Annotated in this window: 54 protein-coding genes, 1 rRNA gene, 2 pseudogenes and 1 riboswitch (1 of these 58 only partly in view); of the genes and pseudogenes, 36 read left to right on the forward strand and 21 right to left on the reverse strand. The window is 71.0% G+C overall.

Annotated elements, in window-relative coordinates:
• Positions 1-56 precede the first annotated feature (56 nt).
• From rrf to ACZ56U_RS26310, 11 genes and pseudogenes are all read left to right on the forward strand, one after another.
• Positions 57-173 (forward strand): 5S ribosomal RNA (gene rrf, locus ACZ56U_RS26260).
• A 109-nt stretch (positions 174-282) separates the two neighbouring features.
• The gene (locus tag ACZ56U_RS26265; protein WP_469086434.1) at positions 283-891 is read left to right on the forward strand and encodes a CDP-alcohol phosphatidyltransferase family protein; all 609 of its coding nucleotides are present in this window, start codon (positions 283-285) and stop codon (positions 889-891) included.
• Positions 892-1,003: 112 nt separating this feature from the next.
• Positions 1,004-3,499 (forward strand): sugar phosphate nucleotidyltransferase, encoded by a 2,496-nt coding sequence (locus ACZ56U_RS26270; RefSeq protein WP_469086435.1) that lies wholly within the window; start codon positions 1,004-1,006, stop codon positions 3,497-3,499.
• Positions 3,500-3,597: 98 nt separating this feature from the next.
• A complete protein-coding gene (locus tag ACZ56U_RS26275) occupies positions 3,598-4,503 on the forward strand; it encodes a DUF881 domain-containing protein (RefSeq protein ID WP_469086436.1) in 906 nt (301 codons plus the stop codon).
• Positions 4,500-4,832, forward strand: a complete 333-nt coding sequence (locus ACZ56U_RS26280; protein WP_003988855.1) for a small basic family protein — start codon at positions 4,500-4,502, stop codon at positions 4,830-4,832. Before ACZ56U_RS26275 ends, ACZ56U_RS26280 begins: the two co-directional genes overlap by 4 nt.
• A 5-nt stretch (positions 4,833-4,837) precedes the next feature.
• Positions 4,838-5,692, forward strand: a complete 855-nt coding sequence (locus ACZ56U_RS26285) for a DUF881 domain-containing protein (RefSeq protein ID WP_469086437.1) — start codon at positions 4,838-4,840, stop codon at positions 5,690-5,692.
• Between the two features lie 61 nt (positions 5,693-5,753).
• Positions 5,754-6,647, forward strand: a complete 894-nt coding sequence (locus ACZ56U_RS26290; RefSeq protein WP_391237168.1) for an FHA domain-containing protein — start codon at positions 5,754-5,756, stop codon at positions 6,645-6,647.
• Positions 6,648-6,692: 45 nt separating this feature from the next.
• Complete coding sequence (gene ftsR / locus ACZ56U_RS26295) at positions 6,693-7,430, forward strand: transcriptional regulator FtsR (RefSeq protein WP_469086438.1); 738 nt, start codon at positions 6,693-6,695, stop codon at positions 7,428-7,430.
• Positions 7,431-7,507: 77 nt separating this feature from the next.
• A complete protein-coding gene (locus tag ACZ56U_RS26300) occupies positions 7,508-7,981 on the forward strand; it encodes a bifunctional nuclease family protein (protein ID WP_004002801.1) in 474 nt (157 codons plus the stop codon).
• A gap of 256 nt (positions 7,982-8,237) precedes the next feature.
• Complete coding sequence (locus ACZ56U_RS26305) at positions 8,238-8,885, forward strand: MerR family transcriptional regulator (RefSeq protein ID WP_391237161.1); 648 nt, start codon at positions 8,238-8,240, stop codon at positions 8,883-8,885.
• Between the two features lie 57 nt (positions 8,886-8,942).
• A pseudogene (locus tag ACZ56U_RS26310) lies at positions 8,943-10,431 on the forward strand (DNA polymerase IV).
• Here the strand turns inward: ACZ56U_RS26310 and ACZ56U_RS26315 are convergent.
• Entirely contained in the window at positions 10,347-10,724 is a 378-nt protein-coding gene (locus ACZ56U_RS26315; RefSeq protein WP_469086439.1) for a PRC-barrel domain-containing protein, read from the reverse strand. The pseudogene ACZ56U_RS26310 and the gene ACZ56U_RS26315 sit on opposite strands and share 85 nt — an antisense overlap.
• A 129-nt stretch (positions 10,725-10,853) precedes the next feature.
• Positions 10,854-10,950: riboswitch (glycine riboswitch) on the forward strand.
• A 173-nt stretch (positions 10,951-11,123) separates the two neighbouring features.
• Between ACZ56U_RS26315 and gcvP the strand changes: the two genes are divergently transcribed.
• Entirely contained in the window at positions 11,124-14,009 is a 2,886-nt protein-coding gene (gene gcvP / locus ACZ56U_RS26320) for an aminomethyl-transferring glycine dehydrogenase (protein WP_469086440.1), read from the forward strand.
• Positions 14,010-14,068: 59 nt separating this feature from the next.
• Here the strand turns inward: gcvP and ACZ56U_RS26325 are convergent, their stop codons facing one another.
• Complete coding sequence (locus ACZ56U_RS26325) at positions 14,069-14,464, reverse strand: TOBE domain-containing protein (RefSeq protein ID WP_469086441.1); 396 nt, start codon at positions 14,462-14,464, stop codon at positions 14,069-14,071.
• A gap of 86 nt (positions 14,465-14,550) precedes the next feature.
• Positions 14,551-16,617: an APC family permease gene (locus tag ACZ56U_RS26330; RefSeq protein WP_469086442.1), complete on the reverse strand. Its 2,067-nt coding sequence runs from the start codon at positions 16,615-16,617 to the stop codon at positions 14,551-14,553.
• 731 nt (positions 16,618-17,348) lie between these two features.
• Here ACZ56U_RS26330 and ACZ56U_RS26335 point away from each other — a divergent pair.
• The 4 genes from ACZ56U_RS26335 to ACZ56U_RS26350 are packed head-to-tail and all read left to right on the forward strand — an operon-like array spanning position 17,349 to position 21,608.
• Positions 17,349-18,644, forward strand: coding sequence for an extracellular solute-binding protein (locus tag ACZ56U_RS26335; RefSeq protein WP_469086443.1), 1,296 nt, complete (start codon positions 17,349-17,351; stop codon positions 18,642-18,644).
• Between the two features lie 6 nt (positions 18,645-18,650).
• Positions 18,651-19,649 (forward strand): carbohydrate ABC transporter permease, encoded by a 999-nt coding sequence (locus ACZ56U_RS26340; RefSeq protein WP_469086444.1) that lies wholly within the window; start codon positions 18,651-18,653, stop codon positions 19,647-19,649.
• Positions 19,650-19,708: 59 nt separating this feature from the next.
• Positions 19,709-20,473 (forward strand): carbohydrate ABC transporter permease, encoded by a 765-nt coding sequence (locus tag ACZ56U_RS26345; RefSeq protein WP_469086736.1) that lies wholly within the window; start codon positions 19,709-19,711, stop codon positions 20,471-20,473.
• A gap of 49 nt (positions 20,474-20,522) precedes the next feature.
• Positions 20,523-21,608, forward strand: a complete 1,086-nt coding sequence (locus tag ACZ56U_RS26350; RefSeq protein ID WP_469086445.1) for an endo-1,4-beta-xylanase — start codon at positions 20,523-20,525, stop codon at positions 21,606-21,608.
• 99 nt (positions 21,609-21,707) lie between these two features.
• On the opposite strand, the gene ACZ56U_RS26355 is transcribed toward ACZ56U_RS26350, so the two are convergent.
• The 3 genes from ACZ56U_RS26355 to ACZ56U_RS26365 all read right to left on the reverse strand — a co-directional run bounded on the left by ACZ56U_RS26355 (position 21,708) and on the right by ACZ56U_RS26365 (position 24,126).
• Positions 21,708-22,754 (reverse strand): LacI family DNA-binding transcriptional regulator, encoded by a 1,047-nt coding sequence (locus ACZ56U_RS26355; protein ID WP_469086446.1) that lies wholly within the window; start codon positions 22,752-22,754, stop codon positions 21,708-21,710.
• A gap of 277 nt (positions 22,755-23,031) precedes the next feature.
• Positions 23,032-23,238, reverse strand: a complete 207-nt coding sequence (locus ACZ56U_RS26360) for a DUF5999 family protein (protein WP_469086447.1) — start codon at positions 23,236-23,238, stop codon at positions 23,032-23,034.
• Between the two features lie 303 nt (positions 23,239-23,541).
• On the reverse strand, positions 23,542-24,126 hold the full coding sequence (locus ACZ56U_RS26365) for a hypothetical protein (RefSeq protein WP_469086448.1): 585 nt from the start codon (positions 24,124-24,126) through the stop codon (positions 23,542-23,544).
• A gap of 556 nt (positions 24,127-24,682) precedes the next feature.
• Here ACZ56U_RS26365 and ACZ56U_RS26370 point away from each other — a divergent pair.
• Positions 24,683-26,200: a glutamate-cysteine ligase family protein gene (locus ACZ56U_RS26370; RefSeq protein ID WP_469086449.1), complete on the forward strand. Its 1,518-nt coding sequence runs from the start codon at positions 24,683-24,685 to the stop codon at positions 26,198-26,200.
• A 31-nt stretch (positions 26,201-26,231) separates the two neighbouring features.
• Here the strand turns inward: ACZ56U_RS26370 and ACZ56U_RS26375 are convergent, their stop codons facing one another.
• Entirely contained in the window at positions 26,232-28,004 is a 1,773-nt protein-coding gene (locus ACZ56U_RS26375; RefSeq protein ID WP_469086450.1) for a substrate-binding and VWA domain-containing protein, read from the reverse strand.
• Between the two features lie 186 nt (positions 28,005-28,190).
• Between ACZ56U_RS26375 and ACZ56U_RS26380 the strand changes: the two genes are divergently transcribed.
• Positions 28,191-28,991, forward strand: coding sequence for a CPBP family intramembrane glutamic endopeptidase (locus ACZ56U_RS26380; protein ID WP_469086451.1), 801 nt, complete (start codon positions 28,191-28,193; stop codon positions 28,989-28,991).
• 19 nt (positions 28,992-29,010) lie between these two features.
• On the opposite strand, the gene ACZ56U_RS26385 is transcribed toward ACZ56U_RS26380, so the two are convergent.
• Entirely contained in the window at positions 29,011-29,820 is an 810-nt protein-coding gene (locus ACZ56U_RS26385; RefSeq protein ID WP_469086452.1) for a PhzF family phenazine biosynthesis protein, read from the reverse strand.
• 171 nt (positions 29,821-29,991) lie between these two features.
• On the opposite strand from ACZ56U_RS26385, the pseudogene ACZ56U_RS26390 reads away from it, so the two are divergent.
• Together ACZ56U_RS26390 and ACZ56U_RS26395 are read left to right on the forward strand one after the other, a co-directional pair.
• Positions 29,992-30,129 (forward strand): annotated as a pseudogene (locus tag ACZ56U_RS26390) (thiamine pyrophosphate-dependent enzyme); the annotation flags it as partial.
• An 84-nt stretch (positions 30,130-30,213) separates the two neighbouring features.
• Entirely contained in the window at positions 30,214-30,834 is a 621-nt protein-coding gene (locus ACZ56U_RS26395) for a PadR family transcriptional regulator (RefSeq protein ID WP_469086737.1), read from the forward strand.
• Between the two features lie 110 nt (positions 30,835-30,944).
• Here the strand turns inward: ACZ56U_RS26395 and ACZ56U_RS26400 are convergent, their stop codons facing one another.
• Both ACZ56U_RS26400 and ACZ56U_RS26405 read right to left on the reverse strand, forming a co-directional pair.
• On the reverse strand, positions 30,945-31,373 hold the full coding sequence (locus tag ACZ56U_RS26400; RefSeq protein WP_469086453.1) for a type II toxin-antitoxin system Rv0910 family toxin: 429 nt from the start codon (positions 31,371-31,373) through the stop codon (positions 30,945-30,947).
• Positions 31,374-31,489: 116 nt separating this feature from the next.
• Positions 31,490-31,678, reverse strand: a complete 189-nt coding sequence (locus ACZ56U_RS26405) for a hypothetical protein (protein ID WP_469086454.1) — start codon at positions 31,676-31,678, stop codon at positions 31,490-31,492.
• 196 nt (positions 31,679-31,874) lie between these two features.
• On the opposite strand from ACZ56U_RS26405, the gene ACZ56U_RS26410 reads away from it, so the two are divergent.
• From ACZ56U_RS26410 to ACZ56U_RS26420, 3 genes are all read left to right on the forward strand, one after another.
• Positions 31,875-32,405, forward strand: coding sequence for a hypothetical protein (locus ACZ56U_RS26410; RefSeq protein ID WP_469086455.1), 531 nt, complete (start codon positions 31,875-31,877; stop codon positions 32,403-32,405).
• Between the two features lie 84 nt (positions 32,406-32,489).
• Complete coding sequence (locus tag ACZ56U_RS26415) at positions 32,490-33,488, forward strand: EamA family transporter (RefSeq protein ID WP_469086456.1); 999 nt, start codon at positions 32,490-32,492, stop codon at positions 33,486-33,488.
• Between the two features lie 170 nt (positions 33,489-33,658).
• Positions 33,659-34,594 carry a DMT family transporter gene (locus ACZ56U_RS26420; RefSeq protein WP_469086457.1) on the forward strand — a complete coding sequence of 312 codons (936 nt, stop codon included), beginning with the start codon at positions 33,659-33,661 and terminating at the stop codon, positions 34,592-34,594.
• A 204-nt stretch (positions 34,595-34,798) separates the two neighbouring features.
• Here the strand turns inward: ACZ56U_RS26420 and ACZ56U_RS26425 are convergent, their stop codons facing one another.
• Positions 34,799-35,431, reverse strand: a complete 633-nt coding sequence (locus ACZ56U_RS26425; protein ID WP_469086458.1) for an FMN-binding negative transcriptional regulator — start codon at positions 35,429-35,431, stop codon at positions 34,799-34,801.
• Positions 35,431-36,126: a pyridoxamine 5'-phosphate oxidase family protein gene (locus ACZ56U_RS26430; RefSeq protein ID WP_469086459.1), complete on the reverse strand. Its 696-nt coding sequence runs from the start codon at positions 36,124-36,126 to the stop codon at positions 35,431-35,433. The genes ACZ56U_RS26425 and ACZ56U_RS26430 overlap by 1 nt, the downstream gene beginning before the upstream one ends.
• A 92-nt stretch (positions 36,127-36,218) precedes the next feature.
• On the opposite strand from ACZ56U_RS26430, the gene ACZ56U_RS26435 reads away from it, so the two are divergent.
• Positions 36,219-37,550, forward strand: coding sequence for an aminotransferase class I/II-fold pyridoxal phosphate-dependent enzyme (locus ACZ56U_RS26435; protein WP_469086460.1), 1,332 nt, complete (start codon positions 36,219-36,221; stop codon positions 37,548-37,550).
• Between the two features lie 10 nt (positions 37,551-37,560).
• On the opposite strand, the gene ACZ56U_RS26440 is transcribed toward ACZ56U_RS26435, so the two are convergent.
• Complete coding sequence (locus tag ACZ56U_RS26440; RefSeq protein WP_469086461.1) at positions 37,561-38,670, reverse strand: DMT family transporter; 1,110 nt, start codon at positions 38,668-38,670, stop codon at positions 37,561-37,563.
• A 121-nt stretch (positions 38,671-38,791) separates the two neighbouring features.
• Between ACZ56U_RS26440 and ACZ56U_RS26445 the strand changes: the two genes are divergently transcribed.
• A complete protein-coding gene (locus ACZ56U_RS26445; RefSeq protein ID WP_469086462.1) occupies positions 38,792-39,694 on the forward strand; it encodes a LysR family transcriptional regulator in 903 nt (300 codons plus the stop codon).
• A gap of 210 nt (positions 39,695-39,904) precedes the next feature.
• On the opposite strand, the gene ACZ56U_RS26450 is transcribed toward ACZ56U_RS26445, so the two are convergent.
• The gene (locus tag ACZ56U_RS26450) at positions 39,905-40,375 is read right to left on the reverse strand and encodes a pyridoxamine 5'-phosphate oxidase family protein (protein ID WP_469086463.1); all 471 of its coding nucleotides are present in this window, start codon (positions 40,373-40,375) and stop codon (positions 39,905-39,907) included.
• Positions 40,376-40,515: 140 nt separating this feature from the next.
• Between ACZ56U_RS26450 and ACZ56U_RS26455 the strand changes: the two genes are divergently transcribed.
• Positions 40,516-41,181, forward strand: coding sequence for a cysteine hydrolase family protein (locus ACZ56U_RS26455; protein WP_469086738.1), 666 nt, complete (start codon positions 40,516-40,518; stop codon positions 41,179-41,181).
• Here the strand turns inward: ACZ56U_RS26455 and ACZ56U_RS26460 are convergent.
• Positions 41,168-41,587 carry a Rieske (2Fe-2S) protein gene (locus ACZ56U_RS26460; RefSeq protein ID WP_469086464.1) on the reverse strand — a complete coding sequence of 140 codons (420 nt, stop codon included), beginning with the start codon at positions 41,585-41,587 and terminating at the stop codon, positions 41,168-41,170. The two genes, ACZ56U_RS26455 and ACZ56U_RS26460, sit on opposite strands and share 14 nt — an antisense overlap.
• Before the next feature lie 93 nt (positions 41,588-41,680).
• On the opposite strand from ACZ56U_RS26460, the gene ACZ56U_RS26465 reads away from it, so the two are divergent.
• The 7 genes from ACZ56U_RS26465 (at position 41,681) to ACZ56U_RS26495 (ending at position 47,756) form a co-directional block, all read left to right on the forward strand.
• Positions 41,681-42,436, forward strand: coding sequence for a HipA family kinase (locus tag ACZ56U_RS26465; protein WP_469086465.1), 756 nt, complete (start codon positions 41,681-41,683; stop codon positions 42,434-42,436).
• On the forward strand, positions 42,433-42,882 hold the full coding sequence (locus tag ACZ56U_RS26470) for a DUF3037 domain-containing protein (protein ID WP_469086466.1): 450 nt from the start codon (positions 42,433-42,435) through the stop codon (positions 42,880-42,882). The genes ACZ56U_RS26465 and ACZ56U_RS26470 overlap by 4 nt, the downstream gene beginning before the upstream one ends.
• A gap of 128 nt (positions 42,883-43,010) precedes the next feature.
• Positions 43,011-43,772 (forward strand): 3-oxoacyl-ACP reductase FabG, encoded by a 762-nt coding sequence (gene fabG / locus ACZ56U_RS26475; RefSeq protein WP_469086467.1) that lies wholly within the window; start codon positions 43,011-43,013, stop codon positions 43,770-43,772.
• Between the two features lie 11 nt (positions 43,773-43,783).
• A complete protein-coding gene (locus tag ACZ56U_RS26480; RefSeq protein ID WP_391237062.1) occupies positions 43,784-44,545 on the forward strand; it encodes an SDR family oxidoreductase in 762 nt (253 codons plus the stop codon).
• A gap of 223 nt (positions 44,546-44,768) precedes the next feature.
• Positions 44,769-46,319 (forward strand): ABC transporter substrate-binding protein, encoded by a 1,551-nt coding sequence (locus ACZ56U_RS26485; protein ID WP_469086468.1) that lies wholly within the window; start codon positions 44,769-44,771, stop codon positions 46,317-46,319.
• Between the two features lie 120 nt (positions 46,320-46,439).
• Positions 46,440-47,123 (forward strand): uracil-DNA glycosylase, encoded by a 684-nt coding sequence (ung, locus tag ACZ56U_RS26490; RefSeq protein ID WP_469086469.1) that lies wholly within the window; start codon positions 46,440-46,442, stop codon positions 47,121-47,123.
• A gap of 111 nt (positions 47,124-47,234) precedes the next feature.
• Positions 47,235-47,756, forward strand: coding sequence for a hypothetical protein (locus ACZ56U_RS26495; protein WP_469086470.1), 522 nt, complete (start codon positions 47,235-47,237; stop codon positions 47,754-47,756).
• 50 nt (positions 47,757-47,806) lie between these two features.
• Here the strand turns inward: ACZ56U_RS26495 and ACZ56U_RS26500 are convergent, their stop codons facing one another.
• The 3 genes from ACZ56U_RS26500 to ACZ56U_RS26510 form a co-directional block, all read right to left on the reverse strand.
• Positions 47,807-48,259, reverse strand: coding sequence for a hypothetical protein (locus ACZ56U_RS26500; RefSeq protein ID WP_469086471.1), 453 nt, complete (start codon positions 48,257-48,259; stop codon positions 47,807-47,809).
• 151 nt (positions 48,260-48,410) lie between these two features.
• On the reverse strand, positions 48,411-48,923 hold the full coding sequence (locus ACZ56U_RS26505) for a DinB family protein (RefSeq protein ID WP_469086472.1): 513 nt from the start codon (positions 48,921-48,923) through the stop codon (positions 48,411-48,413).
• Positions 48,924-48,966: 43 nt separating this feature from the next.
• On the reverse strand, positions 48,967-49,566 hold the full coding sequence (locus ACZ56U_RS26510; RefSeq protein ID WP_469086473.1) for a TetR/AcrR family transcriptional regulator: 600 nt from the start codon (positions 49,564-49,566) through the stop codon (positions 48,967-48,969).
• A 96-nt stretch (positions 49,567-49,662) separates the two neighbouring features.
• On the opposite strand from ACZ56U_RS26510, the gene ACZ56U_RS26515 reads away from it, so the two are divergent.
• Both ACZ56U_RS26515 and ACZ56U_RS26520 read left to right on the forward strand, forming a co-directional pair.
• On the forward strand, positions 49,663-50,844 hold the full coding sequence (locus tag ACZ56U_RS26515) for an FAD-dependent monooxygenase (protein ID WP_469086474.1): 1,182 nt from the start codon (positions 49,663-49,665) through the stop codon (positions 50,842-50,844).
• Positions 50,845-50,852: 8 nt separating this feature from the next.
• Positions 50,853-51,758, forward strand: coding sequence for a Gfo/Idh/MocA family protein (locus ACZ56U_RS26520; protein WP_469086475.1), 906 nt, complete (start codon positions 50,853-50,855; stop codon positions 51,756-51,758).
• On the opposite strand, the gene lnt is transcribed toward ACZ56U_RS26520, so the two are convergent.
• The 3 genes from lnt to ACZ56U_RS26535 all read right to left on the reverse strand — a co-directional run bounded on the left by lnt (position 51,682) and on the right by ACZ56U_RS26535 (position 54,608).
• A complete protein-coding gene (lnt, locus tag ACZ56U_RS26525) occupies positions 51,682-53,247 on the reverse strand; it encodes an apolipoprotein N-acyltransferase (RefSeq protein WP_469086476.1) in 1,566 nt (521 codons plus the stop codon). The genes ACZ56U_RS26520 and lnt overlap by 77 nt on opposite strands.
• Before the next feature lie 80 nt (positions 53,248-53,327).
• Complete coding sequence (locus tag ACZ56U_RS26530; RefSeq protein WP_469086477.1) at positions 53,328-53,801, reverse strand: nuclear transport factor 2 family protein; 474 nt, start codon at positions 53,799-53,801, stop codon at positions 53,328-53,330.
• 237 nt (positions 53,802-54,038) lie between these two features.
• A complete protein-coding gene (locus ACZ56U_RS26535; RefSeq protein WP_469086478.1) occupies positions 54,039-54,608 on the reverse strand; it encodes a chloramphenicol phosphotransferase CPT family protein in 570 nt (189 codons plus the stop codon).
• A 43-nt stretch (positions 54,609-54,651) separates the two neighbouring features.
• On the opposite strand from ACZ56U_RS26535, the gene ACZ56U_RS26540 reads away from it, so the two are divergent.
• Positions 54,652-55,065, forward strand: the 5' portion of a protein-coding gene (locus ACZ56U_RS26540; protein ID WP_469086479.1) for a hypothetical protein. It continues 255 nt past the right edge of the window; only the first 414 of its 669 coding nucleotides appear in the window; it begins with the start codon at positions 54,652-54,654; the stop codon falls past the right edge of the window.

Here is a 55,065-nt window from a genome sequence, read left to right on the forward strand (position 1 = left end):
AACGGCCCCATGCCCATGGTCACGGGTGTGGTGCGGCTGAAACAGTTTCATAGTGTTTCGGTGGTCATAGCGTGAGGGAAACGCCCGGTTACATTCCGAACCCGGAAGCTAAGCCTCACAGCGCCGATGGTACTGCAGGGGGGACCCTGTGGGAGAGTAGGACACCGCCGAACTCCTTTTATAGCTCTGGCTCTTGGGCACATGCCCAGGAGCCAGAGCTTTTTTGCGTTGAGGTAGGGTCAGGGGGCATCGTAGGCACGTTTTCCCTCAGGAGGCCCTCGGGTGGAGGTCCAGGAGACTCGCGTCCAGACGGATCGAGTCCTCACCATCCCCAACATCCTCAGCATGGCGCGACTCGTCGGGGTGCCCGTCTTCCTGTGGTTGATCCTCTGGCCTGAGTTCGGAGGCCCCAAGAGTGACGGCTGGGCGCTCCTGGTGCTGGCTTTCAGCGGGATCAGTGACTACCTGGACGGCAAGCTCGCGAGGCGCTGGAACCAGATCAGCAGCCTCGGCCGGCTTCTGGATCCCGCCGCTGACCGGCTCTACATTCTCTCGACTCTCGTAGGCCTCACCTGGCGCGAGATTCTGCCGATCTGGTTGACGGCTGCACTTCTGGCCCGTGAGCTGGTTCTGCTGGTGATGGTGGGCATCCTCAGGCGTCACGGCTATCCTCCGCCGCAGGTGAACTTCCTGGGCAAGGCCGCCACGTTCAACTTGATGTACGCCTTCCCCTTGCTCCTGCTCAGTGACGGAAGTGGCTGGCTTCAGTCACTCGCTGCGATTTTCGGATGGGCGTTCGCCGGGTGGGGTACAACGCTCTATTGGTGGGCAGGAGTCCTCTACGTGGTTCAAGTCCGCCGCCTGGTCCGTGCGGACGCTATGGCCGATTGACCTCGCCGATTAGCGCCCCACAGCGGCTCGATGGCCCGCGGCGAGAGAGTGCGGGACAATAGGCGGGTGAAGTGGGCTGGACCGTCATTTCTTAGAGGAGGACGCTTCCGACATGAAGGCCGTCGTGATGGCCGGAGGTGAAGGCACACGCCTTCGCCCTATGACCTCAAGCATGCCCAAGCCGCTCCTGCCCGTGGCCAACCGCCCGATCATGGAGCACGTTCTGCGGCTGCTCAAAAGGCATGGGCTCAACGAGACCGTTGTCACCGTGCAGTTCCTGGCCTCTCTGGTCAAGAACTACTTCGGTGATGGCGAGGAGCTCGGGATGGAGCTCTCCTATGCCAATGAGGAGAAGCCACTCGGTACCGCCGGAAGCGTCAAGAACGCCGAAGAGGCGTTGAAGGACGATGCTTTCCTCGTCATTTCCGGCGATGCCCTGACCGACTTCGACCTCACCGAGCTGATCAATTTCCACAAGGAGAAGGGCGCGCTGGTCACCGTCTGTCTGACGCGTGTGCCCAACCCGCTGGAATTCGGTATCACCATCGTCGATGAGGAAGGCAAGGTGGAGCGCTTCCTGGAGAAGCCGACCTGGGGCCAGGTCTTCTCCGACACGGTGAACACCGGCATCTATGTGATGGAGCCCGAGGTCTTCGACTATGTCGAGGCCGATGTGCCGGTGGACTGGTCCGGCGATGTCTTCCCGCAGCTGATGAAGGAAGGCAAGCCGATCTATGGCTACATCGCCGAGGGGTACTGGGAGGACGTCGGTACCCACGAGAGCTATGTGAAGGCGCAGGCCGATGTCCTGGAGGGCAAGGTCGACGTCGACATCGACGGGTTCGAGCTGTCGCCGGGAGTATGGGTGGCAGAGGGTGCCGAGGTGCATCCCGACGCCGTTCTGCGCGGCCCGCTCTACATCGGGGACTACGCCAAGGTCGAGGCCGGGGCCGAAATCCGGGAACACACCGTGGTGGGTTCCAACGTGGTCGTCAAGAGCGGGGCGTTTCTGCACAAGGCCGTCGTGCACGACAACGTGTACGTCGGGCAGCAGAGCAATCTGCGCGGCTGTGTGGTCGGCAAGAACACCGATATCATGCGGGCGGCCAGGATCGAGGACGGCGCTGTCATCGGTGACGAGTGCCTGATCGGCGAAGAATCGATCATTCAGGGCAATGTGCGGGTCTACCCGTTCAAGACGATCGAGGCCGGCGCCTTCGTCAATACCTCGGTGATCTGGGAGTCCCGCGGGCAGGCGCATCTCTTCGGGGCGCGCGGTGTCTCGGGCATCCTGAACGTGGAGATCACTCCCGAGCTCGCGGTGCGCCTCGCCGGCGCCTATGCGACGACCCTGAAGAAGGGCTCCACCGTCACCACGGCGCGTGACCACTCCCGTGGTGCGCGTGCGCTGAAGCGGGCGGTCATCTCCGCGCTGCAGGCCAGCGCCATCGACGTACGGGACCTGGAGAACGTACCGCTGCCCGTTGCCCGCCAGCAGACCGCGCGGGGCAGTGCCGGCGGGATCATGATCCGGACCACTCCGGGGGTGCCGGACTCCGTCGACATCATGTTCTTCGACGGGCGGGGTGCGGACCTGTCGCAGGGCAGTCAGCGGAAGCTGGACCGGGTGTTCGCGCGACAGGAGTACCGGCGAGCCTTCCCTGGCGAGATCGGGGATCTGCACTTCCCGGCCAGCGTCTTCGACTCGTACACCGGATCGCTGTTGCGGAACGTCGACACGACGGGGATTGCCGAGTCCGGGCTGAAGGTCGTCGTCGACGCGTCGAACGGCAGTGCCGGACTGGTGTTGCCCAGCCTGCTGGGCAAGCTCGGGGTGGACTCGCTGACCGTCAACCCGGGTCTGGACGAGTCGCGGCCGACGGAGACGGGGGATGTGCGGCGCTCCGGGCTGGTGCGGCTCGGAGAGATCGTGGCGTCGTCGCGAGCCGCGTTCGGTGTGCGCTTCGACCCCGTCGGCGAGCGGCTGTCGCTGGTCGACGAGAAGGGGCGGATCATCGAGGACGACCGGGCGCTGCTCGTCATGCTCGACCTGGTGGCCGCGGAGCGTCGCAGTGGACGTGTGGCGCTGCCGGTGACCACCACGAGGATCGCCGAGCAGGTGGCGGCGTACCACGGGACGCAGGTGGAGTGGACGACCACGTCGCCCGATGACCTGACACGGGTCGGGCGCGATGAGTCGACCATCTTCGGCGGTGATGGCAAGGGCGGCTTCATCGTGCCGGAGTTCAGCAGCGTGTTCGACGGTACGGCGGCGTTCGTGCGCCTCATCGGGCTGGTGGCGCGGACGCAGCTCACGCTCAGCCAGATCGATGCGCGGATTCCGCGGGCGCATGTGCTCAAGCGGGATCTGGCGACTCCCTGGGCGGTCAAGGGCCTTGTCATGCGCCGGGTCGTGGAAGCGGCCGGGGATCGGTTCGTCGACACGACGGACGGTGTGCGGGTCGTGGAGACGGACGGGCGCTGGGTGATGGTGCTGCCCGACCCGGCCGAGGCGGTCACTCATCTCTGGGCGGAAGGTCCGGACGACGCCTCCGCGCAGGCCCTGCTGGACGAGTGGGCGGCGGTCGTGGACAGCGCCGGCCGCTGACGAACGCTGCACGCGTGCGTGCCGGACAGGTGTCCCCAAGGGCGCCTGTCCGGCACGTCGGTGGGGCCATTCGGAGGTAGCGGGCGCGACGTGCGACGATGTGCGGCATGCCGCAGCAGCCCCCCGTTCGGAGCACCCCCACGCGCCCCTCGCGCCCGGACGCGTCCATGTCGCTGCTCACCAACGTCATGGACCACAGCCTCGACGACGGGTACGCGGAAGCGGCCGAGCGGAAGCGGGCCGCGGGTGACGGCGGGCTGCCGAGGACCCTGCGGGCGAAGCTCGGGCTGGCCGCCGGACTGGTGCTCGCCGCCCTGGTCGTGACCGTCGGGGCGGCGCAGGCACGGGTGGCCGCTCCGGTCGTGGCCAAGGAGCGCGAGGAGCTCATCGACCGCATCGACGGGGAGACGGACGCGGCGGACAAGCTCGAGGACAGCGTCGACGCACTGCGTGACGACGTGAGCGCGCGGCAGCGCGAGGCGCTCAGGGACAGCGGTGGCAGCGGCCAGGCGGACCTCGTCGGCGTCCTGTCGGGGGCCACGGCGGTGCACGGTCCCGGCGTCAAGCTGGTCGTGAACGACGCCAAGGCGTCCACCACCGGCGGGGACGGCGACCCGCGCGAGACCTCCGGGTTCTCCGACACCGGGCGGGTGCGGGACCGGGACATGCAGCGCGTGGTCAACGGACTGTGGGAGTCGGGCGCCGAGGCCATCTCGATCAACGGGCAGCGGCTCACGGCCCTGTCGGCGATCAGAGCCGCGGGTGACGCGATACTGGTCGACAACAGGCCGCTGGTGCCGCCGTACACGGTGCTGGCGGTGGGGGACGGGCAACGGTTGAGCACCACGTTCCAGAACAGTGCCGACGGGTTGTATCTGCACGCCCTCCAGGAGAACTACGGCATCCGGACGAGCATCTCCGCGGAGGGTGACCTCCGGCTGCCCGCAGCACCGAGTGTGATCGTTCGTACAGCACAGCCGAGAACTGAGAAGGGCACATCGTGATCGCCGTACTGGGCCTCGTCGTGGGAGTCGTGGCCGGCCTGTTGGTCCGGCCTGAGGTTCCGGCGGTCGTCGAGCCTTACCTGCCGATCGCCGTCGTCGCGGCGCTGGATGCCGTGTTCGGTGGTCTGCGGGCCATGCTCGACGGCATCTTCGACGACAAGGTCTTCGTGGTGTCGTTCCTGTCGAACGTGGTCGTCGCCGCGCTGATCGTGTTCCTGGGCGACAAGTTGGGCGTGGGAGCCCAGCTCTCGACGGGTGTCGTGGTCGTCCTCGGTATCCGTATCTTCTCCAACGCCGCGGCGATCCGCCGGCACGTGTTCCGGGCGTGACACCGATGAGCAACCAGGACGAGACGTCGGAGAACCCGCTGCGCAAGGAACTGCCCGAGGAGGTGCCCCCGACGGCCCCCGAGGCCGCCGAGCCCGCCGAGCCGGCCGCGGTGCGGGAGCCGGAGCGGGAGCCCGGTCTGACCGGCCGCGAACGGCTCGTGCAGGGGCTGTGGCCGCCGCGGGTGACCCGGGCCCAACTCATCGTCGCGGTGCTGCTGTTCGGCCTCGGCTTCGGTCTGGCCGTGCAGGTGGCGTCGAACAGCGACGGCGACAGTGCCCTGCGCGGCGCACGCCAGGAAGATCTTGTTCGCATTCTCGATGAACTGGATGACCGTACTCAGCGTCTTGAGGACGAGAAGGCGGGCCTGGAGAAGCAGCGGGACGAGCTGGAGAACAGTTCGGACCAGGCGGAGGAGGCCCGCAAGCAGACGCTGGAGAAGGAGAGGCAGCTCGGCATCCTGGCGGGCACGGTGGCCGCGCAGGGGCCCGGCATCACGATGACGATCGACGACACGAAGGGGACGGTCGAGGCCGACATGCTGCTCGACGCGATCCAGGAGCTGCGTGCGGCGGGCGCCGAGGCGATCCAGGTGAACGGGGTGCGGGTGGTCGCGAACACCTATCTCACCGACTCGGACAAGAGCGTGAGCGTCGACGGGAACAAGATCAACGCGCCCTATCGTTTCCAGGTCATCGGCAAGCCGCAGGATCTCGAACCGGCGCTCAACATCCCTGGAGGCGTGGTGCAGACTCTTGAGAAGGAGCAGGCCACCGTGACCGTCGAGCGGTCTGCCAAGATCGTCGTGGACGCCTTGCGAGCGGCGAAGCAGCCTGACTACGCTCGGTCGTCCTCCCGGTGAACCGCGGGTGCATGCGGGACGTCCGGCCAGGGCATGAGGTTGCGGGGGGTCGGCGCACCGATTGGGTGGTGCGTGGTGGAAACTGTCAGGTGGATACGGACGTTGTCAGGATGTCCGGGTCGGCCGGTGTATGCAGTCAGGGTTCGTCCTGCCCCACGGGCGGGTCTGTTTCGGTCAAGGGGAATCGCCCGTGAAGTTGTTTGCGAAGTTGTTCGGCAAGAGCGCGCGAGAGGGCAGCGACAACGCCAACGCGACCGCTCGTCATCGCGCACAGCCCGACGCGGAGGGCCAGCGCCCGTTGTTCCGGGACCAGCTGGGTGGCGACGTTCCCGGAGGTCAGGGCGCGCCGTCTGTTGACCCTGCGCAGTCCGGCGGCATAGGTTTCGGGCAACCGTCGACCTCGAGTACGGGTGGAGAGTTTTCCATGTCGGCCCTGGTGTGTACGAGGTGCGGTAACCGCAACGCGGAGAACAGCCGCTTCTGCTCCAACTGCGGCGCTCCGCTGCGGGGCACGGCCGAGCGGCCGTCCGAGACGACCTCCACGATCTCCATCTCCGGTCTCGAGGCCTACGACGCCGAGGCGACCGGCCAGACGCAGATGCCCATGCTCTCCCCGGAGGCGCAGGCGGCCGTCGACGCGCTGCCGCTGGGCTCCGCCCTCCTGGTGGTGCGCCGCGGACCGAACTCGGGCAGCCGGTTCCTGCTGGACGGTGACCTGACCACCGCCGGGCGTCACCCGCAGAGTGACATCTTCCTGGACGACGTGACGGTCTCGCGTCGGCATGTGGAGTTCCGTCGCCAGCCGGACGGTTCGTTCACGGTGAGCGATGTCGGCAGTCTCAACGGCACCTATGTGAACCGTGAGCGCATCGACTCGGTGCCGCTGCACAACGGCGACGAGGTGCAGATCGGCAAGTACCGGCTGGTCTTCTACGCGAGCCAGCGGGGCTACTGACCCGCCCCCGGGCTCCGTCCGGGGGGAGACCCCCAGGGAAGATCCATGCTTCAAACACCGAGCGGCGGTGCCCGGGACGGTGCCGCCGCCACGGACAGTGGGCTGATGAGTATCGGCACGGTGCTGAACGTGCTGCGTGACGAGTTCCCCGAGGTCACCATCTCCAAGATCCGCTTCCTGGAGTCCGAGGGGCTGATCGAGCCGCGTCGAACGCCCTCGGGGTACCGCAAGTTCAGCGCCCAGGACGTCCAGCGCCTCGGTCACGTCCTGAGGATGCAGCGGGACCACTACCTGCCGCTCAAGGTGATCCGAGAGCACCTGGACGCCATGGAGCGCGGTGAGGCCGTAGCGCTGCCCGTCGTGGGGCGGCAGCGGGACGGAGAGACGCCGTCCGAGCCCGCGGAGGCGCCCACCGCGGCACGGATCGGACGGTCCGAGCTGCTCGCCGCGGCCGAGATCGGTGAGCGGGAGCTGGAGGAGTGGGAGTCGTACGGGCTCATCGCCCCGCTGCCGGACGGCGCGTACGACGCGGAGGCGGTCACCGTGGCGGCGCTCGTCGCGGAGCTCGGGCGCTTCGGGATCGAGCCGCGGCATCTGCGCGCGATGAAGGCCGCGGCCGACCGTCAGGCCGGGCTGGTGGACCAGGTGGTGGCCCCGCTGAGGCGGCACCGCAATCCGCAGACCAGGGCACACGCGGAAGCCCGTACGAAGGAACTGGCGGGGCTCACGGTGAGGCTGCACGCGGCCCTGGTGCGGACCGCCCTCGGTGTGCGTCTGCCCTGAGGTCCCCGGATGCCGGATCCGTCACCCGTTTCCTGCCCGACTACCCAAACATCCCGGGCACGGCCTAGGGTTGCTGTGTGAACGAGCTCGATGTCGTAGGTGTCCGGGTCGAAATGCCCTCCAACCAACCGATCGTGCTCCTGCGTGAAGTGGGAGGCGACCGCTACCTCCCCATCTGGATCGGGCCGGGGGAGGCGACGGCGATCGCTTTCGCCCAGCAGGGCATGGCCCCCGCACGACCGCTGACCCACGACCTGTTCAAGGACGTGCTGGAGGCCGTCGGCCAGGAGCTCACCGAAGTGCGCATCACGGACCTGCGTGAGGGCGTCTTCTACGCGGAGCTGGTCTTCGCCAGCGGCGTCGAGGTGAGCGCCCGCCCCTCCGACGCCATAGCGCTGGCGCTGCGCACCGGGACGCCGATCTACGGCAGTGACGGTGTGCTCGACGACGCGGGCATCGCGATCCCGGACGAGCAGGAGGACGAGGTGGAGAAGTTCCGCGAGTTCCTCGACCAGATCTCCCCCGAGGATTTCGGCACGAGCAGCCAGTGAGGCGTCTGCGGCCCCGCGGATCGAGGTCCGTGGGGCCGGTGGTGTCCGGTGACCGGTGAAATGCCGGCATTTGCCACCGGCGCGTGAGAGCGTCCTGCGGCCCGCCTCGAGCGCATTCGGCTAGCCTTTCCCCGCGGCGGGGTGCGGGAAACCACTCCTTGGGTGATTATCACTCGGCGTGCCGAGTGTGGCGATCGTTGACGCACCCCTGGTGACTGCCTACCGTCGAGAAGGCAGGTCAAGGACGGAGGTCGGCGTGAGAAGCAGCGGCGACGGTACGGCTGGGGGAGCTCCGGGGCGCAGTCTCGGAGCCGGCGGTCCGTACCCGCTTCACAGCAGCGCGGCCGACCGTGTTCCGCAGCGACCGGCAGCCGTGCCGACCAGCGGCGGAGGGGCGACGTCCATGGCGTCCGAGGAGATCGGCTACCGCGGGCCGACGGCCTGCGCGGCCGCCGGCATCACCTACCGGCAACTGGACTACTGGGCGCGCACCGGGCTCGTGGAGCCGAGTGTGCGGCCCGCGTACGGCTCGGGGACGCAGCGCCTGTACAGCTTTCGGGACGTCGTCGTCCTGAAGATCGTCAAGCGGTTCCTGGACACCGGGGTGTCCCTGCAGAACATCCGCACCGCCGTGCAGCACCTGCGGGAGCGCGGGTTCCGGGACCTGGAGCGCATGACGCTGATGAGCGACGGCGCCACGGTCTACGAGTGCACCTCACCGGACGAGGTCCACGCGCTGCTCCAGGGCGGCCAGGGGATCTTCGGTATCGCCGTGGGTGTCGTGTGGCGGGACGTGGAGAGCGCGCTGTCGCAGCTGCACGGGGAGCGGATCGACACCGGCGAGACCCTGGTCGGGCCCAACCCGGCGGACGAGCTGGCGCGTCGGCGCAACCGGGCGGTCTGAGGGCCGCTCCGTCCTCGCGACGGGGCATTGTCAGTGGCGTAGGGCAGCATCGGAGATGTGAGAACCGCGCCCACGATCCTGCATCTCGACATGGATGCCTTCTTCGCCTCGGCGGAGCAGGCGTCCAAGCCGAGTCTGCGCGGGAAGGCCGTCGTGGTGGGCGGGCTGGGGCCGCGCGGGGTGGTGGCCACGGCGTCGTACGAGGCGCGGGTGTTCGGTGTGCACTCCGCGATGCCGATGGCGCAGGCGCGGCGGCTCGTGCCGAACGCCGCGTACCTGGTGCCGCGCTTCGAGTTCTACGGGTCGATCAGCGAGCAGGTGATGGGGCTGCTGCGGGAGCTGTCGCCGCTGGTGGAGCCGCTGAGCCTCGACGAGGCGTTCGTGGACCTGGAGGCCGGGGGGACGGCCTGGGACGAGGAGTCGGCGCGGCTGGCCGGGACGAAGCTGCGCGCCGACATACGGGCCGTCACCGGGCTCACGGGGTCGGTCGGGCTCGCCGCCTCCAAGATGCTCGCGAAGATCGCCTCGGAGCAGGGCAAGCCGGACGGGCTGGTGGTCATCGATCCGGGGACCGAGCGGGCCATGCTCGGGCCCATGTCGGTGCGGATCCTGCCGGGGGTGGGGCCGGCCACCGGGGACCATCTGCGGCGGGCCGGGATCCACACGGTCGAGGAGATCGTGGAGGCGGGCGAGGACGAGCTCGTACGGCTGCTCGGGAAGGCCCATGGGCACGGGCTGTACGCGATGGCGATGGCGTACGACGAGCGGCCCGTGGTGGCGGAGCGGGAGACCAAGTCCGTGTCGGTCGAGGACACCTACGACGTGGACATCCATGACCGGCTGCGGGTGGGCCTTGAGGTGCAGCGGCTGGCGGACCGGTGCGTGCGGCGGTTGCGGGGGGCAGGGTTGTCGGGGCGGACAATCGTGCTGAAGGTGCGGCGGTACGACTTCTCCACGTTGACCCGGTCCGAGACGTTGCGGGGGCCCACCGACGACCCTGCTGTGGTGCGGGAGGCCGCGGCCCGGTTGCTGGACTCCGTGGACACGACCGGGGGTGTGCGCTTGCTGGGGGTCGGGGTGAGCGGGCTCGCCGACTACACGCAGGAGGACCTGTTCGCCCAGGCCGCCGGGGAACGGGAGCTCGCGCAGGAGGAGCCGCAGGAGGAAGGCGCCGAAGCGGAGGTGGCGGTGCCGGTCGAGCGGCGGTGGGTCTCGGGACACGACGTGCGGCACGAGGAGTTCGGGCACGGATGGGTGCAGGGCAGTGGGCTGGGGCGGGTGACGGTGCGGTTCGAGACGCCGGACTCTCCGCCCGGGCGGGTGCGGACGTTCTCCGTGGACGACCCCGCGTTGTCCGTGGCCGAGCCGTTGCCGCTGGTGTCCGTCGTGTGCGGTGCGTCGGGCCCTTTGCCGGATGCGAGGCGAGGCGCGTGATGTCGGGCCGTTCCGTCGGCGGAGGTGTCAGGCTTCCGCGTCCTCCGTGCCCGCCAGCTTGCCGAAGTCGTGGTCCGGGAAGGGGGGCGGTGGGGCCACGTCCAGGCCGTAGTGGTGGTAGAGCTGGAGTTCCTGGTCGGGGGAGAGGTGGCGGCCTACACCGAAATCGGGGGCGTCCTTGATCAGGGCTCGTTCGAAGGGGACCCTCAGCGTGCCCTCGACCAACTCGCTGGGCTCCAGGGGGACGAAGGCGTCCCTGCTGAACAGGCCGGTGCGTATGGCCGCCCACTCGGGTTGGCCGGTGGCGTCGTCGAGGTAGATCTCGTCGATCGTGCCGATCTTGGTGCCGTTGCGGTCGAAGGCCTTGCGGCCGATCAGGTTCCGCGGATCGATGTCGGTCTGCACGGGCCCTCCACGTGGTCGCGGCTCGCTTCATCCGTAAGCACTACGAAAGAGCAGTTTGGTGACTGTGGCCACTCGAGGGGATCTCGAGGGAGCCGCGTTGACCTCGCTGCTAGGCTGACAAGCGGCTGCCGACCCTGTGCGGGAGAGTCCTCCGGACACCGTTCGGGGGCGCCGAAGGAGCAAATCCTCCCCGGAATCTCTCAGGCACACGTACCGCACGGACGAGGCCACTCTGGAAAGCAGGGCGGGTGCATGGCTTCCGCTCTCACCGACGGTGAAAGCCGGGAGCCTTCGGGGTCCCGGTGAAGCTCTCAGGTTGAGATGACAGAGGGGGAGGCCGTCCGGGTACCCGCACCGTGGTGCCCGTCGAAGGTCGTGTCAGACCAGGAGGCCTCCGTAATGACCGCCCATCGCACTCCGCTCACCGAACTCGAACAGGGGATCCCGTTCGAGCAGCGCCACATCGGGCCCGACCAGGAGGCGCGGGCCAAGATGCTCGCGCAGGTCGGTTACGGCTCGCTGGACGAGCTCACCGCCGCCGCGGTGCCGGATGTGATCAAGAACGCCGACGCGCTCGACCTGCCGGGCGCGCGTACCGAGGCCGAGGTGCTCGCCGAGCTCCGTTCGCTCGCCGACCGCAACCAGGTGCTCGGTTCCATGATCGGGCTCGGGTACTACGGGACCTTCACGCCGCCCGTGATCCTGCGGAACGTGATGGAGAACCCAGCCTGGTACACGGCCTACACGCCGTACCAGCCCGAGATCTCGCAGGGGCGGCTCGAGGCCCTGCTCAACTTCCAGACCATGGTCGCGGAACTGACCGGACTGCCCACCTCCGGTGCCTCGCTGCTCGACGAGAGCACGGCGGCCGCCGAGGCGATGTCGCTGTCCCGGCGCATGGGCAAGAACAAGAAGGGGCTCTTCCTGGTCGACGCGGACGCCCTTCCGCAGACCATCGCCGTGATCGAGACCCGTGCCGAGCCGACCGGTGTGGAGGTCGTGGTCGCCGACCTCAGCGACGGCATTCCGGCCGAGATCGCCCAGCGTGAGATCAACGGCGTGCTCGTCCAGTACCCCGGCGCATCCGGTGCCGTACGGGACCTGGGGCCCCTGATCGAGCAGGCCCACGAGCTGGGCGCCCTGGTCACCGTCGCCGCGGACCTGCTCGCGCTGACGCTGCTGAAGTCGCCCGGGGAACTCGGCGCCGACATCGCGGTCGGGACCACCCAGCGCTTCGGTGTGCCGATGGGCTTCGGCGGACCGCACGCCGGCTACATGGCGGTGCGCGAGAAGTTCGCGCGCAGCCTGCCCGGACGTCTCGTCGGCGTCTCCGTGGACGCGGACGGGCACAAGGCGTACCGGCTGGCCCTGCAGACCCGTGAGCAGCACATCCGCCGCGAGAAGGCCACCAGCAACATCTGCACCGCGCAGGTGCTGCTCGCCGTCATGGCCGGCATGTACGCCGTCTACCACGGCCCCGACGGTCTGAAGGACATCGCGCGGCGCACCCACCGCTACGCGAACATCCTCGCCGCGGGGCTCGTCGCCGGCGGTGTCGAGGTCGTGCACGGCGCCTACTTCGACACGGTCACCGCGCGGGTGCCGGGCCGGGCCGCCGAGGTCGTCGCCGCGGCGCGCGAGAACGGCGTCAACCTGCACCTCGTGGACGCCGACCGGGTCTCCCTCTCCTGCGACGAGACCACCACGCGCGATCAGCTGAGCGTCGTATGGACGGCGTTCGGGGTCGAGGCCGACATCGAGGCGCTCGACGCCGGTGCCGAGGACACCCTGCCCGAGGCGCTGCTGCGCGGCGACGACTTCCTGACCCACCCGGTCTTCCGTCGGCACCGGTCCGAGACGGCGATGCTGCGGTACCTGCGCAGGCTGGCCGACCGGGACTACGCGCTCGACCGCGGCATGATCCCGCTGGGCTCCTGCACGATGAAGCTCAACGCGACCACCGAGATGGAGCCGGTCACCTGGCCCGAGTTCGGTCAGCTGCACCCCTTCGCGCCCGCCGAGCAGGCGCAGGGCTACCTCACGCTCATCCGGGAGCTGGAGGAACGTCTCGCCGAGGTCACCGGGTACGACAAGGTCAGCCTCCAGCCCAACGCCGGGTCGCAGGGGGAGCTGGCCGGGCTGCTCGCCGTCCGCGGATACCACCGGGCCAACGGGGACGAGCAGCGGACCGTGTGTCTGATCCCGTCCTCCGCGCACGGCACCAACGCCGCGAGCGCGGTCATGGCCGGGATGAAGGTCGTCGTCGTGCGGACCGCCGGGGACGGCGAGATCGACGTCGAGGACCTGCGGGCGAAGATCGAGCAGTACCGCGACGAGCTGTCGGTGCTGATGATCACGTACCCGTCGACGCACGGGGTGTTCGAGGAGCACGTCGCCGACATCTGTGCGCAGGTGCATGAGGCCGGCGGGCAGGTGTACGTCGACGGCGCCAACCTCAACGCGCTGGTGGGGCTCGCCAAGCCGGGTCACTTCGGCGGTGATGTCTCCCACCTGAACCTGCACAAGACCTTCTGCATCCCGCACGGCGGCGGCGGTCCCGGTGTCGGGCCGGTCGGGGTGCGCGCCCACCTGGCGCCGTATCTGCCGAACCACCCGCTCCAGCCCGCCGCCGGGCCGGAGACGGGTGTGGGGCCGATCTCGGCCGCGCCCTGGGGTTCGGCGGGGATCCTGCCGATCTCCTGGAGCTACGTCCGGCTCATGGGCGGTGAGGGTCTCAAGCGCGCCACGCAGGTGGCGGTGCTCAGCGCCAACTACATCGCCAAGCGGCTCGAGCCGCACTACCCGGTGCTCTACACCGGGCCCGGCGGGCTGGTCGCGCACGAGTGCATCATCGATCTGCGACCGCTGACCAAGGCGACCGGGGTCAGCGTCGACGATGTCGCCAAGCGGCTCATCGACTACGGGTTCCACGCGCCGACGATGTCGTTCCCGGTGGCGGGGACGCTGATGATCGAGCCGACCGAGTCCGAGGACCTCATCGAGCTGGATCGATTCTGCGAGGCGATGATCGCCATCCGCGGGGAGATCGAGAAGGTCGGGTCCGGCCACTGGCCCGCCGAGGACAACCCGCTGCGGAACGCGCCGCACACCGCGCGGGCGCTCGGCGGTGAGTGGGAGCACGCGTACACGCGCGAGGAGGCCGTGTTCCCGGCCGGGGTGTCGCCGGCGGACAAGTACTGGCCGCCGGTGCGCCGGATCGACCAGGCCTTCGGTGACAGGAACCTGGTGTGCTCCTGCCCTCCGATGGACGCTTACGACGACTGAGCCGGTAGTCGAGAAGGGCCCCGCTTTTCGGCGGGGCCCTTCTCGCGATCCTCGGTGGGTCAGGTGCGGTCGATATGTACGTTCGTCGACTTCACGCGGGCCGTGGCCTCCATGCCGACCTCCAGGCCGAGTTCCTCGACCGCCTCGCGGGTCAGCAGGGAGACCAGCCGGTGCGGGCCGGCCTGGATCTCGACCTGTGCGGCGACGTCGCCGAGTTTGATCGCGGTGACGATGCCGGGGAAGGCGTTGCGGACCGAGGTGTACGACGGCTCCTCGTCGCCGGTGTCGCCCCGGGCCAGCTCGACCGAGAAGGCGGCCAGGTCCCGGCCGTCGATGAGCCGGCGCCCGCCCTCGTCGCGGTGGGTCGCCACCCGGCCCGCGTCCGCCCAGCGGCGAGCGGTGTCGGGGCTCACGCCGAGGAGCCGGGCCGCCTGGCCGATCGTGTACGACTGCATGTGGATCACGATAGGGCCGGGGGCGGGCAACCGCGGACGGGGGCGGGCGAAGAATCATGTGACGGGACCGCTCGCCCGCTCGGGCGTCAGCCCGTGTGGACCCGGGGGCGGTGGGCCCGGTTCGGTTCCGCCTCGCGCAGGACCTCTCTGGTCACCGGGGCGACCTCGCCCTGGCCGAAGAGGAGGAAGCGGAGGAAGTTGGCGAACGGATTGCCCTCGGTCCACTCGAAGTAGATGTGCGGGGTGCGGCCCGTGGTGTCGCGGACGTGGAGGAGCAGGGCCGCCAGGGCGTTGGGGATGGAGGAGGACTCCAGGGTCAGGACGCGGTAGCGGCCGTGCAGGACGTCGCCCCGGACCGTCAGACCGGACTCGAACTCGGAGGGGTCGAGGACCGTGACCTCGACGAAGACGAAGTCCTCCTGGCCGGGGATGTCGTTGTCCTCCCGGATCTGCTCGATCTTGTCGCGGTACTCGGCCTCGTCGCGCTGGTCGGGCTCGTTGGCGATGAAGCGGATCTTGCGGTGGGCCATATTCCGGACGAAACGTTCCGCCACGGGGTCGAGCGCCACGCTGGTCACGCGGAGCTCGAAGGCGCGGGCCAGTCGGGAGAGCAGTGAGACCAGGATGATGCCGGCGATGAAGCAGGCGCCGATCTTCACACCGTCCGGGCGTTCGATGACGTTGACGACCGTGGTGTAGAGGAAGACCGCCGAGATGACCGCGAAGCCGATGGTCCAGCCGCGCTGGCCGGCCTTGCGGGCGGCGATGGTCACCGCGATCGCGGCGGAGCTGATCAGGACCAGGACGCCGGTGGCGTAGGCGCCGCCCTGGGCGTCGACGTCGGCGTCGAAGATCCAGGTGACCAGGAAGGCGATCAGCGTGAAGACGATGACCATGGGGCGTACGGCTCTGGCCCAGTGCGGTGCCATGCCGTAGCGGGGCAGGTAGCGGGGCATCAGGTTCAGCAGGCCGGCCATCGCGGAGGCGCCCGCGAACCACAGGATGGCGATGGTCGAGACGTCGTAGAGCGTCCCGAAGGCGCCGCCGAGGTACTCGTGCGCGAGGAAGGCCAGCGCGCGGCCGTTGGCCTGGCCGCCCGGCTCGAACTCCGACTCCGGGATGAGCAGGGTGGTGATGAAACTGGTGGCGATCAGGAAGCAGCTCATGATCACGGCGGCGGTGGTGAGCAGCTTCTTCGTGTCACGGATCCGGCCGGCCGGGTTCTGGTCGGTGTCGCCGGGGTCGCCCTTGACGTGGGGCATGACCGCCACGCCGGTCTCGAAGCCGGAGAGGCCGAGCGCGAGCTTGGGGAAGACGATCAGGGCCACGCCGATCATCACGAAGACGTTGCCGTGCTCGTTGGTCAGCGCGGACGACCAGTCGGTGATCACATGGCCCGCGGTGAGGACATGCCACAGACCGACGCTCACCACCACCACGTTCAGGGCGAGGTAGAGGCCCACCAGGACGACGGCGACGCCGATCGCCTCCAGGAAGCCCTTGAGGAACACCGCGCCGAGCAGGGCCACCAGGATCAGGGTGATCAGCATCTGCTGGTCGTGCAGGGCGCTGTTGAGGTGCGGGTTCTCGACCAGGTGGGTGGAGGCGTCCGCGGCCGACAGCGTGATGGTGATGAGGAAGTCGGTGGCGGCGAAACCGAGCAGGGTCAGGACGAAGAGCTTGCCCTTCCAGAAGGTGAGCAGGCGCTCCAGCATCGCGATGGAGCCCTGGCCGTGGGGACTCTCCTCGGCCACCCGGCGGTACACGGGGAGCGCGCCGGCCAGGGTCACGACCACCAGGACGATCGTCGCGATCGGGGAGAGCAGGCCAGCCGCCAGGGCCGCGATGCCGGGCTGGTAGCCGAGGGTGGAGAAGTAGTCGACGCCGGTGAGGCACATGACCCGCCACCAGGGCCGGCCCTGGTGCTCCGGCTCGGACGCGGACGACCGGGCGGGTGCCATGGGTTCCACGGGATCCAGGTGTTCCACGCGTTTCATGGGGCCCATGCGGTCCATGGCTTCTGCGGGTTGGCCGGGTTGGCCGGGTTGGCCGGGTTGGCCGGGTTGGCCGGGCTGGGTGGGGGCCATGTCCGAGAGGCCTTCCAGCATCCAGGTGCGCAGGCGACTCGGTGGCGCGGGTTCGGTGGTGGCCATCGGGGGCTCCTGGTGTGCGGCTCAGCGTGCGGTTGCGGCCGTCACGCGGACGGCCGCATCAGCGTAAGCGGAGAGTGATGCTCGGGCCCTCGGATGTGGGTAGGGAGCGCGTCAAGCTTCCGTTAAGACTCCCTCGGCGTGGCCTGGGGAGCTGAATAGGGGGGATTAACCCCGACTTGGGGCGGATTGTGGGTGCGGGAGAGCGAGTCGGGTGCCATGGGCGGCGAACACCCAGAGTCATGCTCCGTCCCGCCCCCGGACGGTCCCGAGTGGCAATCGTAACGTTCGCCAGATCATCCGAATGTTTCGCCACGGATGGCGCTCGGAGGGAAGGCCGCGCGCAGCGGTGGGCGGCGGTCGCCGTGGTCTGTCGCGGTGGTGCTCGCGGCGGATCGCGGGCCGTGCCGCTTGGCATTTGCCGGGGGCGGTGCGGCGGAGGAGTCATGGCCCTCGCTCGGCGCCCGCTTCGACTCCCGCCCCCGCGGGGCGACTTCGGCACCGCTCGATCCGGCGCCGTGGGGCCGGCGTCGGAGGCCCCCGGTCCGGGTCGATCGGTGCGGAAGGACTCGCGGGCGGGGAAGTCGGGCGCAGATTCACCGCGTACAAGGGGTTGCCACCGTTTGGCAGCTGTCTCTAGGGTGCGGCAACAACGAACCTTTCTGGATCAACTCCGAAACTTTCGGTCCCGTGGGCGGTCACAGACGTGCCGTCCCGTACCCAAGGAGCACACCATGGGCGACCCGGCACTGTCCCGCCGCGGCTTCCTGGCGGCGTCCGCCGCGGCCGGTCTGGGCATGACCGCACTGAGCGGCTGCGGTGACTCGGACGACGGGGGCTCGTCCGACGGGACGACCACCGTCGAATGGTGGAACATCTCCACCACCGAGCCCACGAAGACGGTCTGGGCAGGTCTGGCCAAGAAGTTCGAGGCCCAGAACCCCAAGGTGAAGATAAAGATCGTCCAGTTGGAGAACGACGCCTACAAATCGAAGATGACGGCGCTGATCGCCTCCGGGAAACTCCCCGACATCTTCCACACCTGGGGCGGCGGCGTACTCAAGCAGCAGGTCGAGGCGGGCCTCGTCGAGGACCTCACCGACCGGACCAAGCCGTGGTCGGACGGCCTGCTGCAGGTCGCCAAGGAGCCGTACCTCATCGAGGACCGGGCCTACGCCGTCCCGTTCGACATCGGCATGATCGGCTTCTGGTACAACAAGGCACTCTTCAAGCAGGCCGGCATCAGCGAACCCCCCACCACCTGGGGCGCGTTCATGGATGCCGTGAGCAAGTTGAAGTCGAAGAAGATCACGCCGATCGCCCTCGCGGGCAAGGAGAAGTGGCCCGGCATGTACTACTGGGCCTACCTCGCGATGCGCACCGCCGGTGCCGAGGCCCTCCAGAAGGCCTACGAGGCCCAGGACTTCACCGGCGACGACTTCGTCCAGGCCGGCCAGCACCTCCAGGAACTCGTCGACCTCCAGCCGTTCCAGAAGGGCTTCCTCGGCGCCGCCTACTCCTCGCCGACCGGCCAGGCCGCCGCCGTCGGCAACGGCAAGGCCGCCATGGAACTCATGGGCCAGTGGGCGCCGGTGGTCCAGGCCGACGCGGGCAAGGGCCTCGGCAACGACCTCGGGTTCTTCCCGTTCCCCGCCGTCGAGGGCGGCAAGGGCACCATCACCGAGGTGTTCGGCGGAGGCGGCGGACACGCCCTGCGCAAGGGGGCGCCACAGGCGGCCGTGGACTTCCTGAAGTTCTTCGCCTCCGAGGCCACCGACCTCGAACTCGTCAAGAAGACCGGCGTCCTCCCGGTCGTCCCCAGCGCCGAGAGCGCCATCGCCGACCCCAACATCAAGTCCGTGCAGGCCCAGTTGAAGGGTGCCACCGGTTTCCAGCTCTACCTCGACCAGGCCTACGCGCCCGCCGTCGGCCAGGAGGTCAACGACAGCGTGGCGGCGCTGATCGCCGGGTCCAAGTCGTCCCAGCAGGTCGCCGAGTCGATCACCAAGATCGCGAAGGAAGAGCAGTAACAGCCGATGACCTCCACGTTCCTCCCGGACAAGCGGAGCGGCCCCGACGTCGGCCTCCCGCCCCCGGCCGCCGGTGCGGCCAAGGGGCGGGCCCGGCGACGGGCGCTCCACTGGCTCACCGCCGTCGGCTTCCAGGTGCCCGCCCTGGTGCTGTTCATCGGGCTCGTGCTGCTGCCGATGCTGTTCGCGCTCTACGCCGCGTTCTTCCGCTGGGGCGGCTTCGGCATGCCCTCCGACTACATCGGCACGGAGAACTTCACCCAGCTCCTCGACAACCCGGTCTTCATGGGCGACCTGTGGCGCTGTCTGGTCCTGGTCGTCCTCTCGCTCGCCGTCCAACTGCCGTTCGCGCTCGCCATGGCCGTGCTGCTGAACCAACGGCTGCGCGGGCGGGCGGTCTACCGGATGCTGTTCTTCGCGCCGTACGTGCTGTCCGAGGCCATCACCGGTGTGCTGTTCGGCATGATCTTCGCCCCGGACGACGGACTCGCCGACCACTTCCTCGGCGGCATCGGCCTGGACGGGCTGGGCGGGGAGTGGTTCGCCGACCCCTCCAACGTCATGGCGACCCTGTTCCTGGTCATGACGTGGAAGTACTTCGGCTTCCACATGATGCTCTACCTGGCCGCACTCCAGTCCGTGCCCAGGGAGTTGACCGAGGCGGCGCTGATCGACGGGGCCAACTCCTGGCAGCGGTTCCGCAGTGTCACCCTGCCGCTGCTCGCACCCACCCTGCGCATCAGCGTCTTTTTGTCCGTCATCGGGGCGATCCAGCTCTTCGACCTGGTCTGGGTGACCACCCAGGGCGGCCCCGACCATCACTCCGAGACCATGGCCGTGACCATGTTCCAGTACGGCTTCAAGCGCTACCAGGTCGGTTACGCCAGCGCGATCAGTGTGGTCATGTTCGGTATCTGCCTCGTCTTCGCCCTGGCCTACCAGCGGTTCGTGCTTCGACGGGACCTCGAAGGGGCCACCACGACGATGAGGGGAGGCGGCAAGTGAGCCGCAAGACCACCCGGACGCTGCCGTTCCACGTGATCCTCGTCGCCGTCGGCGCGTTGATGGTCACCCCGCTGCTGTACGCGATCGTCTCCGGCTTCAAGTCCACCGACGAGCTCTCCCGCAACCCCTTCGGGCTGCCCGAGAAGTGGCGGACCGGCAACTACACCGACATCCTCGGGGCGAGCGAGTTCTGGCGGCTGCTCGGCAGCAGCACACTGATCGCGGTGGCGACGACCGTGATCGTGGTCGCGGTCTCGGCGCTCGCCGCGTTCTCCTTCGCCCGGTTCGCCTTCCGGGGGCGCGAGGCACTGTTCACGCTGTTCACGATGGGGCTGATGTTCCCCTTCGCGGTGGCCGCGCTGCCCCTGTTCCTGCTGCTGCGCTCGCTGGGCCTGCTGGACAACCCGCTGGGCGTGATCCTCCCGCAGGCCGCGTTCGGACTGCCGATGACGATCATCATCCTGCGCGCCTTCTTCCGGGAGATCCCCGGGGAACTGGAGGAGGCGGCCACCCTCGACGGGTGCAGCTCGCTGGGGTTCCTGTGGCGGGTGCTGCTGCCGATGGCGCGGCCCGCCCTCGGCACGGTCTCCGTGCTCGCCGTCGTCACCAGCTGGAACAACTTCATGCTGCCGCTGCTGGTGTTCACCGAGAACACCTGGTGGACGCTGCCCATCGGCGTCCAGCAGTTCCAGGGCCAGTACTCCGCGGAGTACGCCCGTGTCTTCGCCTACCTCGTCCTGGCGATGGTCCCCGCCCTCGCCTTCTACTCGGTCGCCGAGCGCCAGCTCGTCGGCGGCCTCACCGCCGGCGCCACGAAGGGCTGACGGCGTCACCCGTACGGCTCGCCCACCCCCGCACGTGAGGAGTCGCACCGTGCGCAAGAACCGTCTCAGACTCGTCGGCGCTCTCGCCGCCTTCCTGGTGGCCGCAGGCGTCGCCACCGGTCCGGGTGCCCAGGCTCATGAAAGCGCCCAGGCCCACGAAAGTGCCGCGGCCCACGGCAAGAAGCCCACCCTCGCCGACCTCGCCCAGCGCCACGGCCGCTACTTCGGCAGCGCCACCGACAACCCCGAACTCGTCGACGAGCCCTACAAGGCCATCCTCGGCAGCGAGTTCGACCAGATCACGCCGGGCAACGGCATGAAGTGGTACGCCACCGAACCCGAGCAGGGCGTCTTCGACTTCTCCCAGGGCGACGAGATCGTGAACCTCGCCCGGGCCAACCACCAGAAGGTGCGCGGCCACACCCTCGTCTGGCACAGCCAACTGCCCGACTGGTTGACGAGCAGGCAGTGGACGGCGCCCGAGCTGCGGGCGGTCCTGAAGAAGCACATCCAGACCGAGGTACGGCACTACCGGGGCAAGGTCTTCGCCTGGGACGTCGTCAACGAGGCCTTCAACGAGGACGGGACATACCGCGAGACGGTCTTCTACAACACCCTCGGCCCCGGCTACATCGCCGACGCCCTGCGCTGGGCGAGGCAGGCCGACCCCAAGGTCAAGCTCTACCTCAACGACTACAACATCGAGGCGGTCGGCCCGAAGAGCGACGCCTACTACACCCTCGCCAAGGAGCTGAAGGCGCAGGGCGTCCCGCTGGACGGCATCGGCCTCCAGGCGCATCTGGCACTGCAGTACGGCTATCCGACCACCCTGGAGGACAACCTCCGCCGCTTCGCCCGGCTCGGGCTCGACACCTCCCTCACCGAGGTCGACATCCGGATGATCCTGCCCGCGACCGAGGAGAAGCTGGCCCAGCAGGCCCAGTGGTACGCCGATCTGACCGACGCCTGCCTCGCGGTGCGCAGGTGCGTCGGCATCACGATCTGGGACTACACCGACAAGTACAGCTGGATACCGGCGTTCTTCGAGGGCCAGGGCGCGGCGCTGCCGTGGGACGAACAACTCCAGCCGAAGCCGGCCTACTTCGCGATCAGGGAGGCACTCAAGAAGAAGTAGCGGCGGTTCGCTGAGGCGCCCGGCGGCTGGGCAAGGAGGGGAGTCCGCCGGGGGACGGCCCGACCCGGCGGTGTGGCCCACCGCCGGGCCGGTGCCGTGTCAGTGCGCGGGGGGCGCGGTGCTCGCCCTGACCACGAGCTCGGTGCCCAGTTCCACCCGGGGCGAGTCAGGCTGTTCGTCGCGGGCCAGCTTCAGCACGGTGCGGACGGCCAGCTTGCCCATGTCGGCGAGGGGCTGGCGGACCGTGGTCAGGGGCGGCGCGGACCAGCGCACTTCCGGGAGGTCGTCGAAACCGACCAGGCTCATGTCCTCCGGCACTCGGAGCCCGCGTTTGCGCAGCGCCTCGATCGCGCCGAGCGCCATCTGGTCGCTGGCAGCGAAGACGGCGGTCGGCGGTTCGGGCAGGTCGAGGAGGGTGTTGCAGCCCTCGAAGCCGGACTCGGGGTGGAAGTCGCCGGGTACGACCAGGCGGTCGTCGACCGTGAGGCCGGCACCCTCCAGGGCCGCGCGGTAGCCGTCGAAGCGGGCCCGGGAGCACAGCAGCCGGGGCGGTCCCGCGATCAGGCCGATCCTGCGGTGGCCCAGCGCCAGCAGGTGCTCGGTGGCCGCCATGCCGCCCGACCAGTTGGCGGCGCCGATGGTGGGGGCGTCCAGCGTGGGGGAGCCCGCCGGGTCGACGACGACCAGGGGGACGCCGAGGATGCGCAACTCGTCGTGCAGCACCGGCTCCAGGACCGACGTGACCAGGATGACGCCGTCCGAGGCGCGGGCCCGGAGGTTGCGCATCCATTCCCGGGCGTCGCCGGAGCGGCCGTGTATCGCCGAGACCACGGTGCCGACGCCGGCCGCGTGTGCCACCTCCTCGACCCCGCGGATGATCTCCACCGCCCAGGGGCTGTCGAGGTCGTTGAAGACGAGGTCGAGCAGGGCGGCCTTGTTGCCGGAGGAGAGCGCCCGCTTGCGGTATCCGTGCCGTCGGAGCAGTTCCTCGACGCGGGCCCGGGTCCTGGGGGAGACGTCGGAGCGGCCGTTGACGACCCGGGAGACGGTCGGTACGGAGACGCCTGCCTGCCGGGCGATCTCGGTGATGGTGACCCGGCCCCCGGCTCCCGCACCCCCCTCGGTGTCGACCTCGTGTGCTGCCAACTCCCCACCTCCGTCGACGGATCGAAACTTCCAGGAGTCTTCCGGAAAACGGGCGCCGATGGGAAGGGCGTACCGGAACGGAGTGGGACGGGTGCGCCCGGACCGACGGGCGGCTCGCACCGGGACCGAGGGGGAGTGCGTGCCCGGTGATGACGGCGTGCCGCACGGTGCGCTACGCGCAGTGATCGTCACCGGACACGTGTCGGGGCCGGTGCGCAGCGTGGCTGCGACCGGCCCCTCGATCGGCCGGGCGGTCGGTCGGCCGTCCGGCGTCGCCTCAGGCGGCGGTCATCACCTGTTCGGTGCCCAGTGGGCGGTGCGGGTCGATGATCTTGCCGTCGGGCAGAAGCTCACCGGTGTCCTCGAAGAGCAGAACGCCGTTGCACAGCAGGCTCCATCCCTGCTCCGGGTGGTGCGCCACGAGTCGGGCGCCCTCCCGGTCGGCGGACTCTGCGGTCGGACACGGTGGCTGGTGCTGGCACATGGGTGGGATCTTTCGCTTTGTCGTGGTTTTCATGGCCGCCCCCGTTGTGATAAGTCGGTCGGAACTAGTGTTGCCCCACGGGCGCCAATCCGCAGGCATTTCGCGGCACCGCTACTCACAGGTTCATGACGCGTCACCCGGCCGGACGGTTCATCCCAACTGTGCTGTCTGTTCGGGTGGTTCGGGATGGCCGGATGGCACTAGTCCGGACGGGGCGCGGGCAGAAAAGAGGCTCGTACGAGCCCTGTCGCGCTCGTACGAGCCTGCTTTTTCGGTCCTGGTGTGCGGTTGGGTCTCCGGAGGTCAGGCGAGCTGCTCCAGCAGGGGGGCCGGGGTCGCGCGATGGGTCAGGACGGGGAGCAGTTCGGCGGCGCGGTGCGGCCGGTGGGCGGCGATGCCGGGTGGTGCGGGCGCGAGGGGGATCAGCAGGTCGGTGGCGGCGGGGTGGCCGGTCGCGGCGTCGGCGGCGCGGTCGCCGTGCAGCCAGAGGGTGAGCATGTAGAGGGCGGGGACCGACAACAGGCGAGGCTGGTAGGGCTGTTGCACGGTCTCGGCCTGGCGCAGGGCGCGCTCGGTCGAGGCGATGTAGGGGCCCTCGAAGAAGTGCGAGAAGGCCCAGCCGTCCGGGGTCAGCCGGGTCTCGGCGGCGGCCACGGCACGGTCCTGGCAGCGGATCAGGAAGCGCCAGCCGGTCAACCGGGTGGCGGAGGCCCCCGCGGCGGTGATGTCGTCCAGGACGTGGACCGGCAGGGGGAGTTCGGGCGTCAGGGGTCCCTGGGCGGTGCGCAGGGAGGGAGTTCGGGCCTCGCGGACGGCGGTGGGCGAACCGAGTGCGGTGAGGACGGAGCGAAGTGCGGGCGCGGGAGCCGGGGGAACATGCAGCGGCATGGTGGGTCGCCTCTCATTCGACAGGCACAGGGGCGCGAGGGCGTGGGCGGACGGCGCTGTCAGCTCGCGGGGTCAGACAGGCGGGGGCCGGGTCCCGGTGCGTGGGGTGTGCGTGAGAGCTGCCGTACGTCACCTCGACGGCAGTTCGAACAGACCGTGGGCGCCAACCTTCTGCCTCGCTCGCGGAGTTTATACGAAACGTGTTCAGACGGTGTTTCGTCTAGACGTATCCGGTGTGAAGGGCAAGGGCCCATTCGGTCGGCGATACGCGGAAATCATCCCGATTCTCGACGACGGCACCCGCGCCGACCTGGCTGAATACCGGGCAAGTGGTCGGCTAATTGTCGTCGGCGTTTTTCACGAGGCGTGTGGGGAACTCGAAACTGCACAGTGCCGCATGCCCGGTGAATGTGCCGCAGGTCACGTGCGACAGCGTAGCGGGCGCCGGGCCGGCACGGGGACGTTATCGATCGTCTCCACGGGGCATCATCCCACGTGACCCGACATCGGCGGCCGGATCCTCGGCCCGCCGCCCAGCCCAGGAAAGGATGCTTCGATGGGGGAGAAGGTCGCGGCAGGCCGGTTCGACCTGTCCGATCGGCAGCTGTACCGCGACAAGCTCCGCACGTGCCTGACGGGACTGGAGCGATTGCTGGCGGAGAAGCGGTTCGATCGCCCGAAGAACCTCATGGGGCTGGAGATCGAACTGAATCTCGCCGGCGCCGACGGCATGCCGAGAATGCTGAATGCGGAGGTCCTGGAAAGGATCGCCAGCCGAGATTTCCAAACAGAACTCGCCATGTTCAACCTGGAAGTCAACATAGCCCCACACGCCTTGGGGGGCCGGGTATTCGACCGGCTCGCCGAGGAAATCCGCACGTCCCTGGCATATGCCCATCGGAAAGCGGGGGAGGTCGACGCCGGAATCGTGATGATCGGCATTCTGCCGACGCTCGACCGGGACGACGTGGTCTCCTCCAACCTCTCCGACGTCGACCGCTACGCGCTGCTCAACGAACAGATCGTCGCGGCCCGGGGTGAGGACTTCGTGCTGGACATCGACGGGGTCGAGCACCTCGTCTGCACCTCGAAGTCCATAGCGCCGGAAGCCGCCTGCACCTCCGTGCAACTGCATCTCCAGGTCACCCCGGGCCGCTTCGCGGACGTGTGGAACGCCGCGCAGGCCGTCACCGCCGCGCAGATCGCCGTAGGGGCCAACTCGCCGTTCCTGTTCGGGCGGGAGCTGTGGAGCGAGTCGCGGCCGCCGCTGTTCACGCAGTCCACCGACACCCGCCCGCCCGAACTCCAGGCGCAGGGCGTCCGGCCGCGGACCTGGTTCGGGGAGCGGTGGATCTCCTCGGCGTACGACCTCTTCGAGGAGAACCTGCGCTACTACCCGGCCCTGCTGCCGATCTGCGACGACGAGGACCCGCTGGAGGTCCTCGACGCGGGCGGGATCCCCCGGCTCGCCGAGATGGTCCTGCACAACGGCACCGTCTACCGCTGGAACCGCCCGGTCTACGACATCGCCGACGGCGTCCCGCACCTGCGCGTGGAGAACCGCGTCCTGCCCGCCGGCCCCACCGTCACCGACGTCATCGCCAACGCGGCCTTCTACTACGGCGTGGTCCGCGCCCTCGCCGAGGAGTCGCGGCCGGTGTGGACCCGGATGCCCTTCGAGGCGGCCGCCGCCAACTTCGACGCGGCGTGCGAGCACGGCATCGAGGCCCGCTTCGACTGGCCGCGGCGCGGGCGGCACGGCGGCATGGCACAGGTCGACGCCGTCACCCTCGTCCGCGACGAGCTGCTGCCGCTCGCCGCGGCCGGCCTGGACGCCTGGGGGGTGGACCCCGCGGACCGCGACTTCTACCTGGGCGTGATCGACGAGCGGTGCCGGCGGCGGGCCAACGGGGCGACCTGGCAGGCGGCGACGTACCACCGGGCGCTGGAGGCGGGCCTCGGCCGGGATGCCGCGCTGGCCGCGACGACCCGGCGCTACGCCGAGCTGATGCACCTCGGAGAGCCGGTGCACACCTGGCCGGTAGGGCTCCCGGAGCCGGCGCCGCTGGGGTGAGCCGTGCGGCGGCGAGGGCGCGACGGCCGGCTCAGCCGAGCCCGCTGCCCTTGGCCCCCGCCGCCACGATCGCCTCCAGGATCACCTTGTGGATCTGCGCCGGATCCGTGACCTCCTGGCCGGTGCCGCCGGTGGCCCGCGCGATCTGCTGGGCCTCCTCGCGGTCGGCGTCGGGGCCGACCGCGATCATGATGAGGGGGACCGGCCGGTCGGGGTCGACGAGCTGCTGGAGTCGGTTGACGAGGACGCCGCGGGAGATGCTGCCGGGGTCCTGGTTGACGCCGTCGGTCAGCACGACCAGGGCGTTGAACTTGCCCTCGGCGTAGGAGGACGTGGCCTCCTTGTAGGCGGCGAGGGTGGTGTCGTACAGGCCGGTCGCGCCGCCCGGCACCGGTGCCAGGTCGCTGAAGGCCGCCGACAGCCGGTCGCGCTGGGTCGCGCCGTCCTTGCTGTCGCCGAGGCGGCCGGTCGGCACGAGGACGCGGTAGTCCCTGTCGCCGTCCAGCTTCGTGGAGAACTGCCACAAACCGATCTCGTCCTCGGGCGTGAAGGTGGCGAGCGCCTGGAGCAGGGAGGCCTTGGTCACGTCCATGCGGGACCGGTCCGTGCCCGGGACCTGTTCGGACATGGAGGACGAGGCGTCCACCACCGTGGTGATCCGTGCGCTCTGCACCGTGATCGTCCAGGTGCCCAGCGCCTCCTGGAGCGCCACCTCCGAGGCGGGCTTGAGGGCGTACTGCCCGTACGGCTGCGGCTTGCTGCCGCCGGCCCGCGTCACCAGTGACCGCGGCACCTCGTCGGCGGAGGTCCGGAAGCCGTACTTCTCCATGAGCCGACGCTGCTCGGGCTTGTGCAGATAGTTCATGAACCGCAGCGCCGCCCGGCTCTCGTCGGTGGTCAGCTCCGTCTGGTCGACCAGCAGATAGGGATAGTCGAGCCGGGGTGAGCCGTCCTTGGGGTAGAAGAGGTCGAGGCCCTCGCCGTCCGTGCCGGAGTTGTACGCGAACGCCGCCTGCTCGCTGAGGATGAGCGCCTGGTTGCGCTTGGGGTCGCCCCGCTCGGTGCCCGAGGAGTCGCGCGGCAGGGTGTCCAGGACCTGGGTGTCGCTGTCGGAGGTGCGCTGGGAGAGGGCCTTCATCATGGCCGCGGCCTGGGTGTCGCCGCCCTTGACCTCGGCGGCGCCGGAACTGAGCTGGGTGAGCGCCAGCAGCCCGGTCGCACTGCGCGCGGGGTCGGCCGCGCCCAGCTTGACGGAGTCGGCCCGCATCGTGGCGCCGACCAGCTCGATCCAGCTGTACGACTTCCGCGGCCAGCCCAGTGACTTCGCGGCCTGCGGGACCATCGCCACCCCGACCGGGCTGGAGGCGAGGCTGCCGGCCGGGGTGACCTCGGTGGCCTTGGTGTCCGCCGCGATCCGCTTGACCCACACCTCGGAGTCCGGCACCCACACCTGGACATCGGTCTCGCGGCCCGCCAGCAGGGTGTCGGTGAGCTTGGCGGAGTCGCGGGCGGTCACCTCGACGTCCACGCACCGGCCGTCCGAGGTGAGGCTGCTGTCTCGGGCCCGCTTCGCCGCGGCGCGCAGGGCGGGGGCCATGTCGGGGGAGGCGGCGAGCCTCAGGTCCACCGCGTCGTCCTGGCAGGAGGAACCGAAGGTGAACAGTCCGCTCTGCACCGCGGCCGCCGTGCCGCCCGCGGCGGCCAGGACGAGCACCGTCACCAGGGCCACCGTACGGCTGCGGGCGCGCGGACGGGGGTCGCTGCCGCCCGCCCCGTACTGATCGGGCAAGCTGTGACGTCCCATGACGGTGGTGCCCCTCCCTGTCGTACCTGCTGCCGGTCACACGGCCGTAGGGCAGGCAAAGGGGAGGTCAGCCCCGTACGGTGTCCGTCCCCCAACGGCCTGTCGCGCACGATCTTCGCAACTTCTTTCGAGACCCTAGCGGGGCGGCGATGGGGATGGGACGGGATTACTGAATTGGAGTCAGGTGTGCAGGGAGAGGCGGGCCTCATGGCCGATTCTTTTCCGGAGAAGGGCCTTTCGCGGCGGATCTTCCGTGCCGAGACCCTGCTCGTTCTGGGGCTTTCGCTCGGTGCGAGCGGAGTGTCCGCCCTGATCAGCTTTGTCGGATCGGTCACCAGACCGGGCGGCCTCAAGGACCAGGCGGCCACCCTCAACGCCTCGGCCGCGCCCGGCCGCCCCTGGCTCGATCTGGCCTGGCAGCTCTTCGGGATCGCCTCGTCCCTCGTGCCCGTGGCCCTCGTCGCGCACTTTCTGCTGCGCGAGGGCGGCAGCCTGCGCACCCTCGGCTTCGACCGCACGCGGCCGTGGCCCGACCTCGGCCGCGGCGCGGCCATCGCCGCGGTGATCGGCAGCACCGGAATCGCCTTCTACCTGGCCGTACGCGGCCTGGGCTTCAATCTCACGGTGGTGCCCGAGGCGCTGCCCGAGGTGTGGTGGAAGTACCCGGTGCTGATCATGTCCGCGATGCAGAACGCGATCCTCGAAGAGGTCATCGTCGTCGGCTATCTGCTGCGCCGACTGGGCCAGCTGGGCTGGACGCCGGCGACCGCGCTGGTGGCCAGTTCCGTACTGCGCGGGTCGTACCACCTCTACCAGGGCATCGGCGGCTTCATCGGCAACATGGTGATGGGCGTGGTGTTCGTCCTCCTCTACCGCCGGTGGGGCCGGGTGGGTCCGCTGGTGGTGGCGCATTCGCTGCTCGACATCGGGGCGTTCGTCGGCTACGCGCTGCTGGCCGGGAAGGTGGGCTGGCTGCCGACGGCGTGAGCGGCCGGCAGCCCGGTGCTCAGACCAGCAGGTCGCCCTCGATCGTGGTGACCGCGCGGCCGGTGAGCAGCGTGCGCTCGCCCACCACCCGGGTGCGGACCCGGCCCGCCCGGGGCGAGGCCTGCAAGCCGGTCAGGTCGGTGCCGCCCAGGCGCTCGGACCAGAACGGCGCCAGCGCGGTGTGGGCGCTGCCGGTGACCGGGTCCTCGTCGATGCCGACGTTCGGGAAGAAGCAGCGCGAGACGAAGTCGTAGCCGAGGCCGGGGTTCTCGGCGCGGGCGGTGGCGATGATGCCGCGCTCCGAGTAGGCGCCCAGGGCCCTGTGGTCCGGGGTCAGGGCGTGCACGGTCTTCTGGTCGGCGAGCTCGACCAGCAGGTCGCCCACGTTCGGGCCGGTGTCGAAGGCGGACAGCGGTGCGGCGCCGAGGGCCGTCCCGACGCCGTCCGGGACCTCGACCGGGGTGAGCGGGGCGGTCGGGAAGTCCAGGGTGATCGAGCCGTCCTCGCCCGGCGTCGCGACCAGGACACCGCTGCGCGTCGCGAACCGCACCGGGCCCTCGTGGGCGCCCGTGGTGTGCAGGACGTGGGCCGTGGCCAGCGTGGCGTGCCCGCACAGCGCGACCTCCGTCCTCGGCGTGAACCAGCGCAGCGCCCAGTCGGCCGCGCCGCCCCCGGGAAGGCGGTGCGCGAAGGCCGTCTCCGCGTGATTGACCTCGAGAGCGATGTTCTGCATCTGGTGGTCGTCCGGGAAGGCGTCCAGGAGCAGCACCCCGGCCGGGTTGCCGGCGAAGGGGCGATCGGTGAAGGCGTCGACGATTCGGATACGCATGACGCCGACGCTAGAGGGCCGGGAAACCGCGGACCAAGGCCAATTCCGGGTCACTGGACCGATTTGGGGACCAGGAGGCCGACGCGAGCGTCGCGGCACCCCGCGAAGCGCGTCCGGACGCGCCCCGGAGACGGTGCGCCCGTCGTCAGCGCGCCCCGCGTCCCGTGTCCTGTGTGTCCCATCGGCGCGGCCCTGGCCCGCCCCGACCGGCTGCCGGTGGCCGCGCTCGGCGACGGTGGCGCGCTGATGGGCGCCGCCGAACTGGAGACCGCGCGCAGGCTCGGGCTGCCGATGGTGGTCGTCGTCCACGACGACGAGGGGGGCTTGTCATGCGAGTGTTCCGATATATCGTTGACGCATCGCGACAGATCAACGATGGATGGAGTGATAGCGATGCGTTCCCATGGATTCGAACGTGGACACGGTGGACCCGGCCCGCGCGGTCGTGGTGGTTTCGACGGACGGCGTGGTGCCTTCGGCCCCTTCGGGCCGGGCGGCGGCCCCGGTGGCTTCGGTGGACCGGGCTTCGGTCCGGGACCCTGGGGGCCCCGAGGGCGCGGTGGACCGAGGGGGAGGGCGCGGCGCGGAGACGTACGCGCGTCGATCCTGGCCCTGCTCAGGGACCGGCCCATGCACGGGTACGAGATGATCCAGGAGATCGCCGAGCGCAGCGGCGGGGCGTGGAAGCCCAGCCCGGGTTCGGTGTACCCCACCCTCCAGCTGCTGGAGGACGAGGGCCTGATCGTCAGTGAGAGCGAGGGCGGCAAGAAGCTGTTCGCGCTCACCGACGCGGGCCGCACCGCGGCCGAGGAAGGCCCCGACGCGCCCTGGGAGGAAGCCTCCCGCGGTGTCGACTTCGAGGCGCTGAACGAGATCCGCCAGGCCGGCTTCGGCCTGATGGAGGCCTTCGGCCAGGTCTGGAAGACCGGCAGCAAGGAGCAGCGCGAGAAGGCCCTCGCCGTCATCACCGACGCCCGTAAGAAGCTGTACCTGATCCTCGCCGACGAGGACTGACGGCCCGTGACCGCCGGCAAGGCGGCCTTGCGGCGACCGTGCGAGGGCGCCCCGTGGAGCGATCCGCGGGGCGCCTTCGTGTACCGGTCGGGCCCTGTTGTGCGGGGCTCTCAGGTCACCAGCCCGGCCAGCTTGCGCAGCGACTCGTTGAGCGCGGCGGTCGCCGAGTCCCTGAGCCGGCCCGCCATCAGCGCCACGGCGGCGCCCACGAACTCGCCGTCGATGCGCACCGTGGTGGCGTCGCCGTCCGGGGTGAGGGTGTAGCGGTTGGCGACAGTCACCGCCATCGGCCCCTTGCCGCGGACGGCCAGCACCCGTGCCGTCTCGAGTTCCTCGATGGTCCACTCGACCTCGGCCGGGAACCCCATGAGCCTCATGTTCTCCTGGAAGGTCCCGCCCACCTCAAGGGCGGAGGGGCCGCCCTGCGGGAAGTCGGTGTGCGTGGCGTTCCACTCCCCGTACGAGGACCAGTCCGTGAGCCGCGCCCACACCTTCTCGGCCGGTGCCTCGATGCGTGCCTCCGCGCTGACTTCGGCCATGCGACCACCCCTTCGACTCGGGCTACGGTGTCGCGGAACGTAGCCGCAGGGCCCGGAACATTCAATGCTGATGAACCGTCAGGAACTGTGGGGGCGGGCGGGGCGGTCGCCGGTGCTCAGCTCACCCGTCGTATCTCCGCCGCGTCGAACAGATCCCAGGCCCGCGGGAGGGCGGACTCGTCGTGGCAGTGCCACGCGTCCCAGAACAGGTCGGCGAGCAGCGCGTCCTCCGGGGCGTACACCCGGTACACGTACTGTCTGCCGTCTATGGCCGGCAGTGCCACCAGCCAACACCTGCTCTCCATGCACGTGTTTGGACGAACGAGGGGGCACGACGGTTGCGCACCGGCGCCGCGCGAGGCGGCGCCCGCCGGTGCGGGGCGCGGCGTGATCTCCTCCTCAGGGAGGAGATTCCGGCTGTCCGGGTCCACTCTCCGTGGGACGCGAACATGGTTCCCGCCGGGGATGACCCGCGCCGCCGCGACTGATGGAGTGGGGAGCGTGCCACCCCACACACCCCGGCAGTCCCTGGACGAGCCGGGCAGCAACCGCTCTGACATCGATGCCAGGCTCGGCGAGAACCTGGCGACGGTGGTCTCCGGAGCGCGTCGGCGAGCGGTCCGGGACGGCGACCGTCAGATCGACACCGCCCACCTCCTGCACTCCCTCCTGGAGCACGACCCCGAGGTGCGCGCCGTCTTCGAGGGCGGTCCGCAGCTCGCCCGGCTGCTCGGCTATCTCGTGCAGCGCAGCATCGGCTACGGGCTGCGCTGGCAGGCCAGCGTCGAGGACTCCGCCGCCGTCCCCGTGGTGACCGGGCCGGACGGCCTCTCGCCGCTGGCCGCGGCCGCCCTGCGGTACGCCGGTGAGCGTGCCGCCCGCCGCGACGGCGACGGCGCCACCGGGACCGACCTGCTGGCGGCCCTGGTCGCCGACCCGCAGTCCCGTGCCGTCGAGGTGCTCGACCGCGCGGGGATCGACGTGGCCGCGGTGTCCGGGGGGAGCGAGGGAGGCGTACTGGAGGCGCGCTGAGCCGCGGGCAGGCCGGCCGGTCCAGCCGCTGAGACAGGTGTCATCGGGGATGACGCTCATGTCATCGCCTGTCATCATGGGCCGGTGCATACGACTGAGAGCAGGGGCGGCCACCACGGCAAGGGCGTCGGGCTCGGGCTCGCGCTCGCGTCCGCGGTCGCCTTCGGAGGATCCGGCGTCGCGGCCAAACCGCTGATCGAGGCGGGGCTCGACCCGCTCCACGTGGTGTGGCTACGGGTGACCGGCGCCGCCCTGGTGATGCTGCCGCTCGCCGTCCGCCACCGCGCCCTGCTGCGCGGTCGTCCCGCGCTGCTCGCCGGGTTCGGGCTGCTCGGCGTGGCCGGTGTCCAGGCGTTCTACTTCGCCTCGATCTCCCGCATACCCGTCGGGGTCGCGCTGCTCGTCGAGTACCTCGCCCCGGCCCTCGTCCTCGGCTGGGTGCGGTTCGTGCAGCGGCGGCCGGTCACGCGGGCCGCCGCGGCCGGTGTGGTCCTCGCGGTCGGCGGCCTCGCCTGCGTCGTCGAGGTCTGGTCGGGGCTGAGCTTCGACGCCGTCGGCCTCCTCCTCGCGCTCGGCGCCGCCTGCTGCCAGGTCGGCTACTTCGTCCTGTCCGACCAGGGCAGCGACTCCGGGGCCGACGCCCCCGCCCCGCTCGGCGTCATCGCGTACGGCCTCCTCGTCGGCGCGGCCGTGCTCACCGTCGTGGCCCGCCCCTGGACGATGGACTGGTCCGTGCTCGGCGGCACCGCCGAGATGAACGGCACCTCGGTCGCCGCCGCCCTGCTGCTGTCCTGGATCGTCCTCGTCGCCACCGTCGTCGCCTATGTGACCGGCGTCGTCTCCGTGCGCCGGCTCTCGCCGCAGGTCGCCGGTGTCGTGGCCTGTCTCGAAGCGGTCATCGCGACCGTCCTGGCCTGGGTGCTGCTCGGCGAGCACCTGTCCGCCCCGCAGATCGTCGGCGGCGCGGTCGTCCTGGCCGGTGCCTTCATCGCGCAGTCCTCGACGCCGGCCAGGGGCACCTCGGAGCCACTGGCGAGCGGCGGCCCGGAAAGGGAGTTGTCCGCCCGGTCGACGGCTGTCTAGGCTGCCGATCATGCACCTGCTCCGCGTCATCGCGCCGCCCGCCGCCTGAGGCGGGCCCTCCGGAACCCACGCCCGGCCGTCGGCCGGGCGTCACGGTGCTGCCCGCAGACGAAGTCCACGGACCCCGCTGAGCCGGGTCCCTCACTTCTGCGTGTCTGCGGAGACGACAAGTGTCGAACGCTGTTTCCGGCCTGCCCATCGGGCGAGGCCTTCTCTGTCTGATCATCGCCGGTGTCGCCTGGGGCACCGCGGGCGCGGTCGCCGCGCTGGCCTACGGCGTCAGCGACCTGGGGCCGGTCGCCCTGTCCTTCTGGCGCTGCGTGTCCGGACTGGTGCTGCTGGCCGCCGTCCGTCTGGTGCGCCCCCGGGCCCGCCCCGCCGTACGCGAGCCGCTCGGCCGCAGGGCGCTGCGGGCCGGAGCGACCGGCCTCGGGCTCGCCGTCTTCCAGACCGGCTACTTCGCTGCCGTGGCGGCCACCGGACTCGCCGTGGCCACGGTCGTCACCCTCGGCGCGGGCCCCGTCCTCGTCGCGCTGGGTGCGCGGCTGACCCTGGGGGAGCGGCTGGGCTCGGCCGGTGCCGTCTCCGTCGGTGGCGCGCTGGCCGGACTCGGGGTGCTGACGCTCGGCGGCACGGGGTCGGCCGTACGGCCGTGGGGTGTGCTGCTCGCCCTGGTGTCGGCGGCCGGGGGTGCCGCGATGACCTTGCTGACCCGCCGCTGGGGTCGTGAGGACGGGGCGGACAGTATCGGCACCTCTGTAGGGGTGTTCGCCGTCACCAGCGCGCTGCTGCTGCCGTTCGCCCTGGCCGAGGGGCTGGTGCCGCACACCCCCGAACCCGGGCTGCTGCTCTGGCTGCTGGCCTACCTCGCGGCGGTGCCCACCGCCCTCGCCTACGCCCTGTTCTTCGCGGGCGCGGCCGCGGTCCGGGCGGCCACCGTGTCCGTGATCATGCTCCTCGAGCCGGTCAGCGCGGCGGGGCTCGCCGTCGTCCTGCTCGGCGAGCACCTCACGGCGCCGACGGTCGTCGGCACCCTGCTGATGCTGGGCTCCGTGACGGGGCTCGCGGTGTCGGAGGCGCGGGGGGCGGGGTGGGGTTCTGGTTGAGGCGAGGGCTTGGGCTCGGGGTGCGGCGGGCTTTGGGTGAGGCGTGGGCTCGGGTCCGCGGGGCTTGAGGGTGACGCGTGGGCTCGGGCGAGGAGGGCTTTCGGGTGACGTGAGGGCCCGAGCCCGGCGGGTCCTCGCGCGGCAGGGCCGCTCAGGGGCGGTGGCGCCGCGGGAGGTGGCCGCGCGACGCCGAGTCGCATTCGTTCAGGCTCGGTGGCGCCGCAGGAGATGGTCGCGCGCCGCCGAGTCGCCCGGCCCGGCCCGCTCCGTCAGTTTCTCCGCGATCCGCTCCCGCACCTCGGCCGTCCGCTTGCCCGCGAACTTGAACTTGGCGCGCACGCCGGTGACGTCGAGCCGCAGCCCGCGCAGCCCCGACAGCATCCGGCCGTAGGGCGCCTCGCCTGCCACGACCTCCGCCGAGCCGCCCTCGGGCTGGAAGTGCCCGACCTGACGGTCGAGCAGCGCGGCCTTCTCCGCCGGGTCGTCCACCACCTGTGCCCGGCACCGGAGTTGGACCGCCGCGTAGAAGCTGGTGGGCACGCCGTGCTCGGGCAGGGTGTCCGGGTCCGCCTGCCACGGACCCGGGACGTACGCGTAGTCGTCGACCACGCTCAGGACGACCTCCGGGTTCGCCACCAGCGCGGTCCACATCGGGTGGGGGCGGGCGAGGTGGGTGAGGACCTCGCCGCGCTCGGCGTCGTGGACGAAGTGCAGCGGCTGGGCGTAAGGCGGCTCGCCGTCCAAGCCGTTGACGACGAGCGTGCCGAAGTCGTGCGTGGCCAGCCACCGTTGCCACTCGGTGTCGTCGAGGGACGCGTCCCAGGGGTGGATCAGCATCACAGGGCCCCGAGATAGTCCGGGAGTTCGGTGTCAGGGGCGAGGAGGGCGTCGGCGACCGGGGGCTCGTAGCCCTTGCGGAGGGGGACCACGCCGGCCCAGTGGGGGAGGTCGAGGTCCTCGGGCTCGTCGTTGACGCCGCCCGTGCGGAGCTTGGCGGAGACCTCGTTCAGGTCGAGCCGGATCACGGCGGTCGCGGCCAGCTCCTTCTTGTTGGCGGGCCGGGAGTCACGCGACCGGCCGGCGACGACGTGGTCGACGAGCGCGTCGAGGGCGAGACGCTTCTCCTCCGGGTCCGTCACGTCGTGCGCGGTGCCGTGCACCACCACCGAGCGGTAGTTGATCGAGTGGTGGAAGGCCGAGCGGGCCAGGATCAGCGCGTCGACATGCGTCACCGTCAGGCACACCGGCAGCCCCGGGTCGGCCTTGCCGGTCATCCGCAGCGGACGCGAGCCGGTCGAGCCGTGCACGTACAGGGTCTCCCCGACCCGGGCGTAGAGCGTGGGCAGCACGACCGGGGCGCCGTCCCGGACGAAGCCGAGGTGGCAGACGTAGGCCTCGTCGAGTATCGCGTGCACGAGCTCCTTGTCGTACGCGGCCCGGTCGGGGGAACGGGTGGGGACGGTGCGGGCGGTCGCCGGGTAGGTCGTCGGCTCGGGCGCCGGCTCGGTTGTCGGCTGCTGGGTCCCCTGCATGGTGTTCTCCTGATGCGGTGGTCGAGTCGATTCGAGTCGAGTCGCGGTGACGGTGGTTGCCGTCTGTATTGCACTAGTGCATAGTTTGCTTTGTGCTAGGAGGATACAAGATCGAAGGGCGGCGCGCAGCAGAGATTGCGGCGAGCGTCGAGCGCGCGGTCGGTGCCGGTGACCTGGAGCCGGGGCAACTACTGCCTCCGATGCGGGAGTTGGCCGTCGAGCTGGGCGTCAATCCCAATACGGTCGCGGCCGCGTACCGAACCCTGCGGGAGCGCGGGGTGATCGAGACCGCGGGGCGCCGCGGCAGCCGGGTGCGGGCCAAGCCGGCCACGACCGGACGCGAGTCCATCCGGGTGGACGTGCCGGCGGGCGTGCGGGACGTGGCGAACGGCAATCCGGACCCGAGGCTGCTGCCGCCCCTGGCGGGGGTCTTCGCGGCGGCCGCCGAGCGCAACGACCGGGAGCCGGTCCTGTACGGGGACGACGCGGTCGAGCCGGAGCTGGCGCGCCTGACGCGGGCCGGGCTGGACGCCGACGGGGTGCCGGACGGGCCCGTGGAGGTCGCGTGCGGCTCGCTCGACGTGATCGAACGCGTCCTCGCGGCCCACCTCAAGCCGGGCGACACCGTCGCTGTGGAGGACCCCGGCTGGGGGAGCCTGCTCGACCTCGTCCCGGCGGTCGGGCTGCGCACGGTGCCTGTCGGGGTCGATGACGAGGGGCCGCTCCCGGACGACGTACGCCGGGTGCTGGCGGCGGGGGCGCGTGCGCTCATCGTCACCGACCGGGCGCAGAACCCGACCGGCGCCGCGGTGAGCGCGGCACGCGCGCGTGCGCTGCGGGCCGTGCTGAAGGGGCACCCGGACGTGCTGCTCATCGAGGACGACCATGGCCACGGCATCGTCGACCTCCCGCTGCACCCCCTGGCCGGCACCACCCGCAACTGGGCCTTCGTCCGCTCAGCGGCCAAGGCCTACGGCCCCGACCTGCGGCTCGCCGTGTTCACCGGGGACGCGGTCACCGTCGACCGGGTGCGCGGGCGGCATCGGCTCGGGCCTGGCTGGGTCAGCCGGATCAGTCAGCGAGCCCTGGCCGCGTTGTGGGCCGACGGCGCGGTCGACCCGAGGGCGGTGGCCGGGGCCTACGGGGCCCGCCGGGACTCGCTGATCGCCGCGCTCGCGGAGCGGGGCATCGCCGCGCACGGCCGCAGTGGCATGAACGTGTGGATCCCGGTACCGGACGAGACCGGTGCCGTGGCCCGGCTGCTGCACGCCGGTTGGGCGGTGGCGCCGGGTGCCCGTTTCCGGATGGGGGCGGCGCCCGGCATCCGGGTCACCGTCTCGACGCTTACGCAGGAGGAGGCGGGGCCGCTGGCGGAGGCGGTCGCCGCGGCGGTGGGGGCGGGGCCGGGGCGGGGGGTTGTCTGAGGCTCCGAGGTCACCGTCCCGCCTGCCGCGCGGCGTCCGGCGCGCACTCCCCCAGAGGGGGCGCCCCCAAGCGGGCGGGGAGGCCGGGGGTCGGCTGAGGTGGGGCCGGGAGGTCGGTGTTCGACTCGGGCCGGGCGGGGTGCTCGCCGTTCGGCCGACGTGGGGCGGAGGGTCGTCGCGTGGCCCGCGTGCCTGTGACCGGGTGTGATCGCGGGCCCCTCGGCCGGGGCTTCGCCTGTGTCAGCGCCGCCCCCGCCAGCACGATCACCGCACCGACCGGAGTCGACCAGGTGAGCGTCTCGCCGAGGAGGGCGACGCCCGCGACCGTCGCGATGACCGGGATGAAGTAGGTGACCAACTGGGCGGTCGTCGGGCCGACTTCGGCGACCAGGCCGTACTGGAGCAGGACCGCGAGGCCGGTGCCCAGGGCGCCCAGGGCCGCGATCGCCAGCAGCGGGGTCGCGGCAAGGTGGGTGGGAATGTCGGTGAACAGCGGGGTGACCAACGCCAGTTGTGCCGTCCCAAGCAGCAACTGCCCACCCGTCAGGGAGAGGTGGGACAGCCCGGACCCGGCAAGCGTGCGGCGGACGTAGATCCAACCGACCGGGTAGCTCAGCGAGGCCAGCAGAGCCAACGCGGTGCCCCGGGCGTCCAGACCGTCGAAGCCCTGCCAGGCGCCGAGGACCGTGAGCACCCCGAGGAAGCCGACGCCGAGACCGGCCACCCTCAGCCGCGTCGGCCGGTCCTCCGACAGCGCGACCAGCGACAGCGCCATGCCCCACAGCGGCGAGGTCGCGTTGCAGATGCCCGCGAGCGTGGACGGGATGGTCAGTTCCGCGTAGGCGAAGAGGGAGAAGGGGAGCGCGTTCAGGAGGAACGCGGCGACCGCCAGGTGCCCCCAGGTGCGTGCCCCGCGCGGCAGCCGCTCCCGTCGGACCGCCATCGCCGACGCGAGGACCGCCGTCCCGAACGCCAGCCGGCCCAGGGCGACCTGGAAGGGTGCGTAGCCCTCGGTGCCCACCTTGATGAGCAGGAAGCTGAAACCCCAGATCAGCGCGAGGGCGGCGAAGCGCAGACGCCAGTCGAGGGCGACGGGTCGGGGCGCTGGGGTGGTGGTCATGCGGTCAACTCCGGCGAGGTCGTGAGATGCCGTCTGGCGACGTCGTGAGGTCCACTCTGGCGGGGGGTGATCTCGTAGCACAAGCGAGATTTTCGATCCGATATCTCGTAGCATCACTTACATGTTGAACCTTGAGCGCCTGCGCACCCTCGACGCCCTCGCCCGGCACGGCTCGGTGAGCGGCGCCGCCGAGGGGCTGCACATCACGACGTCCGCCGTCTCGCAGCAGATGTCCAAGCTGGAGCGTGAGGTCGGCCAGCAGCTCCTCGCCAAGAACGGGCGGGGGGTGCGGCTCACGGACGCCGGCCGGCTGCTCGCCGAGCACGCGGCCCGCATCCTGTCCCAGGTCGCACTCGCCCAGTCCGATCTGGAGGCCCAACGCGGCCAGGTGGTAGGCGAGTTGCGGCTCTCGGCGTTCCCGACCGCCGCGCGCGGACTGTTCCCCGTGGCGCTCGCCGCCCTCAGGTCGGACCACCCCGCGCTGCGGGTCCGCTCGTGCGAGCTGGAACCGGAGCACGCCATCGCGGGCGTGATCCGCGGCGACCTCGACCTCGCGGTGGTGCTCGACTGGTACAACAAGCCGATGCCGCTCCCGGACGGCCTGGTCAAGGCGTCCGTCCTGGACGACCCGGCTGACGTGGCCCTGCCCGCCGGGCACCGGCTCGCCGACCGCGAGGAGGTGGATCTCGCGGAGTTCGCCGAGGACGAGTGGATCACCTGGGGCGAGGGCGAGTTCTGTCACGAGTGGCTGATGTTCACCCTGCGCTCCAAGGGCATCGAGCCCATCGTCGGCCACCGCGCCGCCGAGACCCACACCCAACTAGGGCTCGTCGCCGCCGGGTTGGGTGTCTGTATCGCCCCGCTGCTGGGGCGCCACCCGGTACCCGAAGGGGTCGTGACCGTCCCGCTCAAGCAGCGCGTCCGCCGGCATGTGTACGTGGTCTGGCGCGCGGACGCCGACCGCCGCCCGTCGATCAGGGCAGCGGTCGAGGCGCTGCGGACGGCGGCGAGGACCCTTGGCTGACCTCGCTGCCCGGACCCTCGGCAGGCCTCACCGCCCGGACCTGCGGCGCCTGCGGCTCGGACCTGCGGCTGACCTCACCGCCCGGACCCTCGGCTGACCTCACCGCCCGGACCTGCGGCGCCCGTCGGCGGGACCTGCCAAGCCCGCCGCCCGGACCCGGGGCGCCCCGGCTCCGCCGCGACTCACTGGCACCCGCCCCGACGCAACCCCCTACAGCGCGGCCAGCTTCCGGAAGTCCCACGACACGACCTTCTCCGGCGTCAGCCGCATCCACGCGTGCCGCCCGTCGTGCGGCATCTCGTCGAGCCCGAAGTTCTTGCGTGCGAACAGCGTCTCCGGGACGTCGAGTTCGGCGTAGAGGTCGCCGACCCGCGGCGCCTCGCCCACGAACTCCACGGCCCCGGACAGCTCGACGCCCCGCAGTTCGTCGTACTCCTCGCCGGTGTCGACCACGATCGCGACCCGGGGATCGCGGCGCAGGTCGGTCCAGCGCTTGCTCTTCACCACCGAGTACAGCCACAGCGAGGTGCCGTCCCAGGCGAACCAGAGCGTGCTGACGTGCGGCGCGCCGCCCGCGGACACGGTGGCGACCCGGCAGGTGCGCTGGCTGGTCAGGAACTCGTCCAGCTCGCCCGGCGTCATCATGATCTTCCGGCCCCGGCGCTGCTGAGTGGCGGTCATACGGCCCCCTCTTCCTTCTCCCACGTCGTGCCAGAGGAGAGATCCTCTGACATCACGTCAGAAAAGGATGCGGCGTCTTCCTTCCCCACGCAATGGTGGCTACGCTCGCCCGCCCCACCACCGGCGACCTGGGGGCGACCGTGCCGTCGAACGAACAGCTCCGCGAGCTCCTCGATCCGCGCTCCACCGTGCTCCTGACCGTCGAGTGCCAGCAGGGCGTCGTCGGCACGGACAGCGCGCTGCCCCAACTCGCCGAGGAGGCGCGCCGGTCGGGCGCCCTCGCCCACGTCGCCCGACTCGTGGCAGCCGCTCACGAGAGCGGCGTCCAGGTGATCCACGCGATCGCCGAGCGCCGTCCCGACGGCCGCGGCGCCAACCGCAACGCCCGGCTGTTCCGCGCCGCCGAACGGCTCCCCGTCCAGCAGCTGTCGGGCACCGGCGCGGTCCGGGTCGCGGCGCCCATCGAGGTCCGGGAGGAGGACCTGGTCGTACGGCGACTGCACGGGCTGTCACCGATCCAGGGCACCGACGTCGACCCGCTGCTGCGCAACCTGGGCTGCCGCACGCTCGTCGTCACCGGTGTCTCCGCCAACGTGGCAGTCCCCAACGCCGTGTTCGACGCGGTCAACCGCGGTTACCGCGTCGTGGTGCCCACGGACGCCATCGCGGGGGTGCCCTCCGACTACACCTCCGCGATGATCCGCAACACCCTCGCGCTGGTCGCCACGATGGCGAGCACGGCGGACGTCCTGGACTGTCTCGCCCGGCGACGCGGCCCGGGCGCCCCCGAGTTCACGCCAGCGTGATCGACTCCCCGCTCACGGTGATCTTCTCCTCGGGCAGCGGCTGGGTCGCGGGCCCCTTCTTCACGCTGCCGTCGGTCACCGAGAACTCGCTCTTGTGGCAGGGGCAGGTGATGACCCCGTCGCTGATCCCCGTCACCGCGCACCCCTGGTGGGTGCACTTGGACGAGAAGGCCTTGAACTCGCCCGCGGTGGGCTGGGTGACCACCACGCCCGCGTCCTTGAAGATCTTGCCGCCGCCCTCGGGGATGTCCGAGGTCTTCCCCAGCTCGGTCCCCGAGGAGGCCGAGGAGGACTCGTCGTCCGACCCGCACGCGTTCAGTGAGAGGGCTAGCCCCGCCGCCCCCACCGCCGCCACGACGGTGCGGCGGCTCGGTGTCGAGGTGGGATGAAGCGTCTCGCCGGCCATGGTCACGTCCCCTTCCACGGATGTCTCGTGAACTGCCCAGGGGTACGGACCCGGCGTGCCGGTTGTTCATTCACGCGTCGGTAACCTGGGGCGATGCTCAAGGAAGCCATCGCGACCCGCTACATCACGCCCCTGCGTGAGGGCGGCTCGCTGCCGGGACTCGTCGAGGCCGACGACCTCGGGACGTACGTCATCAAGTTCACCGGCGCCGGTCAGGGCCGCAAGACACTGGTCGCCGAGGTGGTCGTCGGCGAGCTCGCCCGCCGGCTCGGCCTGCGGGTGCCCGGGCTGGTCACGCTCGACCTCGACCCCGTGCTCGGCCTCGGCGAACCCGAGCAGCAGGTGCAGGACCTGCTGCGCGGCAGCGGCGGCACCAACCTCGGCATGGACTTCCTCTCCGGCGCGCTCGGCTTCGACCCCCTCGCCTTCACGGTGAGCGCCGAGGACGCCGGGCGGATCGTCTGGTTCGACGCGCTGGTCAACAACGTCGACCGGTCCTGGCGCAACCCCAACCTGCTGATGTGGCAGGGCGAGTTGTGGCTCATCGACCACGGCGCCACCATGATCTGGCACCACAACTGGCCCGGCGCCGAGGCCTCCGCCGCCCGCCCCTACGACGCCTCGGACCACGCCCTCGCCGGCTTCCGGCCGGATGTCCGGGCGGCCGCCGCGGAGTTGGCCCCCCTCGTCACCGCGGACCTCCTCGCCGAGGTCACCGCCGAGATCCCGGACGTCTGGCTGGCCGACGAACCCGGCTTCGACACCCCGGACGAGCTGCGACACGCCTATGCGCGGCCCCTGCTGGCCCGCGCCACCCTCATCCACGAGCGCATCCAGGGGATCAAGTGAGCGAGCGCCACATCCACATGGCCGGCAGTGTGGTCGAGCGGCACATCATCAAGGGGGGCGAGGGCGGCGGCCGGGACGTCTTCGAGTACGCCCTGCTGCGCCTGGTCCCGCGCATCGAACGCGGCGAGTGCGTCAACGCCGGTGTGCTCGTCTACTGCCGGGCCAAGGCCTACGTCGGCGCCCGCACCCACCTCGACGAGGCCCGGCTGCTGGCGCTGGACCCGACGGCGGACGTGGCCGGGGTGCGGGCCGCACTGAGCGCGGTGGAGCGCGTCTGCGCGGGCGGCGACGCCGCGGGGCAGGCCGGCGCGGACGACGCGGGGCGGCGGTTCCGCTGGCTGGTCGCGCCCCGCTCGACGGTCGTCCAGCCGGGACCCGTGCACACCGGGCTCACCTCCGATCCGGCGGCCGAGACGGAGCGGCTCCTCGACCTCCTGGTCAGGTAATGGATCACACCCCGGCCGCGCGGCGTTGACACCGGGTGCCAGGCCTTCTAGCGTCACGTCTGCCGAAGGTACTAAGCGGTCGCTCACCGATCGGGCCGCACATTCTTCAAGGGCGAGGAGAACGAGCAATGTCCATCACTGAGCAGCGGGTAGCCATCGTCACGGGCGCCGCGCGCGGCATCGGTGCCGCCACCGCCGTACGACTGGCCGCCGAGGGCCGCGCGGTCGCCGTGATCGACCTCGACGAGGCCGCCTGCAAGGACACCGTGGAGAAGATCACCGCGGCCGGCGGCAAGGCGATCGCGGTCGGCGCGGACGTCTCCGACGAGGCCCAGGTCGAGGCGGCCGTCGCTCGTGTCGTCACCGAGCTCGGCGCCCCGACGATCCTCGTCAACAACGCGGGTGTGCTCCGCGACAACCTGCTGTTCAAGATGAGCGTCTCGGACTGGGACACCGTCCTGGGCGTGCACCTGCGCGGCTCCTTCCTGATGACGAAGGCCGTCCAGAAGCACATGGTCGACGCCGGCTTCGGCCGCGTGGTCAACCTGTCCTCCTCCTCGGCGCTCGGCAACCGCGGCCAGGCCAACTACTCCGCCGCCAAGGCCGGCCTCCAGGGCTTCACCAAGACCCTCGCCATCGAGCTCGGCAAGTTCGGCATCACCGCCAACGCCGTCGCTCCCGGCTTCATCGCCACCGACATGACCGCCGCCACCGCCGCCCGCGTCGGCATGGGCTTCGAGGAGTTCAAGGCCGCCGCCGCCACCCAGATCCCCGTGGCCCGCGTCGGCGAGCCCGACGACATCGCCAACGCGATCGCCTTCTTCACGAACGAGGCCGCCGGCTTCGTCTCCGGCCAGGTGCTGTACGTGGCCGGCGGACCGCTCGACTAGGGATCACGGACATGACTGAACTTCCTGAGCTCTCCGGCAAGGTCGCCCTCGTCACGGGCGCCAGCCGCGGCATCGGCTACGGCATCGCCGAGGCACTCGTCGCCCGCGGCGACCGTGTCGTCATCACCGGCCGGGGCGAGGACGCCCTGAAGGAGGCCGTCGAGCAGCTCGGCGCCGACCGTGTCATCGGTGTCCCCGGCAAGGCCCACGACGAGGCCCACCAGGCCGTCGTCGTCGAGCGCGCCATGGAGGCCTTCGGCCGCGTCGACTACCTGGTCAACAACGCCGGTACCAACCCGGTGTTCGGCCCGATCGCCGACCTCGACCTGAACGTCGCCCGCAAGGTGTTCGAGACCAACGTGATCTCGGCGCTCGGCTTCGCCCAGAAGACCTGGCACGCCTGGCAGAAGGACAACGGCGGCGCGATCGTCAACATCGCCTCCGTCGCGGGCGTCGCGCCCTCGCCCTTCATCGCCGCGTACGGCGTCAGCAAGGCCGCCATGATCAACCTGACCGCGCAGCTCGCCCACGAGTTCGCGCCCAAGGTGCGGGTCAACGCGATCGCCCCGGCGGTCGTGAAGACCAAGTTCGCGCAGGCCCTGTACGAGGGCCGGGAGGCCGAGGCCGCCGCGTCCTACCCGCTGGGCCGGCTCGGCGTGCCGTCCGACATCGGCGGCGCCGCCGCGTTCCTCACCTCCGCGCAGTCCGACTGGATCACCGGTCAGACGCTCGTCGTCGACGGCGGCATCTTCCTCAACGCCGGCGTCGGCTGACACCCGCCGCGTGGAAACACGGGCGCCACTGACATCAGTGGCGCCCGTGTCCATGCTCAGAACCCGCACAGGCCGTTGACAACGTCGTCACACGGAGGGGGGCCGGGAACCCGACGGCAGGGCCCGGTTCAGGCCGCGTGAAGCTGCGGTATGGTCTGCCAACCTTTGGTATGGCAGCTCGAGGAGCGTGCGCGTGTTCAACCGGAACAGAGGCCTTCGGCGGATGGCGGCCTTCGCATCCATATCGTCGCTGGTGGCCGGGTGTGGCGTCCTGTCGTCGGACTCGTCGGACGAGGGCGGCCCGATCGTCGTCGGGACGACCAGCGCCCCGAGCACCCTGGACCCCGCCGCGTCCTGGGACAGCTCCTGGGAGCTGTTCCGGAACATCTACCAGACGCTGCTCAGCTACCCCTACGGCGCCACCACGCCCCAGCCGGACGCCGCCGAGAGCTGCGCGTTCACCGACTCGTCGAACACCGCCTACCGCTGCGAACTGCGCAAGGGCCTGAAGTTCTCCGACGGCGACCCGCTCGACGCGCGGGCCGTCAAGTACTCCATCGACCGCATCGGCAAGATCAACGTCAACGGCGGCCCCGCCGGTCTGCTGGGCAGCCTCGACCGGGTCCAGGTGCTGGGCGACCGCGAGATCGTCTTCCACCTCAACAAGCCCGACGCCACCTTCCCGTTCGTGCTCGCCACGCCCGCCATGTCGATCGTCGACCCCGGCGACTACCCGGCCGGATCGCTGCGCAAGGACGACGGTGTCGTCGGCTCCGGTCCGTACACCCTCCGGTCGTACAGCGACTCCCAGGCCGAACTCGTCAAGAACGACACCTACGACGGGTCCGCCGAGCGCAAGAACGACGCGGTGACCATCCGCTACTTCAAGGACTCCGCGCCGATGGTCGAGGGCCTGCGCGACGGCTCGCTCGACGTCGCCTTCCGCGGTCTCGGCGCCGAGGACATCGTCGAGCTGGACCGGCAGCAGTCCGACGACGAGCTCCAGCTCATCGAGGGCTCCGGCACCGAGATCAACTACCTGGTGTTCAACCCGAAGAACACCTGGGCCGGCAACCCCGCGGTCCGCCGGGCCATCGCCCAGGTCGTCGACCGCGGGGCCATCGCGCACAAGGTCTACAAGGACACCGTCGAACCGCTGTACTCGATGGTCCCCAAGGGGCTGACCGGCCACACCACCGGCTTCTTCGACGACTTCGGCAACCCCAGCGCCGTCAAGGCGAAGAAGATCCTCACCGAGGCGGGCATCACCCAGACCGTCCCGCTCACGTTCTGGTACACCACCGACCGCTACGGCTCCGCCACCAAGGCCGAGTTCGAGGAGCTCAAGCGGCAGCTGGAGGGCTCCGGCCTGTTCAGGATCACCCTGAAGAGCCGCCCCTGGAAGACGTACGTGACGGGCTACCAGAACGGCGAGTACCCGGTGTTCGGCCGTGGCTGGTTCCCCGACTTCCCCGACGCCGACAACTTCATCGCCCCGTTCGTCGGCAACCGGAACGCGCTCGGCACGCCCTACCCCGCCACCAAGATCACCGCGGACCTGCTGCCGCGCTCCCGCAGCGAGAGCGACCGCAGCAGCGTCGAGACGGAGTTCGAGGAGGCCCAGCAGATCCTCGTCGACGACGCCCGGCTGCTGCCGCTGTGGCAGGGCCGCCAGTACGTGGCCGCGAGCGACGACATCGCCGGCGGCGAGCGCGCGCTGGACCCGTCGACGATCATGCTGATGGGCGAGCTGTACCGCAAGACCAGCTGGTAGGACGGACTTTCCCGGGTGCGGGGGCCGCTGTCAGTGGTCGCCTGTAGGTTCTGAGGCCTGAAGGTTTCCGAGACCTGACGTGACCGCGCGGCGGTCACCGCACACCGTAAGGAAGTTGACGTGACCGACATCGCCATGCTGCCCGAGTCCTGGCGCGGGGTCCTGGGCGACGAGCTCCAGCAGCCCTATTTCAAGGAGCTGACCGAGTTCGTCGAGGAGGAGCGGGCGAAGGGTCCCGTCTTTCCGCCGCGCGAGGAGGTCTTCGCCGCGCTGGACGCGACGCCGTACGACCGGGTGAAGGTCCTCATCCTCGGCCAGGACCCGTACCACGGCGAGGGCCAGGGCCACGGGCTGTGCTTCTCGGTGCGCCCCGGCGTGAAAACCCCGCCCTCCCTGCGGAACATCTACAAGGAGATGAAGGAGGAGCTGGGCCTGGAGGTGCCCGACAACGGCTATCTGATGCCGTGGGCCCAGCAGGGCGTCCTGCTGCTCAACGCGGTGCTCACCGTCCGGTCCGGCGAGGCGAACTCGCACAAGGGCAAGGGGTGGGAGAAGTTCACCGACGCGGTCATCCGCGCGGTCGCCGACCGGCCCGACCCGGCGGTCTTCGTGCTGTGGGGCAACTACGCGCAGAAGAAGCTCCCCCTGATCGACGAGACGCGGCATGTCGTGGTCAAGGGGGCGCACCCCTCGCCGCTGTCGGCGAAGAAGTTCTTCGGCTCCCGCCCGTTCACGCAGATCAACGAGGCGGTCGCCCGGCAGGGCCACGAGGCCATCGACTGGACGATCCCGAACCTCGGCTGACCACCGCCGGGCCGGTCCCCCTCGGACCGGCCCGGTGCCGCCTGACCGGGATTGTCAGGGGTGGCCGTTAGCGTCGGGTGGTATCGACCGACGAGTGGCCCGGAGGACGCGGTGGCGGAGCGACAGGAGCAGACGGCGCCGGATGCCGTGATGACGCGGATCGGGCAGGTCGTCATGCTGCATCACGCGGGGGACCGCGAGGAGGCCCGGCATCGTTTCCTGGACCTGTGGGCGGAGATCGGCGAGGACGGCGACCCGCTGCACCGCTGCACCCTCGCCCACTACATGGCCGACACCCATGACGACCCCTTTGACGAACTCGCCTGGGACCTCAGGGCGTTGACGGCGGCCGAGGAACTCACGGACGACCGCCTCGCCGAGCACGAGGGAGCGCTCGCGGTGCGCGCGCTGTACCCCTCGCTGCATCTGAACCTGGCCGCCGACTACGTGAAGCTCGGCCGCTCCGACGCCGCCCGCACCCATCTGCGCCGGGCGCGCGGCGCGGCCGAGTCGCTCGGGGAGGACAGCTACGGCGACGGGGTGCGGGCCGCGATCAGCCGACTGGAGCTACGGCTCGGCGAAGGCGGCCCCTCCGACGCCGGAGGGTGGGGGCCACCGCGCCAGCGGCCCTGAGAGGCGGGGTCCGGTGACGGGGGCGCATCAAGGACCGGGTGAAGAGCCCCCTAACGCCCGTACGTCCGCTCGCAGATGACCGCCTCCGGGCTGCCCTTGCGCCACGCCCCGTACTGCTTGCCGAGCTTGCAGACGTCGGGGTTCTTCGGCATCTGCTCGGCCACGTCCGGAAGCTCCACGCGCGGTCGCTCCGGCCGGGGGACCTCCGGGCGCCGGTCCTGGGGGCGGTCCGGCCGGGGGTGCGGCTGGGAGCGGGGCGCCCGCTGCTCCGGCGCGGGCGCCGCGGCGGCGGGGGGCGCCTGCGTCGGTGCGGGCGCGCCGCGTCTCGGCTTCTGGGACGACTCGATGAGTTGCAGGGCCTCCTGGGCCGGTGCCTGCACCACCTGGGGCTCCGCCCGGCCGTCGGCTCGCGGCGCCGACGGCTGGGTCGGCGCCACCGGCTGCCCCGGCGCGACGGAGGGGTGCTGGACCGTCACACAGCCGGAGAGGGCCGAGACAGCCACGGTGACCAGGAGCGTTGCCGTTGTCGTCGTTCGATGCACCCGCGCAACTCTGCTGGGTCGCGCCGGGTTTGGGACAGCGGACAAGCGGAGGTTGCCCCGCACGGGTGATCTCCGGCCCCGTACGGAGGGCGGCCCCGCCGTGAGGCTGACGTCAGTCGCCCTTCGCGCCGTCGAGGCGCTCGCGGATCAGGTCGGCGTGGCCGTTGTGGCGGGCGTACTCCTCGATCATGTGGGTGTAGATCCACCGGAGGTTGAAGCGTTCCCCGGTGCGCCGGTGCTTGCCCGCGGACAGCTCGTCCAGGCCGAAGCGGGCCGCGTTGGCCCGCGCCACGTCGATCTCCGCCTGCCAGGTGGCGTACGCCTCCGCCCAGGTGTCCGCCTCGGTGAGATGGAACTCGCCGTCCGGGTCCTCGTCGCTGTAGTAGATCGGCCCCTGGTCGTCGTCGGCCAGCACCTTGCGGAACCAGCTCCGCTCGCACTCCGCCAGATGCCGTACCAGCCCCATCAGGGACAGCTCGGACGGTTCCACGGCGGCGGTGCGCAGCTGGTCGTCGCTCAGGCCCTCGCACTTCCAGGCCAGGGTCTGCCGGTGGTAGTCCAGCCAACCCTCCAGCATGGTGCGTTCGTCGGCGGTCGCGGGCGGTTCGGTGCGCTGTGTGGTCATGCGCGCATCGTGTCCCGGCCGGCCGGGTGCCCGCCAGGCGTTTTCACGGGCGCAGCATCCCGTCGAGCAGTTCCCGCAGCCCCGCCCGCACCTCATCGAGGCCCGGCACCCGGTTGCCGAACGAGCCGGCGACGCAGGAGAACATCAGCCCGTCCGCCCAGGCCACCAGCGACAGCACATGCCGGTCCGGGGCGGTCGAGCCCATCGTGGTGAGGAGGACCGAGAGCTGGTCGCGGAAGCGGGCGCCCGTCGCGTCGAAGTAGGCCCGCAGCTCGGGGCGGCGGGTGGCCTCCAGGGCCAGTTCGTAGCGGGCGAGGGTGAGGTCGCGGTGGCGGGTCAGGGCACGGTGCGTCGCCAGGGCGAGCGCGTCCGCCATGACGTCCAGGCTGGCCCCCGGGTCGGGCATCTCGTGCAGCCCCAGCACCTTCGCCTCACGGTCCGCGAGCCGGCGCACCGCCAGCTCCAGCAGCGCCTGCCGGGTGCGCGCGAGATTCGAGGTGGACCCCTGCGGCAGCTCCGCCGCCTCGTCGACCGCCCGGTGCGTGAGACCGCGCATCCCGCGCTCGGCGAGCAGGGCGAGGGCGGTGTCGGCGACGAGGTCGGCGCGAGCGGCGGGTGCGGAGGGTGCGGTGCGTGCGGACATGAGCTCAACCTACCCGTCGTACTACAGCTGTAGTACAGTCGAGCCACCCCCGAACTACACCTGTAGTTCGCTGGTTTCCCGACCCGAGGAGCACCCATGGCACAGCCCCCGCGTGTGATCGTCATCGGCGGCGGCATAGGCGGCCTGACCGCGGCCGCCGCCCTGCACCTGAGCGGCCGGCGCGTCACCGTCCTGGAGCGGGCCCGCTCCCTGGAACCGGTCGGCGCCGCCATCTCCCTGTCGCCCAACGCCCTGCGCGCCCTGGACGTCCTCGGCATCGGCGACGAGATCCGCGACCTCGCCGCCTGGTCCGGCGACGGGGGACTGCGCACCCCGCGCGGACGCTGGCTGTCCCGCTCCAGCGCCGCCGCGGCGGCCGAGCGCTTCGGTGGCCCGCTCGTCCTGCTGCACCGCGCCACCCTCATCAACAGCCTCGCCGCCCTCCTCCCGCCGGACACCGTCCGCACAGCCGCCGAGACCACCCTCCTCGACCCCGGCGACACCCACCGCCCGGCCCGTGTGCGCACCCCCGACGGCGAGCTGGAGGCCGACCTGGTCGTGGCCGCCGACGGCATCCGCTCCGCCGTACGACGCGCGCTGTTCCCCGATCACCCCGGCGCGGTCTACTCCGGTTTCACCACCTGGCGGGTGGTGATCCCCGTGCCCGGCACGGAGTTCGCCTCGCACGAGACCTGGGGTCGCGGACGAATCTGGGGCACCCACCCGCTCAAGGACGGCCGGGTCTACGCCTACGCCGCGGCCCTGGCACCCGCGGGGGAGCGGGCCACGGACGAACGGGCCGAACTCGTGCGCCGCTACGGCGACTGGCACGACCCGATCCCCGCCGTGCTCGCCGCCACCCGGCCCGAAGACGTCCTGCGCCACGACGTCCACCACCTCGCCGAGCCCCTGCCCGCCTTCCACCGCGGCCGGGTCGCCCTCGTCGGCGACGCCGCCCACGCCATGCCCCCGACCCTCGGCCAGGGCGGCAACCAGGCGATCGAGGACGCGGTCGTCCTCGCCCACCACCAGGCCGACCTCCCCGCCTACTCGGCGGCCCGCCTGCCCCGTACCAGCGCCATCGCCCGCCAGGCCGTCCGCGTCGCCCGCCTCAACATGACGCCGAACCGCGCCCTCGCCGCCGTACGCGACACCGCGATCGCCGCGCTCTCCCTGGCCGGACCCGCCCTTGTCCTGCGCGGACTCGACGGCATCGCCGACTGGCGGCCTCCGCAGCGGCCGTATGCTTCGGTCCTGTCAGGCGCGGGCGAACGGTAGGGGAAGCAATGAAGGTCGGCTGCATCGGACTCGGGGACATCGCCCAGAAGGCCTATCTCCCGGTGCTCGGCGGGCTGCCCGGAGTCGACCTCCACCTCCAGACCCGTACGCCCGCCACCCTCGCCCGCGTCGCCGACGGTCTGCGCCTGCCCGACGGACAGCGCCACCACGACCTCGACTCGCTCCTCGCGGAGGGGCTCGACGCCGCCTTCGTGCACGCGCCCACCGCCGTGCACCCCGAGATCGTGACGCGGCTCCTCGAGGCGGGCGTACCGACCTACGTCGACAAGCCGCTGGCGTACGAACTCGCCGACTCCGAGCGGATGGTGGCGCTCGCCGACGAGCGCGGGGTGTCCCTCGCGGTCGGGTTCAACCGGCGTTATGCGCCCGGGTACGCCCAGTGCGCCGACCACCCGCGCGAGCTGATCCTCATGCAGAAGAACCGGATCGGGCTGCCCGAGGAGCCCCGGTCGATGATCCTCGACGACTTCATCCACGTCGTCGACACCCTGCGCTTCCTCGCGCCGGGGCCGGTGGACGACGTGACCGTCCGCGCCCGCCTCAAGGACGGACTGCTGCACCACGTGGTGCTCCAGCTCTCCGGCGACGGCTTCACCGCGCTCGGGGTGATGAACCGGCTCAGCGGCTCGGCCGAGGAGATCCTGGAGGTGTCCGGGCAGGACACCAAGCGCCAGGTGGTCAACCTCGCCGAGATCGTCGACCACAAGGGGCAGCCGACCGTGCGGCGCCGCGGGGACTGGGTGCCGGTGGCCCGGCAGCGCGGCATCGAGCAGGTCGTCACGGCCTTCCTCGACGCGGTGCGCGCGGGAAAGGTGCTCAGCGCCCGGGACGCGCTGGCGACCCATGAGCTGTGCGAGCGGGTGGTACGCGCGGTTCAGGAGCGGCACGCCTGAGCCGCAGCGCCTTCAGACCCTGCCCGGCACACCAGCCCGCCACCACCAGCAGCGCCACGCGGGTCACCCAGTCGCCGAAGCGGACGTACGGGGTGACGCCCGTGGCCAGCGGCACCTGGTACACGGCCGTGGTGCTCGCGTCGGTACCGAGCCACGAGCCGACGCGCTGCCCCTCGGCGCCGTAGACCGCGGAGACACCGGTCAGCGTGGCGTGCACCATCGGGCGGCCCGTCTCGGCGGCCCGCAGCGCGGCCAGGGAGGCGTGCTGCTCGGGGGCCCAGCTGTGCTGGAACGAGGACGTCGAGGACTGGGCGATCAGCACCTGGGCACCGCTGTCGGCCAGATGGCGGCTCATGTCGGGGAAGGCGGACTCGAAGCAGACCATCGGACCGACCCGCAGCCCGTCCCCGACGTCCATCACGACCTGCTCGCTGCCGTTGCGCCGGTCCTCGCCGGCCGCCTTGCCGACCGAGGTCGCCCAGCCGAGCAGCGAGCGGAACGGGATGTACTCGCCGAAGGGCACCAGCCGCATCTTGTCGTAGCGGTCACCGGTGAGCCCGTCGGGCCCGACCAGTACCGAACTCTTGTAGATGCCGGGCTTGTCCGAGCGCCGGGCGTCCACGTTAACCAGGATGTCGGCGCCGGTCTCGGCGGAGAGCCCGGCGAGCCTGCGGGCGAGGTCCCGCCGCTCGCCGAGGTCGAAGCCGACGCTGCTCTCGCCCCACACGACCAGGTCGACGCCCTGTCCGGCGAGCCGACGGGTGAGCGCCTCCTCGCGGGCGAACCGCCGGTCGGGGCCGTCGATCACGCCCGCCTGGACGACGGCGATCCGCACCTGCCCGTCCTGGTGCGGGCGGGGCGACCACATCCAGGCCGCCGAGGTGACCGCGGCCGTGGCGAGAAGACCGGCCAGGGCGGGAACCCGCGACCGCCGCACCGTCACCAGCACGGCGACCGCCACGTTCACGGCCACCACCAGGAAGCTGATCAGCCACACCCCGCCCACCGAGGCCAGCCGCAGCGCCGGTTCCACCTCCCACTGACTGGCACCGAGCACGCCCCACGGCCCGCCGAGCCCCTGCCAGGAACGGACCAGTTCCACGAGCAGCCAGCCCGAGGGCAGCACCAGCAGGGCGCCGGCGATCCGGGCGCGCGGGGGAGTCCCGGCGAGGAAGCGCCGCACCAGCGCGCCCCACGGTGCCCAGAGCGCCCCGAGCAGGGCCGCGATGACGAAGGTGAACACATGCAGGCTCGGCAGCAGCCAGTGGTGCATCGCCAGCATGAAGCCGAACCCGCCGGACCAGCCGTCGTACGCCGCCCTGCGGCCCGTCGGCGCGGAGCGGATCAGCGCGATCCAGGGCACGAGGGCGACGTAGGCGAACCACCACAGGGAGGGTTCCGGGAAGGCGAGCACGGGCAGGGCGCCGGCCAGCGCGGCGAGGGCGGACCGCCGCCACGAGGAGGCGGGCAAGTGGTCGAACGTCTTCATCACCACGTCTCCCTACCCCGTGCGTCCCTCAGTGTGCCTGGTACGGGGGTCCCGGGGACAGCGGGCGTCGGGTCAGTGGATCACGGGGGCGGTCCGGGCGCGGGGAGGCGGCGCCACTTCTCCCGTACGACGACCTCGCGCAGCCGCCAGCCGTCCTCGGTGCGCAGCAGCTTGAAGGCGTACCGTCCGCCGCAGACGAAGTCGGGGGCGGCGACCTCGCCCTCCCCGGCCAGACGCATCGGGTTGACATAGTCGGCCTGCACACCGGCCGTGTCGCCCGTGTCGTGTTCCCACTGGCCGAAGGTGACGCGCCGGTTGACGATCAGATGCTGCCGCATCGAGAACAAGCGCAGGTTCTCGGCCAGCCACGCGGCGATCTGCCCGGCATCCCCCTCGACCCCGCCGGCCGAGCGGTAGTCCGCGCGTCCGTCCGGGGTGAACAGCCCTCGGTACCCCTCCCAGTCGCCGTCGTCGACCGCGACGGCGTAATCGGTGATCAGCTCGTCTACGGCCAGCCGGTCCATCACGGTGGCGAGCTCCACACGCTGCGTCATCGGCTCAGTGTTGGGCATGGGACGGGCGGGGCCAAGAGGCGTGCGGTGACATTCGGTGGCGGCGCGGGGGCTTGCGGTGCGGGCAGGGACCGGGGCCGCCGCTGCTGCGTGGAGGGGGGTCCTCCTCGGGGCCCGGCCTGGTTCACGGCGCCGCACATACCGGTGCAGCGCGTCGGACACGTCCGCCGGGGGCCGTGTCTCCGCGAGGCCTGCGACGTGCTGGACGGGTGATCCGCCTCAGAGAGCCTCGCGCAGCCGCTCGAACGCCGTCGGTGTCGGACGGTCGGCGAGGAACTCCTTGATGCGCAGGGCGCATTCCCGCGGGGTCGCGAGGCTCGTGTCGCACTCCACGTCGTAGATCCCGTGGGCGTGCACCTGCTCCAGCTGGCGGGCCGCGAGCCCCGGCGGCCGGTCGCCTCGCTCATGCTCCCGGCGGGCCAGCTCCTCCGGCGGACAGTGCACGCCGACCAGCACCACATGCCGGGGCGAGAACAGCGACAGACAGTCCCGGAGCCGCCACTCGGCGCTCAGCACATGGTCGACGACGACGTCGTTGCCCGCGGCCGCCATCCCGGCGACGGCGCGGTGGAAGCCCCGCCAGGTGCGGTGCAGCACGGTGGCCAGCCGCTCCGGCGGCACGGCCGCGCCGGACCGCATCGCGTGGAACGCGTCCACCGGCAGGTAGAAGCAGGGTTCGTCGAGGACCGACAGCAGCTCGGCCGCGATGCTGGACTTGCCGGAACTGGAGGCGCCGTTCAGGAAGATGACGAGTCCCTGGCGCGGGGGGACGCTGTCGAGGTGCTCCATGGGTGGATCCTAGGCGGCCGCCGGGTGGGGGATGATTCGGGCCATGACGCATGCCGCTTCCTTCCGCCACCAGTTCTGGGGCGAGGGCCTTTACGAGCTGGCCGTCGAGGTCGGTTCGACCGACGATGCCGCGGTCCAGGCCGTGCTGAGCGCGCTGTGGGCCGCGGCCGGCGCGCAGGAGTGCTACGGGTACGGGGACCGGGAGCCGGAGGAGCAGGACCCTGTGCCGTGCACGGTCGCCTCGCTGAAGGAGTTCGGGTGGCTCTTCGGCCGGGTGCGGCTTCCCTCGGGGCGGCTGGTTGCCTGCGCCGTCATGGCGGTCCGCGGCGATGCCGAGGGCGGTGAGGGAGGCGGCGAAGGGGGCCGCGACGGCGGCGGTGAGGGTGGCCGCGAGGGCGGTGCTGAAGGTGACCGGGAGGCCGGCAGCGGCAGCGACTGGGTGGACTTCGGGGTGGCG

This window comes from Streptomyces sp. NPDC034103 (assembly GCF_055575395.1).

What these genes read in the sequence shown, in the direction of transcription:
- ACZ56U_RS26400 (WP_469086453.1), bottom strand. Translation starts at nt 31,373, where the DNA reads ATGGCCGAAGTCAGCGCGGAGGCACGCATCGAGGCACCGGCCGAGAAG.
- ACZ56U_RS26465 (WP_469086465.1), top strand. Translation starts at nt 41,681, where the DNA reads ATGCTCAAGGAAGCCATCGCGACCCGCTACATCACGCCCCTGCGTGAG.
- ACZ56U_RS26520 (WP_469086475.1), top strand. Translation starts at nt 50,853, where the DNA reads ATGAAGGTCGGCTGCATCGGACTCGGGGACATCGCCCAGAAGGCCTAT.
- ACZ56U_RS26440 (WP_469086461.1), bottom strand. Translation starts at nt 38,670, where the DNA reads ATGACCACCACCCCAGCGCCCCGACCCGTCGCCCTCGACTGGCGTCTG.
- ACZ56U_RS26370 (WP_469086449.1), top strand. Translation starts at nt 24,683, where the DNA reads ATGGGGGAGAAGGTCGCGGCAGGCCGGTTCGACCTGTCCGATCGGCAG.
- ACZ56U_RS26510 (WP_469086473.1), bottom strand. Translation starts at nt 49,566, where the DNA reads ATGTCCGCACGCACCGCACCCTCCGCACCCGCCGCTCGCGCCGACCTC.
- ACZ56U_RS26530 (WP_469086477.1), bottom strand. Translation starts at nt 53,801, where the DNA reads ATGACGCAGCGTGTGGAGCTCGCCACCGTGATGGACCGGCTGGCCGTA.
- ACZ56U_RS26450 (WP_469086463.1), bottom strand. Translation starts at nt 40,375, where the DNA reads ATGACCGCCACTCAGCAGCGCCGGGGCCGGAAGATCATGATGACGCCG.
- ACZ56U_RS26395 (WP_469086737.1), top strand. Translation starts at nt 30,214, where the DNA reads ATGCGTTCCCATGGATTCGAACGTGGACACGGTGGACCCGGCCCGCGC.
- ACZ56U_RS26275 (WP_469086436.1), top strand. Translation starts at nt 3,598, where the DNA reads ATGTGCGGCATGCCGCAGCAGCCCCCCGTTCGGAGCACCCCCACGCGC.
- ACZ56U_RS26485 (WP_469086468.1), top strand. Translation starts at nt 44,769, where the DNA reads ATGGCGGCCTTCGCATCCATATCGTCGCTGGTGGCCGGGTGTGGCGTC.
- ACZ56U_RS26285 (WP_469086437.1), top strand. Translation starts at nt 4,838, where the DNA reads ATGAGCAACCAGGACGAGACGTCGGAGAACCCGCTGCGCAAGGAACTG.
- fabG (WP_469086467.1), top strand. Translation starts at nt 43,011, where the DNA reads ATGTCCATCACTGAGCAGCGGGTAGCCATCGTCACGGGCGCCGCGCGC.
- ACZ56U_RS26375 (WP_469086450.1), bottom strand. Translation starts at nt 28,004, where the DNA reads ATGGGACGTCACAGCTTGCCCGATCAGTACGGGGCGGGCGGCAGCGAC.
- ACZ56U_RS26460 (WP_469086464.1), bottom strand. Translation starts at nt 41,587, where the DNA reads ATGGCCGGCGAGACGCTTCATCCCACCTCGACACCGAGCCGCCGCACC.
- ACZ56U_RS26340 (WP_469086444.1), top strand. Translation starts at nt 18,651, where the DNA reads ATGACCTCCACGTTCCTCCCGGACAAGCGGAGCGGCCCCGACGTCGGC.
- ACZ56U_RS26360 (WP_469086447.1), bottom strand. Translation starts at nt 23,238, where the DNA reads ATGTGCCAGCACCAGCCACCGTGTCCGACCGCAGAGTCCGCCGACCGG.
- ACZ56U_RS26335 (WP_469086443.1), top strand. Translation starts at nt 17,349, where the DNA reads ATGGGCGACCCGGCACTGTCCCGCCGCGGCTTCCTGGCGGCGTCCGCC.
- ACZ56U_RS26425 (WP_469086458.1), bottom strand. Translation starts at nt 35,431, where the DNA reads ATGCTGATCCACCCCTGGGACGCGTCCCTCGACGACACCGAGTGGCAA.
- ACZ56U_RS26445 (WP_469086462.1), top strand. Translation starts at nt 38,792, where the DNA reads ATGTTGAACCTTGAGCGCCTGCGCACCCTCGACGCCCTCGCCCGGCAC.
- lnt (WP_469086476.1), bottom strand. Translation starts at nt 53,247, where the DNA reads ATGAAGACGTTCGACCACTTGCCCGCCTCCTCGTGGCGGCGGTCCGCC.
- ACZ56U_RS26515 (WP_469086474.1), top strand. Translation starts at nt 49,663, where the DNA reads ATGGCACAGCCCCCGCGTGTGATCGTCATCGGCGGCGGCATAGGCGGC.
- ACZ56U_RS26405 (WP_469086454.1), bottom strand. Translation starts at nt 31,678, where the DNA reads ATGGAGAGCAGGTGTTGGCTGGTGGCACTGCCGGCCATAGACGGCAGA.
- ACZ56U_RS26535 (WP_469086478.1), bottom strand. Translation starts at nt 54,608, where the DNA reads ATGGAGCACCTCGACAGCGTCCCCCCGCGCCAGGGACTCGTCATCTTC.
- ACZ56U_RS26480 (WP_391237062.1), top strand. Translation starts at nt 43,784, where the DNA reads ATGACTGAACTTCCTGAGCTCTCCGGCAAGGTCGCCCTCGTCACGGGC.
- ACZ56U_RS26365 (WP_469086448.1), bottom strand. Translation starts at nt 24,126, where the DNA reads ATGCCGCTGCATGTTCCCCCGGCTCCCGCGCCCGCACTTCGCTCCGTC.
- ACZ56U_RS26505 (WP_469086472.1), bottom strand. Translation starts at nt 48,923, where the DNA reads ATGACCACACAGCGCACCGAACCGCCCGCGACCGCCGACGAACGCACC.
- ACZ56U_RS26430 (WP_469086459.1), bottom strand. Translation starts at nt 36,126, where the DNA reads ATGCAGGGGACCCAGCAGCCGACAACCGAGCCGGCGCCCGAGCCGACG.
- ftsR (WP_469086438.1), top strand. Translation starts at nt 6,693, where the DNA reads ATGCTTCAAACACCGAGCGGCGGTGCCCGGGACGGTGCCGCCGCCACG.
- ACZ56U_RS26385 (WP_469086452.1), bottom strand. Translation starts at nt 29,820, where the DNA reads ATGCGTATCCGAATCGTCGACGCCTTCACCGATCGCCCCTTCGCCGGC.
- ACZ56U_RS26325 (WP_469086441.1), bottom strand. Translation starts at nt 14,464, where the DNA reads ATGCAGTCGTACACGATCGGCCAGGCGGCCCGGCTCCTCGGCGTGAGC.
- ACZ56U_RS26270 (WP_469086435.1), top strand. Translation starts at nt 1,004, where the DNA reads ATGAAGGCCGTCGTGATGGCCGGAGGTGAAGGCACACGCCTTCGCCCT.
- gcvP (WP_469086440.1), top strand. Translation starts at nt 11,124, where the DNA reads ATGACCGCCCATCGCACTCCGCTCACCGAACTCGAACAGGGGATCCCG.
- ACZ56U_RS26330 (WP_469086442.1), bottom strand. Translation starts at nt 16,617, where the DNA reads ATGGCCACCACCGAACCCGCGCCACCGAGTCGCCTGCGCACCTGGATG.
- ACZ56U_RS26345 (WP_469086736.1), top strand. Translation starts at nt 19,709, where the DNA reads ATGGTCACCCCGCTGCTGTACGCGATCGTCTCCGGCTTCAAGTCCACC.